Origin of the sequence: Vibrio sp. B1FIG11 (assembly GCF_905175335.1) — a bacterium.
Lineage (GTDB): Bacteria > Pseudomonadota > Gammaproteobacteria > Enterobacterales > Vibrionaceae > Vibrio > Vibrio campbellii.
In genome coordinates, this window is sequence record NZ_HG992751.1 from 57,672 (window position 1) to 115,342 (window position 57,671).

General features: G+C 47.1%; 45 protein-coding genes, 5 tRNA genes and 1 pseudogene (1 of these 51 only partly in view). 25 read left to right on the plus strand and 26 right to left on the minus strand.

Translation table 11 applies throughout. The features are described from left to right. Window positions 1–101: 101 nt before the first annotated feature. Window positions 102–992, minus strand: coding sequence for an HTH-type transcriptional activator IlvY (ilvY, locus tag KHO06_RS00300; RefSeq protein ID WP_041853429.1), 891 nt, complete (start codon window positions 990–992; stop codon window positions 102–104). A 142-nt stretch (window positions 993–1,134) separates the two neighbouring features. Between ilvY and ilvC the strand changes: the two genes are divergently transcribed. Then, window positions 1,135–2,619, plus strand: coding sequence for a ketol-acid reductoisomerase (gene ilvC / locus KHO06_RS00305; RefSeq protein ID WP_021017933.1), 1,485 nt, complete (start codon window positions 1,135–1,137; stop codon window positions 2,617–2,619). A 526-nt stretch (window positions 2,620–3,145) separates the two neighbouring features. Here ilvC and KHO06_RS00310 read toward each other — a convergent pair. The 4 genes from KHO06_RS00310 to KHO06_RS00325 all read right to left on the minus strand — a co-directional run bounded on the left by KHO06_RS00310 (window position 3,146) and on the right by KHO06_RS00325 (window position 8,369). Continuing rightward, window positions 3,146–3,397, minus strand: a complete 252-nt coding sequence (locus tag KHO06_RS00310) for an accessory factor UbiK family protein (protein WP_005427244.1) — start codon at window positions 3,395–3,397, stop codon at window positions 3,146–3,148. A gap of 131 nt (window positions 3,398–3,528) precedes the next feature. Then, a complete protein-coding gene (gene vmeD, locus KHO06_RS00315; protein WP_212581912.1) occupies window positions 3,529–6,651 on the minus strand; it encodes a multidrug efflux RND transporter permease subunit VmeD in 3,123 nt (1,040 codons plus the stop codon). An 11-nt stretch (window positions 6,652–6,662) separates the two neighbouring features. Next, a complete protein-coding gene (gene vmeC, locus KHO06_RS00320; RefSeq protein WP_212581913.1) occupies window positions 6,663–7,769 on the minus strand; it encodes a multidrug efflux RND transporter periplasmic adaptor subunit VmeC in 1,107 nt (368 codons plus the stop codon). An 18-nt stretch (window positions 7,770–7,787) separates the two neighbouring features. Beyond that, window positions 7,788–8,369 carry a TetR/AcrR family transcriptional regulator gene (locus tag KHO06_RS00325; RefSeq protein ID WP_212581914.1) on the minus strand — a complete coding sequence of 194 codons (582 nt, stop codon included), beginning with the start codon at window positions 8,367–8,369 and terminating at the stop codon, window positions 7,788–7,790. A gap of 170 nt (window positions 8,370–8,539) precedes the next feature. Here KHO06_RS00325 and rep point away from each other — a divergent pair, with 170 nt between their 5' ends. Further along, the gene (gene rep / locus KHO06_RS00330) at window positions 8,540–10,555 is read left to right on the plus strand and encodes a DNA helicase Rep (RefSeq protein ID WP_009703181.1); all 2,016 of its coding nucleotides are present in this window, start codon (window positions 8,540–8,542) and stop codon (window positions 10,553–10,555) included. A gap of 72 nt (window positions 10,556–10,627) precedes the next feature. Here the strand turns inward: rep and KHO06_RS00335 are convergent, their stop codons facing one another. Further along, entirely contained in the window at window positions 10,628–11,041 is a 414-nt protein-coding gene (locus tag KHO06_RS00335; protein ID WP_038890158.1) for a cytochrome c5 family protein, read from the minus strand. Window positions 11,042–11,403: 362 nt separating this feature from the next. Here KHO06_RS00335 and KHO06_RS00340 point away from each other — a divergent pair. The 5 genes from KHO06_RS00340 (at window position 11,404) to KHO06_RS00360 (ending at window position 12,008) form a co-directional block, all read left to right on the plus strand. Further along, window positions 11,404–11,480, plus strand: a tRNA-Arg gene (locus KHO06_RS00340). Window positions 11,481–11,515: 35 nt separating this feature from the next. Then, window positions 11,516–11,591 (plus strand) — tRNA-His (locus KHO06_RS00345). A gap of 76 nt (window positions 11,592–11,667) precedes the next feature. After that, a tRNA-Pro gene (locus KHO06_RS00350) sits at window positions 11,668–11,744 on the plus strand. A gap of 47 nt (window positions 11,745–11,791) precedes the next feature. After that, window positions 11,792–11,867: transfer RNA gene (locus KHO06_RS00355), tRNA-His, on the plus strand. A gap of 64 nt (window positions 11,868–11,931) precedes the next feature. Next, a tRNA-Pro gene (locus tag KHO06_RS00360) sits at window positions 11,932–12,008 on the plus strand. Window positions 12,009–12,604: 596 nt separating this feature from the next. Here KHO06_RS00360 and KHO06_RS00365 read toward each other — a convergent pair. Then, entirely contained in the window at window positions 12,605–13,330 is a 726-nt protein-coding gene (locus tag KHO06_RS00365) for an HAD family hydrolase (RefSeq protein ID WP_102389089.1), read from the minus strand. Between the two features lie 686 nt (window positions 13,331–14,016). Between KHO06_RS00365 and KHO06_RS00370 the strand changes: the two genes are divergently transcribed. From KHO06_RS00370 to KHO06_RS00390, 5 genes are all read left to right on the plus strand, one after another. Then, window positions 14,017–15,732 carry an ABC transporter ATP-binding protein gene (locus KHO06_RS00370; protein WP_005533491.1) on the plus strand — a complete coding sequence of 572 codons (1,716 nt, stop codon included), beginning with the start codon at window positions 14,017–14,019 and terminating at the stop codon, window positions 15,730–15,732. A 105-nt stretch (window positions 15,733–15,837) separates the two neighbouring features. Beyond that, window positions 15,838–17,391 carry an ABC transporter substrate-binding protein gene (locus KHO06_RS00375; RefSeq protein WP_005533493.1) on the plus strand — a complete coding sequence of 518 codons (1,554 nt, stop codon included), beginning with the start codon at window positions 15,838–15,840 and terminating at the stop codon, window positions 17,389–17,391. A 146-nt stretch (window positions 17,392–17,537) separates the two neighbouring features. Beyond that, on the plus strand, window positions 17,538–18,515 hold the full coding sequence (locus tag KHO06_RS00380) for an ABC transporter permease (RefSeq protein WP_038890162.1): 978 nt from the start codon (window positions 17,538–17,540) through the stop codon (window positions 18,513–18,515). A gap of 2 nt (window positions 18,516–18,517) precedes the next feature. Beyond that, complete coding sequence (locus KHO06_RS00385) at window positions 18,518–19,474, plus strand: ABC transporter permease (RefSeq protein WP_005533496.1); 957 nt, start codon at window positions 18,518–18,520, stop codon at window positions 19,472–19,474. A gap of 163 nt (window positions 19,475–19,637) precedes the next feature. After that, complete coding sequence (locus tag KHO06_RS00390; RefSeq protein ID WP_038890164.1) at window positions 19,638–20,627, plus strand: SPOR domain-containing protein; 990 nt, start codon at window positions 19,638–19,640, stop codon at window positions 20,625–20,627. 207 nt (window positions 20,628–20,834) lie between these two features. Here the strand turns inward: KHO06_RS00390 and KHO06_RS00395 are convergent. The 5 genes and pseudogenes from KHO06_RS00395 to KHO06_RS00415 all read right to left on the minus strand — a co-directional run bounded on the left by KHO06_RS00395 (window position 20,835) and on the right by KHO06_RS00415 (window position 28,387). Then, window positions 20,835–23,158, minus strand: a pseudogene (locus KHO06_RS00395) (acid phosphatase). A gap of 244 nt (window positions 23,159–23,402) precedes the next feature. After that, window positions 23,403–24,947 carry a hypothetical protein gene (locus KHO06_RS00400; RefSeq protein ID WP_212581915.1) on the minus strand — a complete coding sequence of 515 codons (1,545 nt, stop codon included), beginning with the start codon at window positions 24,945–24,947 and terminating at the stop codon, window positions 23,403–23,405. Window positions 24,948–24,951: 4 nt separating this feature from the next. Next, complete coding sequence (locus KHO06_RS00405; protein ID WP_005429961.1) at window positions 24,952–25,524, minus strand: sigma-70 family RNA polymerase sigma factor; 573 nt, start codon at window positions 25,522–25,524, stop codon at window positions 24,952–24,954. Window positions 25,525–25,526: 2 nt separating this feature from the next. After that, complete coding sequence (locus KHO06_RS00410) at window positions 25,527–27,002, minus strand: hypothetical protein (RefSeq protein WP_047480087.1); 1,476 nt, start codon at window positions 27,000–27,002, stop codon at window positions 25,527–25,529. Between the two features lie 32 nt (window positions 27,003–27,034). Beyond that, complete coding sequence (locus KHO06_RS00415; RefSeq protein WP_077262035.1) at window positions 27,035–28,387, minus strand: serine/threonine-protein kinase; 1,353 nt, start codon at window positions 28,385–28,387, stop codon at window positions 27,035–27,037. A 231-nt stretch (window positions 28,388–28,618) separates the two neighbouring features. On the opposite strand from KHO06_RS00415, the gene KHO06_RS00420 reads away from it, so the two are divergent. From KHO06_RS00420 to KHO06_RS00435, 4 genes are all read left to right on the plus strand, one after another. Beyond that, on the plus strand, window positions 28,619–29,626 hold the full coding sequence (locus KHO06_RS00420; protein WP_212581916.1) for a LacI family DNA-binding transcriptional regulator: 1,008 nt from the start codon (window positions 28,619–28,621) through the stop codon (window positions 29,624–29,626). A 48-nt stretch (window positions 29,627–29,674) separates the two neighbouring features. Beyond that, entirely contained in the window at window positions 29,675–30,601 is a 927-nt protein-coding gene (locus KHO06_RS00425; protein ID WP_050914413.1) for a LysR family transcriptional regulator, read from the plus strand. A 203-nt stretch (window positions 30,602–30,804) separates the two neighbouring features. Then, on the plus strand, window positions 30,805–31,182 hold the full coding sequence (locus KHO06_RS00430; RefSeq protein WP_005430013.1) for an SMR family transporter: 378 nt from the start codon (window positions 30,805–30,807) through the stop codon (window positions 31,180–31,182). A gap of 2 nt (window positions 31,183–31,184) precedes the next feature. Continuing rightward, entirely contained in the window at window positions 31,185–31,514 is a 330-nt protein-coding gene (locus KHO06_RS00435; RefSeq protein WP_005434604.1) for an SMR family transporter, read from the plus strand. A 177-nt stretch (window positions 31,515–31,691) separates the two neighbouring features. Here the strand turns inward: KHO06_RS00435 and edd are convergent, their stop codons facing one another. Both edd and KHO06_RS00445 read right to left on the minus strand, forming a co-directional pair. Then, entirely contained in the window at window positions 31,692–33,488 is a 1,797-nt protein-coding gene (gene edd / locus KHO06_RS00440) for a phosphogluconate dehydratase (RefSeq protein WP_212581917.1), read from the minus strand. Continuing rightward, on the minus strand, window positions 33,485–34,006 hold the full coding sequence (locus tag KHO06_RS00445; protein WP_045413949.1) for a gluconokinase: 522 nt from the start codon (window positions 34,004–34,006) through the stop codon (window positions 33,485–33,487). Before KHO06_RS00445 ends, edd begins: the two co-directional genes overlap by 4 nt. Before the next feature lie 152 nt (window positions 34,007–34,158). Between KHO06_RS00445 and KHO06_RS00450 the strand changes: the two genes are divergently transcribed. Together KHO06_RS00450 and KHO06_RS00455 are read left to right on the plus strand one after the other, a co-directional pair. Continuing rightward, on the plus strand, window positions 34,159–35,535 hold the full coding sequence (locus tag KHO06_RS00450) for a GntP family permease (protein ID WP_005429968.1): 1,377 nt from the start codon (window positions 34,159–34,161) through the stop codon (window positions 35,533–35,535). 9 nt (window positions 35,536–35,544) lie between these two features. Further along, entirely contained in the window at window positions 35,545–36,156 is a 612-nt protein-coding gene (locus tag KHO06_RS00455; RefSeq protein ID WP_005430025.1) for a bifunctional 4-hydroxy-2-oxoglutarate aldolase/2-dehydro-3-deoxy-phosphogluconate aldolase, read from the plus strand. 122 nt (window positions 36,157–36,278) lie between these two features. Here the strand turns inward: KHO06_RS00455 and gorA are convergent, their stop codons facing one another. The 3 genes from gorA to KHO06_RS00470 all read right to left on the minus strand — a co-directional run bounded on the left by gorA (window position 36,279) and on the right by KHO06_RS00470 (window position 39,565). Then, entirely contained in the window at window positions 36,279–37,634 is a 1,356-nt protein-coding gene (gene gorA, locus KHO06_RS00460) for a glutathione-disulfide reductase (protein ID WP_005429991.1), read from the minus strand. Between the two features lie 241 nt (window positions 37,635–37,875). Further along, on the minus strand, window positions 37,876–38,574 hold the full coding sequence (locus KHO06_RS00465; protein ID WP_212581918.1) for a glutathione S-transferase family protein: 699 nt from the start codon (window positions 38,572–38,574) through the stop codon (window positions 37,876–37,878). 151 nt (window positions 38,575–38,725) lie between these two features. Further along, window positions 38,726–39,565, minus strand: coding sequence for a 23S rRNA (adenine(2030)-N(6))-methyltransferase RlmJ (locus KHO06_RS00470; protein ID WP_005533522.1), 840 nt, complete (start codon window positions 39,563–39,565; stop codon window positions 38,726–38,728). A gap of 424 nt (window positions 39,566–39,989) precedes the next feature. Between KHO06_RS00470 and prlC the strand changes: the two genes are divergently transcribed. After that, window positions 39,990–42,032: an oligopeptidase A gene (prlC, locus tag KHO06_RS00475; protein ID WP_212581919.1), complete on the plus strand. Its 2,043-nt coding sequence runs from the start codon at window positions 39,990–39,992 to the stop codon at window positions 42,030–42,032. A gap of 85 nt (window positions 42,033–42,117) precedes the next feature. On the opposite strand, the gene asnC is transcribed toward prlC, so the two are convergent. Continuing rightward, window positions 42,118–42,582 (minus strand): transcriptional regulator AsnC, encoded by a 465-nt coding sequence (gene asnC / locus KHO06_RS00480; RefSeq protein ID WP_005430014.1) that lies wholly within the window; start codon window positions 42,580–42,582, stop codon window positions 42,118–42,120. Between the two features lie 115 nt (window positions 42,583–42,697). Between asnC and KHO06_RS00485 the strand changes: the two genes are divergently transcribed. The 3 genes from KHO06_RS00485 to KHO06_RS00495 all read left to right on the plus strand — a co-directional run bounded on the left by KHO06_RS00485 (window position 42,698) and on the right by KHO06_RS00495 (window position 47,512). Continuing rightward, window positions 42,698–45,862: an EAL domain-containing protein gene (locus KHO06_RS00485; protein ID WP_212581920.1), complete on the plus strand. Its 3,165-nt coding sequence runs from the start codon at window positions 42,698–42,700 to the stop codon at window positions 45,860–45,862. 64 nt (window positions 45,863–45,926) lie between these two features. Beyond that, on the plus strand, window positions 45,927–46,706 hold the full coding sequence (locus KHO06_RS00490) for a class I SAM-dependent methyltransferase (protein WP_005429979.1): 780 nt from the start codon (window positions 45,927–45,929) through the stop codon (window positions 46,704–46,706). A gap of 206 nt (window positions 46,707–46,912) precedes the next feature. Beyond that, a complete protein-coding gene (locus KHO06_RS00495; protein ID WP_212581921.1) occupies window positions 46,913–47,512 on the plus strand; it encodes a hypothetical protein in 600 nt (199 codons plus the stop codon). Window positions 47,513–47,574: 62 nt separating this feature from the next. Here the strand turns inward: KHO06_RS00495 and KHO06_RS00500 are convergent, their stop codons facing one another. Next, entirely contained in the window at window positions 47,575–48,453 is an 879-nt protein-coding gene (locus KHO06_RS00500; protein WP_212581922.1) for a carboxylate/amino acid/amine transporter, read from the minus strand. Window positions 48,454–48,523: 70 nt separating this feature from the next. After that, on the minus strand, window positions 48,524–48,949 hold the full coding sequence (gene uspA / locus KHO06_RS00505) for a universal stress protein UspA (RefSeq protein WP_212581923.1): 426 nt from the start codon (window positions 48,947–48,949) through the stop codon (window positions 48,524–48,526). A 156-nt stretch (window positions 48,950–49,105) separates the two neighbouring features. Between uspA and ftnA the strand changes: the two genes are divergently transcribed. From ftnA to KHO06_RS00520, 3 genes are all read left to right on the plus strand, one after another. Beyond that, window positions 49,106–49,633 (plus strand): non-heme ferritin, encoded by a 528-nt coding sequence (gene ftnA / locus KHO06_RS00510; RefSeq protein ID WP_005429998.1) that lies wholly within the window; start codon window positions 49,106–49,108, stop codon window positions 49,631–49,633. Window positions 49,634–49,723: 90 nt separating this feature from the next. Then, window positions 49,724–50,047, plus strand: coding sequence for a universal stress protein UspB (gene uspB, locus KHO06_RS00515; protein ID WP_038890180.1), 324 nt, complete (start codon window positions 49,724–49,726; stop codon window positions 50,045–50,047). Window positions 50,048–50,194: 147 nt separating this feature from the next. Beyond that, window positions 50,195–51,388, plus strand: coding sequence for an NAD(P)/FAD-dependent oxidoreductase (locus KHO06_RS00520; RefSeq protein ID WP_039975947.1), 1,194 nt, complete (start codon window positions 50,195–50,197; stop codon window positions 51,386–51,388). A gap of 90 nt (window positions 51,389–51,478) precedes the next feature. On the opposite strand, the gene KHO06_RS00525 is transcribed toward KHO06_RS00520, so the two are convergent. The 6 genes from KHO06_RS00525 to KHO06_RS00550 all read right to left on the minus strand — a co-directional run. After that, a complete protein-coding gene (locus KHO06_RS00525) occupies window positions 51,479–52,240 on the minus strand; it encodes a hypothetical protein (protein ID WP_212581924.1) in 762 nt (253 codons plus the stop codon). Further along, window positions 52,225–52,746, minus strand: coding sequence for a sigma-70 family RNA polymerase sigma factor (locus tag KHO06_RS00530; protein ID WP_212581925.1), 522 nt, complete (start codon window positions 52,744–52,746; stop codon window positions 52,225–52,227). The genes KHO06_RS00525 and KHO06_RS00530 overlap by 16 nt, the downstream gene beginning before the upstream one ends. Before the next feature lie 10 nt (window positions 52,747–52,756). Beyond that, complete coding sequence (locus KHO06_RS00535) at window positions 52,757–53,464, minus strand: hypothetical protein (protein WP_212581926.1); 708 nt, start codon at window positions 53,462–53,464, stop codon at window positions 52,757–52,759. Between the two features lie 14 nt (window positions 53,465–53,478). Further along, window positions 53,479–54,276: a substrate-binding domain-containing protein gene (locus KHO06_RS00540; RefSeq protein WP_212581927.1), complete on the minus strand. Its 798-nt coding sequence runs from the start codon at window positions 54,274–54,276 to the stop codon at window positions 53,479–53,481. A 166-nt stretch (window positions 54,277–54,442) separates the two neighbouring features. Then, the gene (locus KHO06_RS00545) at window positions 54,443–56,890 is read right to left on the minus strand and encodes a GGDEF and EAL domain-containing protein (protein WP_212581928.1); all 2,448 of its coding nucleotides are present in this window, start codon (window positions 56,888–56,890) and stop codon (window positions 54,443–54,445) included. A gap of 195 nt (window positions 56,891–57,085) precedes the next feature. Beyond that, window positions 57,086–57,671, minus strand: the 3' portion of a protein-coding gene (locus KHO06_RS00550) for a DMT family transporter (protein WP_212581929.1). The gene runs 323 nt beyond the window's last position; only the last 586 of its 909 coding nucleotides appear in the window; the start codon falls outside the window, past its right edge; it ends in the stop codon at window positions 57,086–57,088.

Sequence of the window (57,671 nt, forward strand, 5' to 3'; positions counted from 1 at the left end):
TCTTTTTGTGCTGCTCTAGATTTTATGTTCAAGATTGACTGCAAACAAAAAGCCCGGTACTTGTGTAACGGGCTTAAGGTTCCTATTTGAGTCAGGTATGTCTACAGGGAGATATACTTACTTTCTGCGACTTCCCATAGGGCTTTCACTAATGGATTTTCTAGTTGGCTCTTGATGCAACAGACCCCGAGTTCAAATGGTTTTATAGGTAGAACCTTGAGTCGATTTATCTTCTCTCTGACAGGGCTGTTGTTGATTACCACATCCGGTGCGATACCGACGCCACAGCCTAAAGCCACCATGCTGACAATAGCCTCATGTCCTGCCACCTGTGCGTAGATATTTGGTTTGATCTTCATTTGCTTAAACCAAACATTCGCTCTTTCTCTTGCTGTGCCTGCTTCTGGGACAATAAAAGGGATCGTTGACCAATCCGGACTTTCTTTCTGCAGTTCTTCTGCAAAGCTGCTGACTCCAACTGGCGCTATCACCGATAGGGGAATCTCACTGATTGGTTCAAAGGAGACTTTAGCTGGCAGTTGGTCTGGCTTAGCAGAGATCGCGATATCAGCCTCATCTGCCAATATTTTATCGATGGCTTGCGCTGGATCGCCAGTAGAGAGTTTGAATTCGATAAATGGATGCTGAATGCGGAATTCAGAAATCAGCTCTGGGAGGTGGCTGTAACTTGCGGTTACCGAGCAAAATAAACGTATCTCACCCTTTAACTCGTCTTCTGTCCCTTTGACATAACTTTGGTATTGCTGCCACTCACCTAAGATCTTCAGTGCTACAGGTAATAGCTTCTTTCCTTGAACTGTTAATTCAACACTTCGGTTATCACGCAAGAACAGCTGTTGATGTGTTTCTTCTTCCAATTTCTGGATCTGCCGACTCAGTGCGGAAGGGCTGATATGCATTGCTGCTGCTGTTTTAGCAAAGCTCTTACTATCACATAGATGAATGAATAATTGCAGGCTTTTGATGTTCATTAAATCTTCACTTCCATGTTGCATTAATTGCAATAAGTAATTGTGAATATATCACTTTCAGCAACAGAATGTCTGTTTTAGTATGAACTCATTCGGTAACACAAATACCGACCTCTATGGAAGAATGTTAAGGAGCACCCAGATGGCTAACTATTTCAATACCCTAAACTTGCGTGAGCAATTGGACCAACTTGGTCGTTGTCGCTTTATGGACCGTGAAGAATTCGCATCAGAAGCAGATTACCTAAAAGGTAAGAAAGTGGTCATCGTAGGTTGTGGTGCTCAAGGCCTTAACCAAGGTCTGAACATGCGCGACTCTGGTCTAGACGTTGCTTATGCACTTCGCCAGGCAGCTATTGATGAGCAGCGCCAGTCATTCAAAAACGCAAAAGACAACGGTTTTGAAGTAGGTAGCTACGAAACGCTAATTCCACAAGCTGACCTAGTAGTAAACCTTACTCCAGATAAGCAGCACACAAACGTTGTTGAGACAGTAATGCCGCTAATGAAAGAAGGCGCAGCACTAGGTTACTCACACGGTTTCAATGTTGTTGAAGAAGGCATGCAAATCCGTAAAGACCTAACGGTAGTAATGGTTGCACCTAAGTGTCCGGGTACGGAAGTTCGTGAAGAATACAAGCGTGGTTTTGGTGTACCGACTCTTATCGCTGTTCACCCAGAGAACGATCCTAAAGGCGAAGGTTGGGATATCGCGAAAGCTTGGGCTGCAGCAACAGGTGGTCACCGTGCTGGCTGTCTAGAGTCTTCTTTTGTTGCTGAGGTGAAATCTGACCTAATGGGTGAGCAAACTATCCTTTGTGGCATGCTACAGGCTGGTTCTATCGTATGTTACGAGAAGATGATTGCTGACGGTATCGATCCAGGCTATGCAGGTAAGCTTCTTCAATACGGTTGGGAAACCATCACTGAAGCTCTGAAGTTTGGTGGTATCACTCACATGATGGATCGTCTATCAAACCCAGCAAAAGTAAAAGCATTTGAGCTTTCTGAAGAGTTAAAAGAGCTGATGCGTCCGCTATACAACAAGCACATGGATGACATCATCACAGGTCACTTCTCTAGCACTATGATGGCTGACTGGGCAAACGACGATGTTAACCTACTAGGCTGGCGTGCAGAAACGGGTGAAACTGCTTTCGAAAACTATCCAGAAACTGACGTAGAAATCTCTGAGCAAGAGTACTTCGACAACGGTATCCTGATGGTTGCTATGGTTCGTGCGGGTGTTGAGCTTGCGTTTGAAGCAATGACGGCATCTGGCATCATCGATGAGTCTGCTTACTACGAGTCTCTACACGAGCTACCACTGATTGCGAACACTATCGCACGTAAGCGCCTATACGAGATGAACGTGGTTATCTCAGACACTGCGGAATATGGTAACTACCTGTTCGCTAACGTAGCAACACCGCTTCTACGTGAGAAGTTTATGCCAGCAGTAAATACTGACGTAATTGGTAAAGGGCTAGGTGAAACTTCTAACCAAGTAGATAACGCGACTCTTATCGCTGTAAATGATGCTATCCGTAACCACCCAGTGGAGTACATTGGTGAAGAGCTACGTGGTTACATGACTGATATGAAGAACATCGCAGTAGGCGGCTAACTCCTATCCAAGTTAGTAAAGAACTCCAGATAGACTGGGGTCAATAAATACAAAATAAAACACAACATCTAATCAAAAGGCTTGGTCGCCGTTGACCAAGCCTTTTTGTTTTTATGGAAACGATTTTTTCTTCGAAATGTGGGACACCTTCGCTGTTGGAGTCGAGATATGTTCGTTGGGATAGAATTGATAGAAGTAAAGGTATCGTAAGTGTTGACTCAATTTGTCCTTAAGAAGACAAAATTGAAGTGAATCCCGAATCCCGAATCCCGAATCCCGAATCCCGAATCCCGAATCCCGAATCCCGAATCCCGAATCCCGAATCCCGAATCCCGAATCCCGAATCCCGAATCCCGAATCCCGAATCCCGAATCCCGAATCCCGAATCCCGAATCCCGAAAAACAAAAAGGGTTGACGTGCATACGCCAACCCTCAAGAATTTTCTCGCTTCTCGCTTCTCGCTTCTCGCTTCTCGCTTCTCGCTTCTCGCTTCTCGCTTCTCGCTTCTCGCTTCTCGCTTCTCGCTTATTTATCAGCTAGCTTTTCTTCAAGCTCAGCCAATTTCTTTTCCATCTCTGTCAGCTTTTGACGAGTACGCAGCAGAACTTGAGTTTGTACATCGAATTCTTCGCGGCTAACTACGTCTAGCTTGTTTAGCTGACCTTGGATTACTTGGCGAACTTTTTGATCAACATCCGCGCCTAGTTCTTTTACTGGCTGTGGCATTGATTCGTGAATTTGTTTAGCGATTTGCTCTAATTTCTTTGGGTCAAACATAGTGGCTAAAACTCCTTTTGATTTGCCCACATTCTATGTAAATGATACGGGAAAGTCGCCATTTAGATGGCAAAAAAGAGAGAAGCAATAAAAAAGGTCACCGAGGTGACCTTTTTCTTAGTGCTTTATGCTTACTTGTTATCAGCTAATTCGCGATGAGCAGCTTTTGCTTCATCGACTCGAGCTAGCTTTTCCAAGTCTTTGTCTTCAACAAACACTGGCAGTGGCTTGTGTTTCTCAGCTAGGTAGCTGTAAATCACAGGCAGTACGAATAGCGTAAACAGTGTACCGATCGCTAGACCAGCAACGATTACGATACCGATACTGAAGCGCTGAGCTGCACCTGCGCCTGTTGCGTACATCAGTGGGATCAGACCTGCAATCATCGCCGCTGTTGTCATCAGGATTGGACGTAGACGAACTTTCGCCGCTTCCATTACTGCATCGATGCGAGACAGTTTGTTGTGTAACTGTTCTTCTTTCGCTACCTCACAGATCAAGATACCGTGCTTAGTGATCAGACCAACCAGAGTAATCAAACCAACCTGTGAGTAGATGTTCATCGATGCCGTACCCCACGCCAGAGCAATCAACGCACCACATACCGCTAGTGGCACCGATACCATGATTACGATTGGATCGCGGATAGATTCGAACTGAATCGCTAGTACTAGGAAGATGATCGCCAAGGCCAAGCCGAATGTTGCGTATAGTGCGCTACCTTCCGTTACAAACTGACGAGCCTCACCCATGTAGTCATGGTTGTAGCCTGATGGCAGTTTGTTTTGTGCCACGTCTTCGAACCAGTTGATCGCATCACCCATTGCAACACCTGGTGAAGGTACTGCACCAACGGTTGCTGAGTTTAGCTGGTTGAAGTGAGGCAGTGAGCGAGGCTCTGCGACAACATCAATCGTGATCAAGCTGCCCAGTGGCACTGCTTTACCGTCAACTGAGCGTACGTAGTAGTTCTTCATCGACTCTGGGTTTAGGCGCCATTTACGTTCAACTTGAGGGATAACCTCGTATGAACGACCATTTAGGTCGATACGGTTTACGTAACCGTCTGCCATCATGGTACTTAGCGTTACACCAATGTCTTGCATGGTCACGCCGTACGCACCAGCCTTGTCTTTGTCGATGCTGATCTTCATCGTTGCTGAATCGTAGTTTAGATCCAGATCCGAGTAGACAAACATAGGGCTAGTAGACACATCAGCTAGGATGTCACTTGCGATAGTAAACAAGCTCTCGAAGCTGTTTGGCGTAGTGATAACGAACTGAATCGGTAGACCTGAACCGGCACCAGGAAGTTCGGGCATCTGGAATGCGGTTACAGACATGCCCGGTACGTGAGAAACTAACTCACCGACACGCTTGGTAATATCTGCTTGGCTTGCCTCACGCTCACTCCAAGGTTTCAGAGTCGCTAGACCGAACGCCTGGTTTGAGTTTGGTACACCGTTAAACACCTGAGCGTATTCCACTTCTGGCTGATCAGACAGAATCTTGTTGACGTCGTTCATGGTGTTTTGGATGTAATCCAAGTTTGCGTTCGACGGTGCTGTACCCATCAGTACGACAACGCCTTTATCTTCTGAAGGAGCCAACTCACTTGGAATGAACTTAAACAGAATTGGTAGCGTTGCGAACACGATGATTGCGAAAGCAATGATCACTGGGCGGTGGGCCATAACAGCAGTCAGCATTTTCTCGTAGCGGTTGGTCATGCCATCCAATACGTGATGCACTTTTTGTTCAAACTTACTTGGCTCTCCGTTTGCCTTAAGCATTTTTGAACACATCATCGGTGACAGAGTCAAAGCGATGATACCGGACACAAATACTGCACCAGCTAGGGTTAACGCAAACTCTTTAAATAGCGAGCCTGTAATACCGCCCATCAACGCGATTGGCGCGTATACTGCACCCAGCGTTAGAGTCATTGCAATTACAGGAACCGCAATTTCACGCGTACCTATGATGGCCGCACGGAACGGGGATTCCCCTTCTTTGATGTGACGGTCGACGTTCTCAAGAACCACGATCGCGTCATCCACCACCAGGCCGATGGCGAGTACCATTGCCAGAAGTGTCATCAAGTTCCACGAGAAGCCCATCGCCTGCATTACCATCGCAACACCAATCAATGATAGTGGGATAGTAACGATAGGGATGATTACCGCACGGAATGAACCAAGGAACAGAGTGATAACCACAAGTACGATAACTGCCGCTTCAAGAATGGTTTTCACAACTTCGTGAATCGATTCGTTGATAGCGATAGTTGAGTCGTACATCACGTTCATTTTGATGTTACTTGGCAAGTTACGCTCTAATTGAGGTAAAAGCTTCAAAACATCTGCCGCAATGTTGATTGGGTTAGCACTTGGTGCCGCGTTTATCGCTGCAACTACGGCTTCTTGACCGTTCGCACTTGCGCGGTAAACATCGTGGCTCTTCTCTAAGGTTACTTTCGCAATGTCGCCAAGACGAATTACGTCACCTTCACCAGTTTTAACAACCAGCGCTTCGAGTTCAGCAACGTTGGATACCTGAGTATCTGCGCTACCGTTGTAAAGCACGAATTCACCTGTCGCCTGACCGGTTGCCGACTGATAGTTGTTGGCGTTTAGTACCGTCATCACGTCGGTTGCTGTCAGCTTAAGTGCGCCCATTTTTGCTGGATCTAGCCATACGCGTAGCGCGTATTTCATACCACCGTATAGGTCAACTTTCGATACACCGTTTACCGTAAATAGCTGCGGGTTAATTACACGCTCAAGGTAGTCGGTGATCTGGCTCGAAGACAACTCGTCACTGGTGAAACCGATGTACAGTACCGCGGTAGTCGAGCCAGTCGACATGGTTACTGTCGGGTCTTCCGCTTCTTTTGGAAGTTGTGAACGAACCGAGTTGGTTTTCGCCAGAATGTCAGACAGCGCCGCATTCGGGTCGGTATTCAACTTCATGTTTACGGTAATGGTAGACGTACCAAGCACCGAGGATGAAGTCATGTAGTCGATATTATCGGCCTGCGCGACGGCTTGCTCCAAAGGCTGGGTAATAAAGCCTTGGATCAGGTCGGCACTCGCACCGTAATAACTGGTGGTTACAGTAACCACCGTATTTGTCATTTCAGGGTATTCACGAACCTGCATCTTGAATACGGCTTGTAAACCAAGCAACGCAATCAAAAAGCTGATCGATACCGCTAAAACTGGACGTTTAATAAAAACATCAGTAAAGCGCATGATGCCTCCAATTAAAGCATTGGTGTTTCAGCAGGTGGTGTCAGTGCCGAATCTTCAATGATGGTCACTTTCGCGTGGTTACTTAGACGGATTTGACCCGACGTGACCACCACGTCACCTGGTTTCACGCCCTCAAGGATATGCGCGATGTCTTTAGTACGCTCACCCACTTTCACAACGTGTTGTTTAACACGTTTTTCACCGTCTTCTTCAGTCACGATGTAGACGTTGTCGCCGTATAGCGTAAACGTGATAGCTGTTTGTGGTAGCGTTACTTGGTTCTCTAGCTTAGGCAGAATGATGTTTGCACGAGCGAACATACCGCTGCGAAGTTTGCCATCGCTGTTTGGAATGTCAGCTTGAACTTGGATCAGACCACTTTGAACGTTAACCGCAGGCTCGATAGCAGAGATAGAACCTTTGAATGGCTTATCAGGGTAAGCATCGACAAAGATGTCTACTTCTTGGTCGAGCTTGATGCGAGAGATGTCTGTTTGAGGCACGGTGAAACGCAGGCGCATTACCGTTGTGTCTTCAAGACGCACGATGTCAGTACCTGCTTGTAGGTATTGACCAAGATAAACGTTACGAATACCAACTACACCAGCAAAAGGCGCTTTGATTTCACGGCGGTCGATGGTTGCCTTCAGGCTTTCGATATCCGCTTTAAGTGAGAAGTAGTTTGCTTCAGCCTCGTCGTACGCTTCTTTAGAGATAGAACCTTTCTTGAAAAGGCCTTGGTAGCGTTTGTACTTAGCTTGAGCTGCTGGAAGTTTCGCTTGTGAGCTCTTTAAGTTTGCTTTCTCAACGTCAGAGTCTAGGTGCACGAGAGGCTGACCTTCTTCCACTTGAGTACCAGAGTCGAATGAAATCTTATCGATTACACCGCTGGTTTCGTTAGCAATAGTGACACCTTGGTTAGGTTCAATAAAGCCGATCGCTTCGATCACAGGTACCCAATCAACCGCTTTTACTTCTGTTACGGTTACTGGGAATTCTGGTTCCGGACGATTCGCCATGTATTCAGCAATTTTTTGTTGCTTGAATAAGTTGAAACCTATCACGCTCCCGAACAGGAGGACTGCGATAAGCAACATAAAGAAAGTCCACTTTTTCATTCTATTAAGAACTCCAAGTTAGTGTTTAATAATTGCATCCCAGCTGGCTTCAACGGCTGCTTCCAACGCGTCTTCATCCAACTGATAAAATCCCAAAGCATGTTTTCTAGCAAGCGCAACACTAGCTTCGAAACTCAACCCTGAAAGAATTTCGTTATCAAGGGGTTTGAATACTCCCTCCACCTTACCTTGATCGAAAAGACGATCTACTTGGGCAAACATTTGCCTTTCAAGTTCCCGAGCACCTTTACGATTTGCACAAGGTAATGACTCATATTGGACACGATTGCTTAAAGTGTCTAAATTTGAACCAGCAAGATGCCAAATATTGAGCCACATAGTGCGGTAACGTTCTTTCAGGGGCATATCGTCATGAACATCCGCTTGAACGGCGTCCGCAATACGTTTGGTAACGGTAAGGCGAACTTCTTCCAAAAGATGTTCTTTATCTGAGAAATATCGATAAATCGTGCCAGCTGCGACACCCGCTTCTGTCGCAAGCTTTTGCATGGATAGGCCATGAAAGCCGGACTCCGCGATTAAGCGTTCTGCAGCAGCAATGATTTGCTCGTATTTATCTCCAGTAGTGTTATTGGTCATAACCCCACCACCCAATGAATGAACGTTCATTCATTATAGCGTAAAGACTGGTCACTTATGCAACAAAATGTTGCATCTGTTCGTGTAAAAATTACGTGAAAATCGGCGTAGCTTTCCCACGGTCACCCCTTTATCATAGGCGCCACTATTTCCACCCGCAGAGAATTTTTATGAAGCTGAACCCTAGACAAGACGAAGCCGTTAAGTACGTATCAGGCCCATGCTTGGTACTTGCTGGGGCGGGCTCGGGTAAAACTCGTGTAATTACCAATAAAATCGCTTATTTGGTTCAGCAGTGTGGCTACAAGGCACGTAATATTGCTGCGGTAACCTTTACCAATAAAGCTGCGCGTGAGATGAAAGAGCGTGTTGGTCAGACACTAGGTAAAGCTGAATCGAAAGGTCTGATGGTCTCGACCTTCCACACCTTGGGGCTCAACATCATCAAGCGTGAGTACAAACATCTCGGCTTGAAAGCTGGTTTCTCACTGTTTGATGATCAAGACCAGCTTGCGCTTCTTAAAGAGCTGACAGAAAAGCAGCTAGACGGCGATAAAGATTTGCTGCGTCAGTTGTTAAGTTGTATTTCCAACTGGAAGAACGACATGCTGACACCAGAGCAAGCCAAGGCGTTGGCTCAAGGTGAGCAACAACAACTGTTTGCTTTCTGTTTTGAGATGTATCAGAAGCAGATGAAGGCATACAACGCGCTCGACTTTGATGACCTGATTTCTCTGCCAGTGCAATTGCTACGTAACAATGAAGAAGTGCGTCAACGTTGGCAGAACCGCATTCGTTACCTATTGGTGGACGAATATCAAGATACCAACACTAGCCAATATGACTTGGTGAAGTTAATCGTTGGCGAGCGTGGTCGTTTGACCGTCGTAGGTGACGATGACCAATCTATCTATTCATGGCGTGGTGCTAAACCGCAAAACTTAGTATTGCTTGGTGAAGATTACCCAAATTTGCGCTTGATTAAGTTGGAGCAGAATTACCGCTCGACCAGTCGTATTCTTCGTGCGGCAAACATCTTGATTGCGAATAACCCACACGTATATGAGAAATCGCTTTTCTCGGAAATTCCTGACGGCGAAAAACTCAAAGTGTTACTGGCGAAGAATGAAGAGCACGAAGCGGAGCGCGTAACGGGTGAATTGATTGCGCATAAGTTCCTTAATCGCACCGAATATAAAGATTATGCGATTCTATACCGTGGTAACCACCAATCACGTCTGATTGAAAAGTCACTGATGCAAAACCGTGTGCCATACAAACTGTCTGGCGGCACGTCTTTCTTCGCTCGAGCAGAGATCAAAGACATCATGGCTTACCTACGCGTATTGGTGAACCCAGATGATGACAACGCGTTCCTACGCATTGTGAATACGCCGCGTCGTGAAATTGGTCCCGTGACTCTAGAGAAATTGGGTAGCTACGCCAACATGCGTGGTAAGAGCTTGTTTGAAGTCAGCTTTGAAATGGGATTGGAGCAGCACCTAACCGGCCGTGGTTTAGAGAACCTACGCCGCTTTACTCAATGGTTGGTGGCGATTGCCGATCAAGCCGAGCGTGGCGATACGGTTGAAGCGGTGCGCTCGCTCGTACGTGATATTCATTACGAAGATTGGTTATACGAAACCTCAGCAAGCCCGAAAGCGGCTGAAATGCGCATGAAGAACGTTTCTGACCTTTACTCTTGGATTGTGGCCGACCTAGAAGGTGACAACTACGATCAAGAAGAGAAGACGTTAAAAGAGGTGGTTCAGCGTCTTACTTTGCGCGACATGATGGAGCGCGGTGAAGAAGATGAGGACAGTGATGCGGTTCAATTGATGACCCTGCATGCTTCAAAAGGTCTAGAGTTTCCGTTCGTGTACTTGATTGGTTCGGAAGAGGGCATTCTACCGCACCAAACCAGTATTGATGAAGATAACGTTGAAGAAGAACGTCGCCTAATGTACGTAGGTATTACTCGTGCGCAGCGTGAACTGACGTTTACCATGTGTAAGGAACGCCGACAGTTTGGTGAATTGATCAAGCCGACGCAAAGCCGCTTCTTGGATGAGCTGCCATTTGATGACGTTGAATGGGAAGCAAACAAAAAGCCGGTATCGGCAGAAGAGCGTATGGCAAAAGGCCAAGCACACATCGCTAATATTCGAGCAATGTTTAAGAAATAGAACAACGTGGCTCTAACTTGCTAAAAACAAAAAGGCTTGCCAAGTGGCAAGCCTTTTTCGTTGATGTCTTTATTATAGACCTTCAATCATGTGGTCGATGGCTGCGATGATTTCGTCATCAGAACAGTCCATACACGTGCCTTTTGCTGGCATCGCGTTGAAGCCTTGGATTGCGTGGTTAGTCAGCACGTCTTTGCCTTGTGCAATACGTGGTGCCCAATCGCCCGCATCACCAGTTTTTGGTGCGCCGTTTACGCCTGATGCGTGACAAGCAATACAGAAAGTACCATAAACTGCCGCACCATCGCGCGGACCAGTTGGCTCTGCTTTTACTGGTTCTGCACCTGCAAGATAAACATCACCGACAGGTTTGATGCGTTCTGCGATCGCATCGTATTCAGTTTGGCTGATGTCAGAAGCTAAAGCTGCCGTAGAAAAAGTTAAGGCAGCGAACAAAACGCTAATCATTCGTCGAGACATATCCATTAAACCCACTTCACATTCCCGAGGTAAGTGACTTACCTATTTATATAGTTAGAGTATTTAGAGCCGTTGGAGAAAGTTTTACGCGATTGCTTCTATAGTGAGCAGAAAACCTTATCTAACGGTCTAGAGTGATTGAACAACCAAGTTGCAGCTGTTAAATCAATGTAAATAATGGGTGATTATATCCCGATAACTTGTTGCAATAAACAACAAGTTATCCATGACAGGGCGTGAATCACATCAAAAATTCACTTTAAAGGCAGATAACTGTCGAAAAAGAGACCAAACGAGAAAAAAAGTAAAAAAAAGTACTAGACGGCATAGTGTGATATCCGTATTATTCCTCTCCGCCGATGGGGCATGCGCCCGTAGCTCAGTTGGATAGAGCGTTGGCCTCCGGAGCCAAAGGTCGAAGGTTCGAATCCTTTCGGGCGTGCCATTCCGGAATACAAATTAACGGCACGAACAATAGTGGTGGCTATAGCTCAGTTGGTAGAGCCCTGGATTGTGATTCCGGTGGTCGCGAGTTCGAATCTCGTTAGCCACCCCATTATTTTGGTAACTCATTAAATTAATGAAGTTCCCAGTTTTGATTCAAATATCCCAAGAGTCGAAACAAAATTCGTCGGTGAATAGCGCAGCTTGGTAGCGCATCTGGTTTGGGACCAGAGGGTCGGGGGTTCGAATCCCTCTTCACCGACCACTATTTAGTTTATGGCTATAATAAGCGGTAAACAGCAAAAATTGATGGTGGCTATAGCTCAGTTGGTAGAGCCCTGGATTGTGATTCCGGTGGTCGCGAGTTCGAATCTCGTTAGCCACCCCATTAATTTAGGTGACTTCTTAGTTGAAGTATCCAGTCTGATTTGAGAGAATCAGCAAATACAGTTCGGTGAATAGCGCAGCTTGGTAGCGCATCTGGTTTGGGACCAGAGGGTCGGGGGTTCGAATCCCTCTTCACCGACCACTATTAGAAAGCCTGCTTCTTAGCAGGCTTTCGTCGTTTTAGAGCTAGTGATATTGCTGGACTAGATGAGTCGGCAATATTTCAATGGATTTGAACCCAAGAGGGGGTTCGCCTGAAGTTAGAATATGGCTCTTCACCGGCTACGATTTAAAGCCTCAGTCGAAAGACTGGGGCTTTTTTACGTTTGAAATTTAGAATGTTGGGACCAAAGGGCCGTGGGCTGGAGCGCCAGTCCGATCGAATCTCTCTTCACCGACCACTATTAGAAAGCCTGCTTCTTAGCAGGCTTTTGTCGTTTTAGAGCTAGTGATATCGCTTGGACTAGATGAGTCGGCAGTATTTCAATGGGTTTGAACTCAAGTGGGGTTCGCCTGAAGTTAGAATATGGCTCTTCATCGACCGCTATTTAAAGCCTCAGTTGAAAGACTGGGGCTTTTTCCATTTCTTACTCTCAAAAATCTTCACTCTATTTTCAATTCCGCCAACAATGTACAGCTCTGGGAGCTTTTGACCACCCATGATCCAAATGCTTGTCGAGCTGATAAAAGAAACCCCAGCACGATGGCTGGGGCTTTATATTTCTTGAGTTGGGCGCTTTATTGAGCGAGCGTTTTTAGAATTTCTTTGAGCTCAACCGTCTCTTTCACTTCATAGTTTGGCTTGATATCAGTCGGGTTTGCTGCGCCTGTCTCGTTAACCCACACACTCAGAATGCCCATATTGTTGGCACCCGCGATATCTGCTGGTAGAGAGTCGCCAATATGAATCGCCTCTTCTGGTTTTACATCTACAAGGTTGAGTGCTTTGTGGAAGATGCTTGCCGCAGGCTTCTCTTCTGGCTCTTCGCCACCCACGATGATGTGATCCACCCATTCACTCATTTGTGTCGCTTTGAGCTTTGGATGTTGGGAGAAGATAGGGCCGTTAGTGATTACCACCAATTTGTAGTGTTGGCGTAGCTCAGTCAGCATTTCCTTCACGCCTGGGAAGAAGGTAAAAGCACCCATTCGAGCTGAATCGAAGAAGCTTTGTGCCTGTTGCGCTTGTTCTGCATCGATCTCGATACCTTGCTCTGCCAAGATGGTTTGGATTAAACCGCAGCGGAACGCATTTTCATCTGGCAATAGAGCAATAAGCTGAGGGAATTCGTGGTTTAGCTTCTTATACACACCTTGTAAGTAGCGTTGCACGAAGGCTGTGGAGTCAGCGACCTGAGGGTAAGTTTGAGCAATCCAGTTGGCAAACTCTTGTCCTGCTACTTTATCGGCTTGAGATGTGCCACATAAAGTCTCGTCCATATCAAAAAATATCGCTTTAAGCACAGGGGCTCCTTCATTCACTACTCAACGTTAGAGTTTGATTATCTCTTATCTCACTCAAAATGACAGTGGAAAGCGCAAAATCAATGCTTCCACATCGTTTTTAATGCCTAAAAGAAGATGAACAGCCATGTATTTTTTCTCCTGCCCGAAGTGACTTAATCACGAAATCGCATAACTGACGCATAACCAAGATTAGGTGACGGATTTCATTTGTTTTGCTGAACTGCTCACGTTTTCACCGCTTTAGTTGTGTGGAGATTTTGGCTTTTTATGTATGCAGACTATTTTGTTAGTAACATTTTATGTCGAAAATCCCCAATAAGAACGGAATATTGTTTGGTAAATGTTAATGGTATTGCGTGAATAATAGGGATACTGTCAATAGTGGCTTTATGCGTAAACTTAGAGCATTTTTCTGTTTTTATTGGTGCATAGCGCACAAAAATGGTGTGTTATGAAAATGGTTAAATACTTGTTAATGCATTTCTATTCGCTCATTGTGCGTGTAAATAATGTTTTTTCGGCGGAATATACTTTAATTGTTGCTTTTTTGTGTAATTTTTGCCAAATTGTCTCCGCATTAAGATTTCAGAGTATTATTCTGAATTTGAACGGATTCATTCAGGTGATGAATGGCGCTTTTATTGCGCGATTCGATACCACAGACAAGGCAGTAGAGGTCTGAAATGTCACTATTAGAGGTGAAAAACCTTCGTATTGAATATCCATCCCGTCACGGTGTCCATGCGGCCGTGAAATCGCTTTCTTTTCATATCGATCGTGGCGAAATTGTGGGTGTTGTTGGCGAATCAGGTGCGGGTAAATCCACCGTTGGTAACGCCGTTATTGATTTGCTTAGCCCTCCGGGTCGTGTTGCCAGTGGTGATGTGTACCTTGATGGCGAAAAAATATCTGGTTTAACGCCAGAAGCGATGCGTAAGGTTCGCGGCTCTAAGATTGGCTTTATCTTTCAAGATCCAATGACCTCGCTTAACCCACTATTTACGGTTGAGCAGCAATTGAAAGAGACCATCCACGCCAATATGAAGGTATCGGATGAAGAGGCGTATCAACGCGCGCTTTCTCTTATGCAGCAGGTTGGTATCCCGCAACCTGAAAACCGTCTTAAACAGTACCCACACCAATTCTCTGGCGGTATGCGTCAGCGCGTGGTTATTGCTATCGCACTGGCTGGGGAGCCAGATTTGATCATTGCCGATGAGCCAACTACGGCACTCGACGTATCAATCCAAGACCAAATCCTAAACCTTATCCGTGAACTGTGTATCAAGAACAACGTAGGTTGTATGTTGGTGACGCATGACATGGGTGTGGTTTCAAACGTGACTGACCGTGTGGCAGTTATGTACCGCGGTGATTTGGTGGAGTTTGGTCCAACCGCTAAGGTGTTGGGCGATCCTGATCACCCATACACACGCAGCCTAATTTCAGCCGTTCCTCGTTCTGATGTAAAACTCGATCGCTTCCCGTTGGTCAGCTATATCGAAGAAGCGACAGAGCTACAAGAACTGGACATTAAGAACCACTGGCTAGGTCAAAGCCAAGATCAGCGTGAGTACACGGGCCCACTTTTGGACGTGAAGAATGTGAATCTGCGCTTTGTGACCAAAGATTCACTGTTTGAAAGCCGCCGTGAATACGTGCAGGCCTCGAACAATGTCAGCTTTGAAGTGCACGAAGGCGAGACGTTTGGCTTGGTGGGTGAATCTGGCTCAGGTAAATCGACCATCGCACGCGTGATTGCTGGCCTGTATGAACCAAACTCAGGGCAAGTCAGCTTTGAAGGTATTGACCTAACAGCGCTGAAATCAGAAAAAGAGCGTCGTCCACTGCGTCGTCAAATGCAGATGGTGTTCCAAAACCCGTACACGTCAATGAACCCGCGTATGAAGATTTTTGACATCATCGCGGAGCCAATTCGTTTCCATAAGCTCACTAAGAATGAAGCGGAAACGCGTCAGATTGTGAATGACCTACTTGATCACGTAGGTTTGGGCAAAATGGCGGGCGTGAAATACCCTCATGAATTCTCCGGTGGTCAGCGTCAGCGTATTTCTATTGCGCGAGCACTGGCGACACGCCCTCGACTACTGATTTGTGATGAACCGACATCAGCGTTGGATGTATCGGTACAGGCACAAATTCTGAACTTGCTAAAAGATCTGCAAAGTGAGCTCAACCTCACCATGCTGTTTATCAGCCACGACTTACCGGTTATTCGCCAAATGTGTGACCGAGTGGGTGTGATGCAGATGGGTACGCTACTGGAAGTGGCGCCAACTGAGCAGCTATTTACCGCTCCTCAGCATGAATACAGCAAGAAACTGATTTCTCTGATGCCTGAATTCACAGGCTTGAGAGAAGAAATCAAAACGGCATAAACCAAGTTTTTCGCTTGGCTGACCATCAAGGTCAACAAACCTTAGTCATAACAAAGACGCAAACACAACAAGGGATTCGAATTCCCGCATGAAGGAGTTATGCAAATGAAAACCATGAAAAGCAAATTAGCAGTGGCGCTAATGGCAGCGGGCCTAAGCTTTAACGCATTGGCAGCAGATATCAAAGTTGGCTACGCAGCTGACCCAGTATCGCTAGACCCGCATGAGCAGCTATCAGGCGGTACGCTGCAAATGTCACACATGGTATTTGATCCACTAGTTCGTTTCACACAAGACATGGACTTTGAACCTCGTCTAGCAGAAAGCTGGGAACGTGTGAACGATACAACGGTACGTTTCAAGCTACGCCAAGGTGTTAAGTTCCACTCTGGTAACGACATGACGGCAGACGACGTAGTATGGACTTTCGAACGTCTACAAAGCTCTCCAGATTTTAAGGCTATCTTCGACCCATACGAAAAAATCGTGAAGGTTGACGACTACACAGTGGATCTAGTGACTAAAGGTCCTTACCCACTTGTGCTGCAAACGGCGACTTACATCTTCCCAATGGACAGCAAGTTCTACTCTGGTAAGACAGAAGACGGCAAAGACAAGTCTGAGCTAGTGAAGCACGGTAACTCATTTGCATCGACTAACGTATCTGGCACGGGTCCATTCATTGTGACTTCACGTGAACAGGGCGTAAAAGTGGAATTCGAACGCTTTAAAGACTACTGGGACAAAGAGTCGAAAGGTAACGTTGATAAGCTAACGCTTGTACCAATCAAAGAAGACGCGACTCGTGTAGCTGCACTACTTTCTGGCGGCGTTGACATGATTCACCCTGTTGCGCCAAACGATCACAAACGTGTGAAAGATGCAGACGGCATCGACCTAGTAACGCTACCAGGTACGCGTATCATCACGTTCCAACTAAACCAAAACAGCAACGAAGCACTAAAAGATGTTCGCGTTCGCCAAGCGATTGTTCACGCAATCAATAACGAAGGCATCGTGAAGAAAATCATGAAAGGCTTCGCTACGGCAGCTGGTCAACAAAGCCCTTCAGGTTACGTGGGTCACGATGACAAGTTGGTTCCTCGCTACGATCTGAAGAAAGCGAAAGCGCTGATGAAAGAAGCGGGCTACGAAGATGGCCTAACGCTAACGATGATCGCGCCAAACAACCGTTACGTGAACGATGCGAAAGTCGCGCAAGCCGCGGCGGCAATGTTGTCTAAGATCGGCATCAAGGTTGATCTGAAGACGATGCCAAAAGCGCAATACTGGCCAGAGTTCGACAAGTGTGCGGCAGACATGTTGATGATCGGTTGGCACTCAGATACGGAAGATTCAGCGAACTTCAACGAGTTCCTAACTATGACTCGTAACGAAGAAACGGGCCGTGGTCAGTACAACTGTGGTTACTACTCAAACCCAGAAATGGACAAAGTGGTTGAAGCAGCGAACGTAGAAACGGATCCAGCGAAACGTGCAGCAATGCTGAAAGGTGTGGAAGCAACACTATACAACGACGCAGCATTCGTACCGCTACACTGGCAAAGTGAAGCGTGGGGCGCGAAGTCTAACGTGAAAGCGGCAGACATCGTTAACCCAATGGTAATGCCTTACTTCGGTGACCTAGTGGTTGAATAATCACGGTTAGTCGATTTTGAGGAGGGATGGACGTCCCTCCTCAACTTAAAGCACACGACTCAGTTTTGTTTCAGTCGGACTGAGTTGGTTTTACAGACTGAATTTTCTCTCTGAATAGAGATCTATGGATAGTTAAGGGGCAAGGAATGTTTTCGTTTCTGGTCAAGCGCCTGTTTCAGGCACTGATAGTGATGTTTGTGATCAGTTTGGTGGCGTTTGCCATTCAGGATAACCTGGGTGACCCGCTGCGTGAGCTTGTAGGTCAGTCGGTTTCAGAATCGGAGCGCCAAGCGCTGCGTGACGAACTGGGCCTGAACGATCCCTTTATCACAAAGTACACTCGCTTTGTGGGCAATGCGCTACAAGGTGATTTAGGTACATCTTACTTCTTCAAGCGACCTGCGGTTGAGGTAATTCTCGATAAGCTGGTGGCGACGCTAGAGCTCGTGTTTGGTGCGACGCTCATCATTATTGTTTTCTCTATACCACTTGGCGTGTATTCCGCGATCCATCCTAAGAGTATTTTTACGAAATTCGTCATGGCGATGAGTAGTGTCGGTATCTCGATTCCGGTGTTCTTAACCGCAATCATGCTGATGTATGTCTTCTCCATAGAACTCGGTTGGCTACCTTCCTACGGACGGGGCGAGACCGCTAATGTGCTCGGTTGGGAATCTGGCTTCTTTACCATTGATGGTATCAAGCACCTTATCCTGCCGTGTATTGCGCTAGCGTCTATCATGCTGCCGTTGTTCATCCGTCTGGTACGTTCAGAAATGCTGGAAGTACTGAGCTCGGAATACATTAAGTTCGCCAAAGCAAAAGGCCTGAACTTACAAAAGATTTATTACCAACATGCACTTAAGAACACCATGCTACCAGTACTGACGGTTGGCGGTGTGCAGATTGGTACTATGGTGGCTTACACCATTCTTACTGAAACCGTGTTCCAATGGCCGGGCACTGGCTTCCTTTTCCTAGAGGCAATCAACCGTGTAGATACACCGCTGATCACTGCCTACGTTATCTTTGTTGGTCTGATCTTCGTGGTAACCAATACCATCGTTGACTTGCTGTACGGCATCATCAACCCAACTGTGAACTTAACCGGAAAAGGAGCTTAATCATGAGCCAATCAAATGTAACACCAGCTCCTGCAGCCGCACCGTCAGCGTGGCAGCGTTTCAAAGAGTCGGATTTCTTGTATTACTTCAAGCGCGACAAAGTTGCGATGGCAAGTTTTACCGTCTTTATGATGTTCTTAGTGTTGGCGTTGGCTGCGCCAATTTTGGCACCGACAGACCCGTACGATCTGACGTCCATCGACATCATGGATTCTGAGTTGCCACCGTCTTGGATGGAAGATGGCGATGAGCGCTTTGTGTTAGGTACTGATGAGCAAGGCCGCGATATTTTATCGACCATTCTTTATGGCTCTCGCCTGTCTTTGACCATTGGCTTCCTTGCGGTTGGTCTTCAGTTGGTACTGGGCATCATCATTGGCTTGTCTGCAGGTTACTTCGGCGGTCGTATCGATAGCTTCTTGATGCGCTTTGCAGACGTACAGTTGTCGTTCTCGACCATGATGGTGGCGATCATCGTCTCGGCAATCTTCAAAGCTAGCTTTGGCAGTGATTTCTACAGCCAATATGCAGTAGTCATGCTGGTGGTGATCATTGGTGTGGCAGAATGGCCGCAATACGCGCGTACTATTCGTGCCTCTGTATTGGCAGAGAAGAAGAAAGAATACGTCGAGGCGGCCCGTGTGATGGGCTTTAAAGCGCCGCGCATCATGTTCCGTCATATTCTGCCGAACTGTCTATCGCCAATCTTGGTTATCTCGACAGTGCAGGTAGCGAACGCGATCATGTCGGAAGCAGCACTGTCATTCCTAGGCTTAGGTCTACCAGTCGACCAGCCGTCACTGGGTGCCTTGATCAGCATCGGCTTTAACTACATCTTCTCTGGTGCATGGTGGATTACTGCCTTCCCAGGTATCGTACTAGTGACATTGGTATTGGTGATTAACCTACTGGGTGACTGGCTACGTGATGTATTTAACCCGAAAATCTACAAAGGTTAGTCATCAAATAAATTAGGCTATATAGGTTGCCAATTTAATAAATTTCTTCCTAAACTGAGAGCCGGATGCAATTCCGGCTCTTTTTTTGCTTATCAGTTTTTATGCATATTTTATTGACGCTTTGTCGCGATAATTTCATCACCTACTGTTTAGAGTGAAGCGTATGGAAATGAAAAAGGCACACCACTCCTCTCGTATCGTCCAATCCGGCTTGAGCCTTGGGTTGCTGGTGGCGTGCGCCCAATTTGCGAGTCCTGTATTGGCGGACGATTTTCTTTGTCAGGCCTCTCAAGCCAGCAACAAAGAGCTGCCAGTTCTAGAGCAATCTTGTCCGATCGGGAAAGGGCTGTGGGGAAAGAAAGTGCCGCAAGGAGGCAATGACTTTTTCTGGATCCAGTGTGGTTTGTTGCCAAAGCCGATGTCTTTAGCCAAAGCCAAGCCGATCTACGGCAAAATCACCACGGATGTTTGGATGAAGCCGGAGCAAAAAGGCTACCGATGTCTTATTGGTCCTTATACTGAATTTGCCAAAGCCTCGCAGGACTTGCAGCGAGTTAAAACTTTATCGACCTATAAAGAAGCGTTTATTCGTGTGGTTGGCAAAGGTACGTCAGAGCCAGTGAAGCAAACTAAGCCGATGCCGAAGCCTGACGCGAAGGCAAAGCCTGTGACACCAGTTGCTCCAGCAGCCGCGACTCGCCCGAATACGGATGCTTTCAAAACTAAAGAGGCGCCAGCTAAGGCAGTACCGAAACAAGCTTCTCAACCAGTGGCGAAACCTACCCAAGCACCTAAGCCTGCTCAGCCTATTATCAGTAACGATACAGTGCAGGTACGATTGAAGACGATTCTGCAAGGTAAAACGTTTGTGGTGCCGTACTTGGTCGAGAACAACAACCAGTTCTATATGGAACATGGAAAGCCTTGGAACCGCTTAAACTATGCGAGCTCACAAAAGGTATGTCAGCAACTAAGTATGGACTTAGCGAGCACCTCGGAATTCAAAACGCTGCGTGCATCTGGGGTGATGGAGAAAAATAACTGGCCGCTGCAGTTGCCTTACTGGGGTAAAGATAAGAAGGGCTTGTTTGCCGACCGAGAACCTAATCAGCTCACGGGCACTTCGTTACTTAACGTGGTTTGCGTTAAGTAATTAAACGGATACAAAAGAGCCCCGCAAGTGCGGGGCTTTTCAGTAGCATCAAATAGAAGAGTTATTTGAGATAGGTTTCCCTGTGGCAATTAGAGCAGCAATACACTTCTTTGATGCCTTTGCATTTTTCCCAAAAGGTTCTGCGTCGGCGTTGTAAGTGAATATGATTGCAACAAGGTTTTGCTCGAATTAAACCGTATTTACTCATTAATCTTCAATTAAAGGCAGTGATTCCATCACTTTTTCTATTGCTTCTTGAGAGTGTGAGTACAGACCGAACTCTGGGGCTGATACCCAACCGTTTTGTTCAACGCTTGAGTTGATACCGATGTAGAAATCGCCAAACTCGCGGTTTACATTACGGTGACGAGTTTTGTAATCAGACTCTGAGCCTGTTTCTTCTAGAATCAAAGTTTCGCGATTTGTTTCGCTATCTAGAGAGATAGTCCAGTTACCTGGAGTGTAGAAGCCTTCTGGTTTGATAGACTCGTACTCGTAAACACCGTTAGCGTACTCAAACTTCCTGCAGCATAGAATAGTTCAGTTTCGTCTTGAGCAACGGTCTCGCTCTCTACCGTCATATCAAATTCAATCTTACCGTTTGCGACCTTTTCGCTCACTGGTAGTGCTTGTGCGAAAGGTGCATTGGTTGAATCAAACCAGAACAACTCATCACCATCGATTTTCACAAGGATTTGGTATTCGCCTTGTGTGGTTTTGTTTTGGTAAAGCATTTCGTACTCAGAACCCTCATCGTCGTACAATTTGCCGTCTTTGATCTCTACGTCCCAACAATCTTTGTTTTGGTAAGCCGCGTAGTTTGGTAGCTTGTCCAGTTTTGCCAAAATCGCGTATGGGTCGTACTCTGATTCCCAAGAGTTGCTTAGGTTATCACTGATGTTTGCCGAGTATTCTTCGCCTTGCTCATCATCATTTGAACCCCAACACCATAGTAGGCCTTCGGTATCTTTCATAAGAATCGCATGACCGATTTCACCATCGTTGCGTGCGAAGCTGCCCATTTTTGCCGCTTTGCCGTTAAAGTGGTCGATAGTGAAGCCTAGCGTTGGTACAACTGGCGGCGGCGTAGCGCCTTCTTTCACTTCTGGTAGTTTAAAGGTTACGCGAGCTTTGCCATCTTCGTTATCTTCTACGTTAACGGTAAAAGTTTGGCCTGCAGCGTAAGCTTTTTCTGGTGTACCTTCGATAGTGATGATTGCGTTGTCGTTTTCATCGATAGACAAGCCGTCGATAGAGATAGATTCCGCTGAATACTCTTCTAGTTGGCCATCTTCGTCTTTAAATAGACCAGAGATATCAAGAGTTTGCTCGAAAGCTTCACCTTGTTGTAGCTGCCAGCCATCAACGATACTTTGAAGGCGTTTTTGCTCTGCTTCAATGACGATTGGTGCTTGGTTTGCTGTTTCGATGTCCAGCTCAAATACAGTGCTTACAGTAGAAAGCGCTTTGCCTGCAGAGTCTTTATCTTCCGCTGTTAGGATGATTTCGAACTCACCTGCTTTGGTGACTTCAGCAGCTGGCAAAAGAACCAATTGGTTGCCTTCAATGCGAACTTCGATACCAGTTCCACCTAGGTTGTGAGACAGTTTAGGCGTCACCAGGTTTTGGTCTTTGTCTTTAAATAGACCTTCAATGCTCAGTTCAACACCATCGAAGCTCGCGCCTTTTACGATTTCAGGTAGGTTATCTAGCTTCTCTTCGGCTGCTTCTTCAACGTCTTCGTTAACAACAAGCTTGTTGTTGACTACGGTTTCCGGCGCTAGGTTTTCGCTTTCTGGTGTGCTATCAGTGATCACTGGGCGTAGGTTTGGATCATTGATATCTGCACCAGACTCCACCAGACGGTCTACTTCTTGATCAGCTGCTTGCGCGAATTCAGTCGCTTTTTTCTCGTAGTTCGCAGGGTTTTGCGCTTTAGATTCAGTCAGAATCTGAGCGGTTTTATGTAGTTCGGCACTTTTATCTACACCCGAAACGAAATCGCTGTATAGGTCGATAGGTGCTTCTTCCGTACCACCAAGTGCTTGGTTTACTTTTGCTACTGCTTCTTCTTCCGTTAGTGCACTGTCGTTTGCCATTTCAATTGCAACAAGGTCAGTGATTGGCGAGATAACGTTAGAAGAGTTTGGTGCGCGGAAAACCAGTTCGTGAGCCATCGCTTGGCTTGGGTGATCCATATCTACAGTGTAGGTACCTGCGTAAGTCGGATCTAAAGCGATAAGCTGTTTCTGTTTTGCGCCGTTTGGCGTGATAGTTTGCAGTGCCAGAGTGCTTTCTGGTTTTGCTTTGATTTTAAGCTGACCTTTCTCATCGGTTAGGCCAAGGAATGTATCATTAGTGTCCCATTGACCATTGTTGTTCAGATCTTCAAATACCACAGCATTTTTGAAGTAGCCATCGAAGCCAGTGATCACTACACCAGAGTTGCCACCGTTTGAACCACCATCTGAACCACCACAACCTGTTAGCGCGATAGCCACTGACGCTGCTAGTAAACTCACCTTATTCATTGTTTTAATCCTTGTTTCGTTTCCGAATGAGAAAGTCGCTTTTTATCGTTTTATCTTTCAATCTCACTAGTGAGATTGAAAAAGCAGCGCATTTTGGATCGGTTTTGGAAGCGGCTTCAAGACACGAAAAGCCACAAAAAAACCGTAAAAAAACTTTGAATATTTTTTGTGGCGTTGATTAGTGGTGTGAATGGCGGTTTGAGGTGGCTGCTATTTAATACAGATACTTATTTTGACCTTTTACTCATTTGTGATTGGTTTTTGAACCAATAGGTTCGTAATAAATCATATTCATTTTCAACTCCTCTACGCTATTGGCGTATTGAGGAAGTGGGCGCAAGATGTAGCTATAAGCTTCACCCTGAAGAAAAACGTCATTGGCATGGTAGTCATTGTTGAAATAGACATAAGCGTATGCCGACGGTTTAGGAGCAGTCGCGCAATAGGTATTGTTGGAGTAAGAAATCACATCGCTAAACATCCCTTCACCAGCGATGATTGAGGTGTCCCAAAACTGACAGAATTCATGAGCAAATAAGTCGCTATTAGACGCGACTATGTTGAGATCTGAGTCGAAACCGTCGTGATACTCATTACCTTGAGCGAAGCGTCGGTCAAAAATATAGTTACCAGCAAGCGCATGGCGATAACCACCGGCAGTCGGAATGAGCAGATCAAATCGGGCGGATTGATACAGCTTCTCTCCTGTGTTGACGTTCAAACGCTCTTCCATTGATCGTTTGTTCTTCTGCATGGTGTAGCTTTCGAAGCGATTATTGTCGAAAACAGTGATGAAGTAGTTTTCGGTTTCTTTGTGTACGCGTGAGGTGTAGACCTTTTTGGTGGTCCAGATTTGTTGTGAGTCGCTTGTTTGCACTATTAATGATTCATCGCTGATCTGATACTGACCGACTTTCTTTAATTCATGCTCTTCAGGGCAATGGGTTTTGTTGTTGGCAGCCGCATAGAAGACTTCTTCCTCGACAAACTTAAATGCCTCACAGTACACCACTTCATAGGCGTATTTTTTCCCACCAAGTAAGTTTGTGGTTTCCAGGCGATACACAATGCCATCAATGAGAGGGTGCTCGGTATCATTTTGTTCTTCGATTACTGCTGGTAGCTCAAAGCGTGTCGTTACCCAAGCATGGTCTTCTGTGCCGTGGTGGTCATCACGAGCAGATACCGCTAAGTAAGTGGTTTGGTCGAACGCTTTTGGTGCGCCTTGCAGCATGATTTGTCCTTGATTAAGGACACTTAACCCGTTGGCGTTTTCCAACCAAATTCGGGTGGTGAGAAGGTCGCCTTCTGGATCTTCAAACAGCTGCTCTAATCCCAGCGAATAGTTGATCGGGTTGTTCTGTGCTAGCTCCCAACCAAAGATGATGGTTTGAAGCTGCTGTTCTACCGCAAGGTTAATGATCGGTTTGCCGTTGTCTGTCGAATCATGGTTTGGGTTGTTGCTAACGTAGGTTTGAGTCAGGCTTCCGGAGTAATTGACCACCGATGATCCAAAAGCATCTGGAACCTGTTCAGGGTGCTCTGACAAGGTTGATTCGAGAGCTTTTTCAAAGGCGAGATCGTTGCTCCGCTCTAGTGCTGACGAGGTTAAAGCTTGTTTTACTTCAATCAAAGAAGTGCGCTCACCATGAGCGGCGTCTTTCTTATCAGTACTATTTTGTGCAGGTTTGATATTGGCAGCGACAGCTGTCGTTTGTTCATCTGAAAGCCAATAGCTTGCCATCAAGCAGATACCAAGTGCGCCTGCAATCCAGTATTTTTTTGTCATGATGTTACGCGTGCGCCATTCTTGAGTGCAGCCAACTGCGTGAAAACTTTAAGTCTTTTTCAATCAAACTGGCGCTGCATTCCAGCAGTTCACAGATCTCTTGGTTTTTCATACCCATCAAGTACTTGAGCTTCAAAGCGTTAGACTGGCGCGGATAACGCACACTGAAGCTGTCGAGCGCTTTATCCATGATGATGAGTTGCTCGAAGCGATCTTCTTCCTCCTTCATCAAGGTGATGTGTTGGCGCTTCTGCGCTTGATGGGCGCGAGCGTTGTCGATCAAGATTTGGCGCATCACTTTGGCTGCCATTAAGAAGAAGTCGCGCTTGGTTTCAATCTCACTCATGTCGCAGTTAGACATTTTCAAATAAGCATCATGAATGAGCGCCGTGGTGCTGTTTACGCTGTCTGAAAGCACCTTGTTGTCGGTGCCGTATTTCTCTGCGTTGCGTTCACGTTCCTGTTGGGCGATTTTACGCAGCTGTAGGTAAGCGAATTGGTACAACTCACTTTCCGCCTGTTTATCGCCAGCTTGCCACTGCTGGATGATTTGCGTCAGGGTAGATTTAGAAGCCATGGCTATACGTCCTCACTTACTTTTACAAACTCAGAGATAGAATGGGTTTCGATACGATCAGAGCCATCGCGATTACGACTGATGTCTTGCTGGTAACGATACAAAATGCCTTGCTCCCACGTTTTGCCTGCTGGCAGGTATTCCCACGTGGTGTAGTTGATTTCTGAAGGGGCGGGTGACCAGCGAACCATCACGTTCATCTGTGCTAATTCGGCGTTTTCCTGATCGTTGTTGACCCACCACATGTCTAAGTATTCGTTAGTGACGTCTTGGGTGTATAGGCTGGTATCTGTGGGGCATTTAACGGCGTCGACAGGCAAACGCAACACTTGGTTATGGCGCATTAGAAGACACGATTGTTTCATCGAGTCTTGTAGGTATTGAGTTTGCTGCCACACGCCTTGGTAGGCAATTTGGTTATCAACTGAATCAGGATAGGTAAACCACAGCATTTCAGTGCGGTTATGGTGCTTAACGTGTTCATTTGGCCCCAAACCTTGCACTTTTTCCATCAACAGTTGGGTATTTGGATCGAAGTTGAGTGCGACCGAGCGATATTTCCAGTCGCCCTCATCATCATAATCTTCCAGCGAGAAGCCATTTAGGTCATTGCGGGTGCAACCTGTATCCGCGCAGCCGACAAAGCTCTCCCACTCTGAGAACTTTTCAATTGGTTCGATAATGTCTTCGGTGACGCTTTGATTGAGCGCTAAGAAACAGCCTTGGAAATAGTCCCCCACGCTTGGGTGCTGGATCAGGTTTTCTTCAGTGATGGTGAAGTTAACCTCACCGATTGGTGGGCGATAGCGGGGATGGTGCTGATAACGGATATCAAACGCACAGGCGCGACCTTGCCAATCCTTCTTCTTGATGATGATGTTCTTAAAGCGCACATCACGAGGCTCAAAAATGATTTCATCTGAGGCAAAGTTCTTCTCGATATAGCGTTGGCTTTCATTGAGGTGTTCGACCGCTTCTTGTACCGAAACCCAATCCAAATTGAGTTGTTGTCTAGCGTCATCTAAAAAGTTGAGGTCGAGGCGCTTGAGTTGCGCTTGGAAAGTGGGGTCGGAGAGTACTTTATTAGCCAGTACAATCTCTTGGCGGTTTTCTGGTGTGCTATCGAGAGAGAGCAATAAGCGGGTCATGTTGATACTGCGACTTGGCTTGGTGGTCGCCATGGTTGGCGTGAGCACTTCTTGGCTCGACATCGTAGTGAGCAAGTAGCCTTTGTCGTCATTGCCGAGGAAGAAGCTGATGACATCGCCAGGGCGATACTGAAACGCGCCTTTATCGGTGTGGCCAGAAAGGTTGGAGCTGGTTTTGTAATACAGACCAGTCACCGGTGAATCGATGAAGAAACCTTGCTTTATGGTAGGCGTTGTTGCTTCTAACGAGGGAGTCGCAGAAGTTGAGCTCGCCCATGCTGGCGCTATCGCTAAAGCAGACAGCCAGATCGCAACGGAACGTGTGTGCATCTTAGTTTTTTAAGCCTTTTTCTTGTTTAGCCTTACTGTTGAGTGCGGTCCTTTGGTGCACAATTTGGCTGACAACTTATTGATTTAGTGAGGTGCTTCTCTGGCACCGGCGTCATCATCGCCAACAACATTTTTTGTTTTATGTGTTTGGGAATATCTGGGTTAGACAGAATTCGCCTGCGTGTCAGCTCCATCATGGCACTGACGGACATTTGCTCGACGTTTTGCCCCTTGGCATGAAAGACAAGGCGCGTGACTTCGTACATGATGTCTTCTGCAATCTTCTTCTCTTGTTGCAGTTGTATGTTTTTTTGAATCAGCGTGTTACCAAATAGCAAGCCAGATAACACTAAGATTGCGGACAACACCGATGGCAGCGGTCGGCGTTGTACTAAACGAAGCGTGCTGTACAGCGGCCAGTGCTTCTTTTGCTCTATTGGGCGTCGCTCCAAAATGCATTCAATATCTTGACGTAGCGCGCGAACATTGAGGTAGCGCTGTTTCGCTTTGGTCCGTGTCGCGCGTCTCACTACCCAATAAATATCTGACCACATTGGCTGATCAGGAAACATCAGCGCCAGAATCTTACCCAGTGAATACACATCACTTTGCTCAGTCAAAAACGCTCCGGCTTGCTGTTCTGGACTGGCGTATTTTTCACTGAAGGCGATCAATACTGGAGACGCATCATCACTGCTTGATTGCACCTTTTGCGTCAGGTTGAAATCGAGCAGTTTTGGTCGTTTATTGCGATCAATCAGGATGTTTTCTGGTTTGAGGTCCGCATGTAGAACTTGATGCTGGTGGGCGTGTTCCATTGCCTGACAAATCTGCTTGAACAGCAACAACTTGTCGTCCTCTTCCATTGGCGTGAGCAACAAATAGGAGTCTAGAGTTTGACCAAAAACGCGCTCCATCACGATATAAACCGAGTCGCCGTGCAAGCCGCCATCAAACACTTTGGCAATGTAAGGGTGGTTCAAACGAGCCAGAAGCTGGGCTTCATCAAACAGCGCGCGTTTGCCCAAAACATTACTAAGATTGGCTTGGATGAACTTGATCGCCAGATCTTGTTCAAACGTCTCGTCAGCGCGCAATGCCGCATATACCACCCCCATGCCTCCACGACCTAACTCGTGGGTAAGGCGGTACTTGCTGATCACTTCCCCCGTGAGATCGACCTCTTTTGTGGTCGCCAAGCTAGCACCGAAGCCGAGCAACTCTGTCAGTTGTTCTTCTTCACTTTCGCTGGCTAAAAGAGGGGCGACTTGGAGATAAAGCTCAGGTTGACTCTGCTGCAATTCGTCGAGGTATTGCTGCTTCTGAGAGTCGTCCAGATCAAGCAGGTGATAGTAAATCTGGGTTTCGCTGGAGCTTAACGGCACTGTGCTTCGTATCTTATTGTTTTAGGTGCGGTATTTTATAAGAAACTCAATATTAATGTCATTTATTTATTAAGCTCTAAATCACAATGCTAGCATTGCAATTTGATGGTTATTTGAGCGTTAAGGTTATGATTTTATTAATGATGTAGCAGATGGTTTTTACTGAGCTTGTCGGCGAGGAGTCTATTAGTCATAATGTTACTAGTAACATTACTGATAAATTAGATATTTATGGCTCAGCAGAATAAGAAAGCAAGAACGACATTGCAGGATGTCGCAGACAAAGTTGGCGTAACAAAAATGACCGTCTCGCGTTACATGCGCAATCCAGACTCGGTGGCAGAAAAAACACGGGTGAAGATTGCCGCCGTGATTGAAGAGATGGGCTACATCGAAAACCGTGCACCGGCGATGTTGTCGAAGTCTTCCAGTAAAGCGATTGGTATTTTGTTGCCTTCACTGTCCAACCAAATTTTTGCGTCTTTTGTTCAGGGCATTGAAACTGTCACCAAAGCCAATGGCTACGAAACGTTACTTGCGCACTTTAGTTATGACGAGCTGGAAGAAGAACGCAAAATCGCGTCGCTGCTTTCTTATCAAGTTGACGGCTTAATCCTGACGGAAAGTCATCATACTCAACGCACTTTGCAGATGATCAAGAACGCAGGTGTGCCCGTGGTCGAAACCATGGAACTGCCAGAGCAGCCGATAGATATGGCGGTTGGTATGGATCACGAAGACGCTTCTTACAGCGTCGTAAAGCGCATGTTGCAATCGGGCAAGCGTACCATCGTTTACTTCGGTGCTCGTTTGGATACGCGTACTAAATTGCGTATGCAGGGCTATGATCGTGCGATGATAGAAGCAGGGTTGGAGCCAAAGCACGTGCTAACGGGCGATCACTCAAGCTTCTCGCTGGCACATGATTTGTTGGAGCGCGCACTGGCAACCTACCCAGAACTTGATGGTGTATTTTGTACCAACGATGACATCGCGATTGGTACCTTGTTGAGCGCTCAGCAACGCGGCATCAAAGTACCCGATCAACTTGCGGTGGTGGGTTACAACGCATTAGACATCGGACAAACTATCAGCCCGAAACTGACCAGTGTGGATACACCGCGTTTCGAGATTGGTGAGAAAAGTGCCGAGCTACTGATTGCGCGCCTCAAGGGTGAAGAGCAAGCCGAGACAGTAGTGAACATGGGCTATCAAATTACGGCGGGCGAGAGCGTCTAGCTAACTCACGTTTATTTTTCATCATTCGTTTCTGATAAGGACACGGGCATGCCACATCAACTTGATGCGTTAGATCTTAATTTAATGCGCTTACTTAAAGCCGTGGTAGAAAATCGCAGCATCAAGTTGGCGGCGATGCAGCTTGGCATTTCGCAACCCAGTGCCAGTCGTGGGGTGATGAAACTTAAAGACGTGTTTGATGATCCGCTGTTTGTGCGTAAAGCCCATGGGGTAGAGCCATCCCCAATGGCGATTCGCTTAGCGGCAGAGTTTGATAACATGCTGTCTCCGCTAGAAAAAGTAGTGCAGGAGTTTTCGGAGTTTGACCCGCTCGAATACCAAGGTCAGATTGCGATTGTGACTGACCCTTATTTGATGGACGAACAAGGTCAGCGTTTATTGCGTGGTTGCCATCAGGCGTTTCCTCAAGCCTCGTTTGCCTTCTCAAGCTGGAACATTTATTCCCAAGACGAGATGCTAGAGGGCGAACACGATTACTGCATTCTCGACCAAGAAACCGAGTTGTCGAAAGACATCTACATGCGTCCGTTATTTGTTGAAAAGCGCGTGATTTTGGCGCGTAAAGACCACCCGACGTTGTCGCAAGTCAGTAATGACTGGGACACGGTGTCGGAATTGCCACTGGTCTCTTTGCCTGCGCCAGCATCCTACAATCCGCTCTGTACGGTGGAATCGGAATATCGCCGCATGGGTTACGAGCCCGTTGTGTTGCTTAAATCCTACAACTTGCGCGTCGCTTGCCAAATGCTGCTTGAGACCGATGCCATCATGTATGCCAGCCAAAGTACAGCACACTTGATGCACGAACTTGCGTCTTACCCAATGCCGATGGTAAACCGAGAGTTCAGCCAATTTGTTGTTTCGGGGGGGTATTTACAGACCTACCGCAACCACCCATTGCACCGCCATTTGCACCAAGTAGTGCAGCAAACCCTCAATACGCCATTAACGTGATCGGATAAGCAAACTGTCCTTTAAGATATTCAAAAATGAATATCTCAATTACCTGTCTGTTTCGCTGAAGAAGGGCTAATCTGACTACAAATAGTCAGGAGAAGCGGCTCTTTTTATCTTATCAATTCTTTGAATGTCTGATTCTTAAAGGACATTCACCATTCTCCGTTATGCAGTTTTTTAATTTCTGGGGAGGATGAATCATGCTCATTGCACGTCTATTTTTATTGCTCGCCATCGTTGCCGAAGTTGCCGGTACCAGTACGATGTCGTTTATTGGTGAAAGTAATGCGTGGGAAGGCTATCTGGTGATGTACGTTCTGATCGCCATTTCCTATTACTTCTTGTCGAAAGCGGCAAAGAAAATCTCTATCGGTGTCGCGTACGCAACATGGGAAGGTTTGGGTATCGCCTTGATTACCCTAGTTTCTATCGTTTTGTTTGATGCCAACTTAAGCACGCAGCAGTTGCTTGGTTTGGCGCTGGCGGTGGTCGGTATTGTGTGTGTGACGCTCGGCGAATCACACGGTCAGCCTCAACAAAAAGATGAGTTGCCAAGCTCATCGAATGCGAGGTGTTAGTCATGAGCCAATTTTTTACTGTTTCATTTGGATTTGTTGTTATGGCGGCATTGGTCGACATCATGGCGAACATGGCGCTGACTCGCTCTAAAGGCTTTAAGCACAGAGGGTGGGGCATCACTGCGATTGTATTGGTGATGGCGGCGTTTACCTTGCTTGCTCAAGCAGTAAAAGAGATCGACCTTGCGATCGCATACGCCTCTTGGGGTGCAATAGGTATCTTAGGTACCGCGATTGGTGGCGCTTTGCTGTTCAAACAAAAGCTTAAGCCGATTGGCTGGTTTGGTATCTTTGTGGTGATTGCTGCGGTTGTGGTGATGAAGACGGCTTGATGTTCTTTGCCTGAGTCCTAGATATCGTCATTCTGAGCATCGAGGGATGAGCGTGATTCAGAATCTACCAACAAAAAGTGCTGTGGCAGAGGTGTTTCCTCTTGCTTCACAGCACTTTGATATTAGATTCCTGATCTCGCCTAGGCTCGTCGGAATGACGGGGTCTTTCTTCCCGCCTTAAACAATAAAGCTTGCGCCTTCTTCTGCGCTCGAAACGCTCTGACGAATCACGCTAAAGAAGCCGCGACCCCAAGTCTGTTGCTTGGCTTCAGTATCCATCTCTAACAATTCACGACCCGTAACGTCGCTGAGGTTATTCAGCTCGCCAGTTTGGCAATCAACGCGGATGATGTCGCCATTACGCACCAAGCCAATCGCGCCGCCGCGAATTGCTTCTGGAGAAACGTGGATTGCTGATGGAATCTTACCGGATGCACCCGATAGTCGACCGTCTGTTACTAGCGCGACTTTAAAGCCTGCTTTCTGCACGTTGCCGAGGATTGGCATCAGTTTGTGTAGCTCTGGCATGCCGTTCGCTGCAGGACCGTTGTGCGTCACAACCACGATGCAATCTTGGTTTAATTCACCGCGTTTGTACGCCGCTTCCACTTCGTGTTGGCATTGGAATACGATCGCAGGCGCTTCGATGATGCGCTGATCTTCTTTCACCGCAGAGACTTTCACCACTGCTTTACCCAAGTTACCGTGAAGTACGCGAGTACCACCGGTGTTTTGGAAAGCTTGCGTTGGCGCAGCAATCACTTCGCCGTCTTGGCTGCCACCGCATGCTGTCCAAGTCAGTTTGCCGTCAACTAGCGTAGGTAGCGTCATTTGGTCTTCGAATTCGCCGAATACCGGTTTCACGTCACGATGAAGCAAGCCCGACTCGTCCAAACGATGCAATAGCGCAGGTACGCCGCCCGCTTCTTGGAATGCGTTCATGTCAGCTGGACCATTCGGGTAAACGCGCGCCAACAGTGGCACCACTTCAGATAAGTCACTGATGTCTTGCCATGTCAGAATCAAACCTGCTGCTCGCGCCACTGCCAACATGTGGATAGTGTGGTTGGTGCTGCCGCCCGATGCCAACAGCGCAATAATACCGTTGATCAGGCTCTTTTCGGTGACAACTTCAGACAATGGACGGATGTTGGCTGAACCTGCATTCATTGCCGCGATTTTCAGAGCTGCATGATCGGTCAGCGCCTTACGTAGCTCAGTATGTGGGTGGATGAATGCTGAACCTGGCAGCATCAAACCCATTGCTTCAAACACAAGTTGGTTGGTGTTTGCGGTTCCGTAGAAGGTACACGTACCTGCTGAGTGGTAAGCACGACACTCCATATCAAGCAGTGCGTCTTTACCTACTTCGCCCGCCGCGTATTTTTGTCGAACGTCGACTTTCTCTTCATTGCTGATGCCCGTTGCCATCAAACCTGCTGGCACAAACGCCGTTGGTAGGTGTGCGTAAGACAGCGCGCCCATCAGTTGTCCCGGTGCGATTTTGTCGCAGATACCCAGAAGTAAGGTCGCATCGAATACGTTGTGGCTCAGTGAAAGTGCTGTCGATTGAGCAATTAAGTCACGAGAAAACAGTGACATGTCCATGCCCGCTTGACCTTGAGTCACGCCATCACACATTGCCGGAACACAGCCAGCAACTTGCGCAGTGTGACCGTAACCAGACAGCACTTGTTTGATTTGATCTGGGTAGTGTTGGTAAGGCTGATGGGCACTCAGCATATCGTTGTAAGCACTGATCAGCGCCACATTCGAATGAGTGAAATCCAGAATGTTTTTCTTTTCTGAAGAACAAGATGCCGCAACGGCGTGAGCCAAGTTACCACAAGACAGACCGACACGACCTTTGCCAGCTTCGGCTTGGACTTCAGTGCGAGCAAGAAACGCCGCTCGTGCCTCTTGGCTGCGCTCAACTAAGCGCTGGGTAACGTCTAAGATTACTTGATGAGTCATGCCATTGCCTCGTCTTGCACTAGGATTAGCTCAGCGGCATTCGACACAACGTCTTCAATGGTTGCATCAATGCTGACGAAAATGGTGCGAGGCTCATCTTCTGGACGTTCTAGCGTTTCAAACTGGCTGTTGACCATGTTCTCTTTCATGAAGTGACCTTGGCGTGCACGCATGCGCTCAAGGATCAGTTCTTTGCTGCCGTCTAGGAAAAGGAAGGTCACGTTCTCGTTGCCTTCGCGGATTTGGTCACGATAAATCTTTTTTAGTGCCGAACAGACAATAATGCCGTGCTCGTTTTTGCTTTCTAAGCTATAAGCAGCGTCGCGGATACGTTCTAGCCAAGGTTTGCGGTCGTCGTCGTTCAGAGGCTGACCTGACGCCATCTTCTGAATGTTTGCTCGTGGGTGAAGATCATCACCATCAATGAATTTACGTCCCAGCTTTTTCGCCAAGTGCTCACCAATTGTGGTTTTGCCACTCGCACAAACGCCCATAACGACGACACTACTACCAGCCATAACTTATCCTCATAACAAATTTGCGCGTGATCTCAATTTTCGAATTCACTTTAAAATATGGGTTTATCTTATTCATGTTATCGGTAACATGTTACCGGTAACTCAAATAAATGTGAACCACAACACAAACAATAATTCTTAAAGGTGAACCCATGGAACAGCTAACCCAAGCTCCAGACCCTACGTTCCTACTAACGATTGCAGTCCTCGCGATAGCAGCGTTACTTGTATTGATTATTAAACTAAAAGTGCACGCTTTTGCTTCCCTAACTATGGTGAGTTTAGGTACAGCACTGGCGACTGGCGTTTCTTCTGACCAAGTTGTCCCAACCATGATGAGTGGCTTTGGTGGCACGTTGGCTTCAGTTGCATTGCTGGTTGGTCTTGGCGCAATGATCGGTAAGATTTTGGAAGTAACTGGCGGTGCGCAAGTGCTGGCAGATACTTTGATTGGACGCTTCGGTAAAGAGCGCGCACCTTTTGCATTGGGTGTGGCTTCACTACTGTTCGGTTTCCCAATCTTCTTTGATGCTGGTCTAGTGGTCATGATGCCTATCATCCTAAGTGTGGCAGCACGCTTTGGTGGTTCGCCAATCAAATACGCACTACCAGCAGCGGGTGCGTTTGCAGTAATGCACGGCTTTGTTCCTCCGCACCCAGGTCCAGTTGCAGCAGCAGAATTCCTAGGCGCAAACATTGGTCTACTGCTTGTTGTTGGTATCCTAGTGGCTATCCCAACTTGGTACCTAGGCGCTTATCTATTTGGTCTGTACGCAGGCAAGAAATTCGATATCCCACTATCAAAAGCGTTCTTCAACGGTGAAACACAAGTTGATGAATCTAAGCTGCCAAAATTTGGCACAGTAATGACCATCCTAGTGCTGCCGGTACTGCTAATCTGTTTAGACACAGTACTGAACACGCTAGCGGTTGCAGGTGTGATTGATGGCAAAACAGCTCTGGTTGAGTTCCTACGTATGCTAGGTAAAACACCGGTAGCACTTCTGATTACTCTGCTAGTGTCTCTTGCGGTATTCGCGAAAGACTACGGCATGGCAAAACTTGAGAAGCTGTGTGGCGACTCATTGGCTCCGATCTGTGGCGTTATCCTAGTAACCGGTGCGGGCGGCATGTTTGGTGGCGTATTGCGCGCAAGTGGTATCGGTGATGCACTAGCAGACGTATTAACTGACACAGGTATGCCAGTGATCGTAGCAGCGTTTGTTATCTCTACCTGTCTGCGTGTTGCTCAAGGCTCAGCAACCGTGGCACTAACGACAACTGCAGCACTTATAGCGCCAGTAGTGGCAGCATCAACTGGTTTGAGCGAGCTAGACCTATGCTTTATCGTTATCGCGATTGCAGGTGGTGCAACAGTGCTTTCTCACTTCAACGACTCTGGTTTCTGGCTAGTATCTCGTCTACTAGAAATGGATGAGAAAACAACGCTAAAAACTTGGACGGTAATGGAAACTTTACTTGGTGGTATCGCATTTATTATCGTAGCAACATTAAGCTTTATTCTTTAGAGGTTACCCATGACAACACTTGAACAACGATTAAGAGAAATCAAAATCGTCCCAGTTATCGCAATCAACGATGTAGCACACGCTCTGCCACTGGCAAAAGTGTTGGTAGAAAACGGCTTACCATGTGCGGAAGTGACATTCCGCACTGAAGCGGCGGCTGAGTCGATCCGCATCATGCGTGAAGCGTACCCAGAATTGCTGATTGGTGCAGGTACAGTGCTGACAACAGAGCAAGTGGACATCGCGATTGAAGCGGGTGTGGACTTTATCGTGAGCCCAGGTTTCAACCCAACCACAGTGAAATACTGTCAGCAGCGCAACGTGACAATCGTACCGGGCGTGAACAACCCAAGCTTGGTTGAGCAAGCGATGGAAATGGGTCTACGTACCCTGAAGTTCTTCCCTGCTGAGCCATCAGGCGGCGTAAACATGCTTAAAGCACTAACGGCGGTTTACCCAGTGGAATTCATGCCAACAGGTGGTGTAAGCCCATCTAACGTGGAAGATTACCTAGCGCTGAAATCGGTTGTCGCTTGTGGCGGTACTTGGATGGTTCCAACCGCTATGATGGACAACGGCGATTGGGAAGGTATTGCTGAATTGGTTCGCGCAGTTAAGTAAAACGCGCAAACGGCTCCGAAATACCCCCGAACGTTTTAAAACGTGAATAGAAAAAGGGTCATCAAGTAATTGATGACCCTTTTTGTTTATCTGCTTAAATCAACAAAGCGATTCATGCGTGATTAACGCATCGTTACGAACTCTTCAGAGCCTGTTGGGTGGATAGCCACAACAGAGTCGAAGTCTGCTTTGGTTGCGCCCATCTTCATTGCTACGCCGAAGCCTTGAATCATTTCATCAACGGTGAAGCCGATACCATGTAGACCAACAACCGTTTCTTCTTCGCCAGCACATACTAGCTTCATCTTACATGGTTGACGGTGCTTAGTAACCGCTGTGTACATCGCAGTAAAGCCAGACGTGTAGACTTTGATGTTGTCTTTGCCGTACTTCTCTTCAGCTTCTTGAGTCGTTAGACCGATAGTGCCGATTGGTGGGTGGCTGAATACCACAGTTGGTACCAAATCGTAGTCCATCTTCGCGTTTGGTTTGTTGTTGAACAGACGCTCAGAAAGTTGACGACCTGCTTTAACAGCCACTGGTGTTAGCTCGATACCGCCTTCCATGATGTCACCTACACAGTAGATGCCTTTCACGTTAGTTTCTTGGTATTCGTCTACCTTGATGTAGCCACGATCGTTCGTTGCAACGCCAGTTGATGCTAGGTTGATAGCGTCAGTTGCTGGGTGACGACCGATTGCCCAGATTAGGGTATCAACGTTTTGGCTCTCACCGTTTTCTAGGTGCAGAGTTAGGCTGCCGTCTGCTTCTTTTACCACTTCTTTTGGCACAGAGTGGGTGTGCAGCGTTGGACCTTCTGCGTCCATCACTTCTACTAGCGTTTCGATGATCATTGGATCGAAGCTACGTAGTGGTGATTCTTTACGAACGAATAGGTGCGTTTCTGTGCCAAGCGCATGCAGAACACCAGCGATTTCTACCGCGATGTAACCTGCACCGATCACTGCAACGCGTTTTGGTTGCTCAGCAAGCTCGAAGAAGCCGTTTGAATCGATGCCGTATTCTGCGCCTGGGATGTTTGGAATCGTTGGACGACCACCCACTGCGATCAGGATGTGATCCGCTGTGTAGTGTTCACCGTTTACTTCAACTGTTTTCTCGTCAACGAACTTAGCAAAGCCTTTGATAACGTTTACTTTGTTGTTGCCAAGAACGCGGTCGTAAGATTGGTGGATACGACCAATGTAAGCCTGACGACTCTCAACCAGTTTGCTCCAGTCGAAACCTTTTACATCTACATCGAAGCCGTAGTCTTCTGCGTACAGGTTCATTGCTTCCGCAACTTGTGCGCCGTGCCACATTACTTTTTTAGGCACACAACCAACGTTTACACAGGTACCGCCAAGGTCTTGAGCTTCGATAAGCGCTACTTTAGCACCGTACATTGCCGCACGGTTTGCTGATGCGATACCGCCGCTGCCGCCGCCGATACAGATATAATCAAAATGAGTCGCCATTACTTTCTCCAAGAGCTTATTAATTTTGTCTGACAATAATTACATTGGGGTGGTGGGTGATGAACTCAACAGCCCAACGGAATTGTTGTTAATTCCATGTCCCTATCATAAATCGAGTCTAGCAATTTCCTAAATGGGAAAAAGTGACATTGCTTATGACAAATAGCGATGAAAGGGTAGCAAAGCGGAATAAGGCGCTATTCCGCTTGGTGTTTTTCATCCTCAGGGGAGGGGAAAACCATTAACCGCAGCAGCTTGATGTGCCACAGCCTGACTGGGCTTGCACGTCTTTGCCATCCGCTAGATAAGTGTTGGTTAGGTAGAAATCGCTAAACAGCTGCACGAAGTCTTCCGATACAGTCTTCTCTACCAACCCTGAATCTAGGATGTGTTTTTGCCATGCCTGCATTTTTGGCAGACCACAGAAGAAGTCGTAACCAGAGTGCGCTTTGACGATGGCAGCACGATGTAGAAGTGGCAACCACGCCATGTCTACATTGCTTAGTTCATCGGATTTGAAGAACTTGGTTTCACCAGATAGTTGATTTTCTGCTTTTTGGAACGCTTTGCTCAGTTTCTCTGCGCGCTCTTCAAAGGTTGCTTGGTCTTTGCTGCCCATGGTGCCGCACTGAGGCAAGTAGTGTTTTGAACCTAGGTAGCTCCATGCGCGATCCAGTGCGCGTTGTTCGTTTGTCACGCCTTGCTCTAATGGACCGTATTCGTCTTCGATGTATTCGATGATCGCATCCGACTCAAACAGCGCCGTGCCAGATTCTGTCACCATCACTGGTACTTGGCCGTTTGGTGAGATGTCTAGGAACCATTGTGGCTTGTCTTTTAAGCTGATGTATTCAATCTCGTAAGGGATCTGTTTTGCTTCTAGTGCCGCGGTTACGCGTTGAACAAATGGGCAAATTTTAAAACTGATAACTTTAAGCATGGTCATTTCTCTCTATGTTTTAGCTTGTTTACATCTCTAAGACGCAGGCAAAAAAGAAAAGACGAAGCGATGACGAAAATTTTTGAAAAAATAAATAAAAAAAGCGCAACGAGGTCATCGTTGCGCTTTAAGGTTATGAAATTCAGTGTTTTTATTCTGGAACGATCCAGTCGACTTTCCAGTGCCCCGTTGCTGGCGCGATCGCTTCTTGCAGGAATGGCAGAATTTCTTTCATCTGGCTTTCCAGTTTCCACGGTGGGTTAATCACGATCATGCCCGATGCCGTCATGCCACGCTCGTTGGTGTCTGGAGAGACGCCCAATTCGATTTGCAGGATTTTGCGAATGCCCAGTCCTTCCAAGCCTTCAATCATATCTTCGATATCACAGCGGTTTACCACTGGGTACCAAATCGCGTAGATGCCAGTTGCCCAACGCTTGTGGCTTTGGAAAATCGCTTGCACGACGTCGCGGTATTCTTTCGCTAGCTCGTATGGTGGGTCAATCAGCACCAAACCACGACGTTCTTGCGGTGGTAGGCTGCCTTTCAGACGCTTAAAGCCATCTTCTTTGTAGATGCTCACTTGACGATCGCGGTGGAACTCTTGCTCTAGCAGCGGGTGATCGGCTGGGTGCAGCTCAGTTAGAACCATACGGTCTTGTGGGCGGATTTGCGCACGTGCAACACGCGGTGAGCCTGGGTAGTAACGCAGCTTCTCACCGTTGTTCAACGTTTTGATTGAATCGATGTAGCTTGCGATGTCTTCAGGAATATTTGGGTTGTCCCAAATGCGCGCGATGCCTTGTTTGTATTCGCCCGTTTTCTCAGACCATTCGTGAGTCAGATCGTAGCGTCCCACACCCGAGTGGGTATCGTGATAAACAAACGGCTTATCTTTCTGCTTTAGTGCATCAAGAATGAGGCTTTGAACGATGTGTTTTACCACGTCAGCATGGTTGCCAGCGTGGAAGCTGTGGCGGTAACTTAACAAATTAAACTCTCGAAACACTCTTTGACTGAGTGTGGTCTGTGATTTTCGCGATATGGCGGTATTATACTCAAGTAACTTAAAGAAGTAGAACTTCGATTCAAATCAGTATCACTGATAGGGAGTCGCTATTGAAATTTCTTTAAGTCACCCATACTTAGTATGAGTAAACAAATTGAACCTAAGTGGGATTGCGCCGCTCCAATAGAGTGCCAAACCGAACTTAGGCATAACAAGACTCAAGGACAGAGTAAGCGCTCTTTGACCCATTCGGTCATTGCTGCATCGAGAAAGGGAACGGAAATCCCCCCATCCATGTTGTCGGCTTGCCTGTGCATTGAGTTCGCCTACAGTTTTGCAAATACCAATAGATTCTTTGCAAATGCGAATAGGCAAATACAGAGCCAAAACACAAAAGGAATTATTCATGTCTAATCCACTTCTTACGTTTACGGATCTTCCTCCGTTTTCGCAAATCAAACCAGAACACATTAAACCTGCAGTGGAGCAGGCGATTGCGGATTGTCGTGCCAAGATTGACGAGGTACTAAAAGACAACTCAAACCCAAGCTGGACCAGTGTGATCGCGCCTATTGAAGAAGCGGATGACCGCTTGAGCCGCATTTGGTCACCAGTGGGTCACATGAACTCAGTAGTGAACAGCGAAGAACTTCGCGAAGCTTACGAAAGCTGCCTACCAATCCTGTCTGAGTACGGTACTTGGGTTGGTCAGCACAAAGGTCTTTACGAAGCGTACAAAGCGATCAAAGCAAGCGAAGAGTACGCGACGTTAACGCGTGCACAGCAGAAGACCATTTCTGATTCTCTACGCGACTTCGAGCTTTCGGGCATCGGTCTACCATCAGACGAGCAACATCGCTACGGCGAAATCAGCAAGCGCATGTCTGAGCTGAGCTCAAAATTCTCCAACAATGTGCTGGATGCAACCATGGGTTGGACTAAGCACGTTGCCGACGAAAAAGACCTAGCGGGTATGCCAGAATCTGCACTTGCAGCGGCAAAAGCGGCAGCAGAAGCAAAAGAGCTCGATGGTTACCTAATCACGCTAGATATCCCGTCTTACCTACCAGTTATGACGTACTGTGATAACCAAGACCTACGTAAAGAAGTGTACGAAGCGTACGTAACGCGTGCTTCTGACCGAGGTCCAAACGCAGGTAAATGGGACAACTCAGAAATCATCACTGAGCAGCTAAAACTGCGTCATGAAATCTCTCGCATGTTGGGTTTTAACACTTACAGTGAGAAATCTCTGGCAACTAAAATGGCAGAGAATCCAGCGCAAGTTCTTGGCTTCTTGAACGATTTGGCAACCAAAGCGAAACCACAAGGTGAGCGCGAAATCGAAGAGCTACGCCAGTTTGCGAATGCGGAATTTGGTGTCAGCGAGCTAAACGTATGGGACATCGCGTACTACAGCGAGAAGCAAAAGCAGCACTTATTCCAAATTTCGGATGAAGAACTGCGTCCTTACTTCCCTGAATCAAAAGCAGTAAGTGGTCTGTTTGAAGTGCTAAACCGCGTGTTTGGTATGACAGTGACAGAGCGTGAAGGCGTAGATACTTGGCACGAATCCGTGCGTTTCTTCGATATCTTCGACGGCGAAGGCACACTACGTGGCAGTTTCTACCTAGATCTATATGCACGCGAACACAAACGTGGCGGTGCGTGGATGGACGATTGCCGTGGTCGTCGTGTGACGCTATCAGGTGAGCTACAAACACCGGTTGCTTACCTAACCTGTAACTTCAACCGTCCTGTGGGCGACAAGCCTGCACTGTTTACGCACGATGAAGTGGTGACACTATTCCACGAATTTGGTCACGGTATCCACCATATGCTGACGCAAGTAGAAACAGGTGCGGTATCGGGTATTAACGGTGTGCCTTGGGATGCGGTTGAGCTACCAAGTCAGTTCCTAGAAAACTGGTGCTGGGAAGAAGACGCGCTGGCGTTTATTTCTGGTCACTACGAGACTGGCGAGCCGCTACCAAAAGCAATGCTAGATAAAATGCTAGCAGCGAAGAACTTCCAGTCGGCGATGGGCATCCTACGTCAGCTAGAATTCGGCTTGTTCGACTTCACTCTGCATACAGAATACGACCCAGAAGTGGGTGCTCGTGTACTTGAAACCTTGGCAGAAGTGAAAGAGAAAGTGGCAGTTGTACCAGCGGTTGAGTGGGCGCGTTTCTCACACAGCTTTGGTCACATCTTCGCTGGTGGTTACAGCGCAGGTTACTACAGCTACCTATGGGCAGAAGTGCTGTCTTCAGATGCGTTCTCTCGCTTTGAAGAAGAAGGCATCTTCAACAAAGAAACCGGTCTGAGTTTCTTGAACAACATCCTAGAAATGGGTGGCAGTGAAGAACCAATGGAGCTATTTAAGCGCTTCCGTGGTCGTGAGCCAGAAATCGATGCGTTACTGCGCCATTCTGGTATCGCAGCGTAATCTCGATTGAGAATGAAAATGGGCAGCCAAGTGGCTGCCCATTTTTTTGTTCTTAGATTCAACGTTTAGTCTCTGATTCAGAGCGTTATGGATTTACGCTGCGATTGATCGGGTTTTGCAGCGAGATCAGCGTCTCGGTGGATTGCACTTCGTCGATCGCTTGAAGCTTATCAATCAAGACAAATTGCAGCTCTTCAATCGATTTGCACATCAATTTGACGAATATGTTATACGCGCCTGTGGTGTAGTAAGCTTCTACCACTTCATCGAGGGCATTGAGCTTTTCTAGCGCTGAATGATAGTCACGCGCGGCATTCAAGTTGATGCCAATAAAGCAACATACGTCGTATCCTAGCTTTTTAGTATTGACGATTACCTCAGTACCTTCGATGATGTCTGCCGCTTTCATTTTCTCGATACGAACGTGGATGGTTGCTGGGCTGACATTAAATTGTTTTGCCATTTCCGCGTAAGGCTTACGCGCATCCGCCATCAGAGTTTTGAGAATAGCGCGATCGAGGTCGTCGAGTTTAGGCAGGCTCGCATTCATACAATTATTTCCGTTGGGTATGAGGTTTGGAGTTCATTTTATACTCACAGCGGACAGGATTCACAAGGTTTACGCAGGGATAACCGCGAGGTAGCTCTGAAGTCATGGAGTTGATGTGCCACTTTTTCTGTTTTTCATAGCGCTTATTTTCAGTGCTGTCGCTACGGCGCAAGAACAAAAAGTCCTCGTTGTTCACTCTTACCATCAAGGTTTTTTTTGGACCGACTCTATTCAACGTGGTTTCGCCCAACAACTTGAGGGGCACCCGCTTGATATCCGTATTCTGTATCTTGATTCTAAGCGCAGTCAGAGCCAGCAATTCTTCAATCAGCTGGAATCCCTTTATCGTACCAAACTGAGTGAAGAGCATTTCGACGCGATCGTCGTCAGTGATAACAACGCACTCGCTTTAATGCAGCGTCTGTCGGACGTACTAGATAATACTCCTGTCATTTTCAGTGGCATCAACAATTACGATCCCTCTTTGCATCGGGGATTGAAAGCCACAGGCGTGATTGAAGATGTCGACCTGCTTGCAAACCTTGCACTTATCGAGCGATTGCATCCCAAGCACAAGCAGGTTCTTGTCGTCAGTGACCATTCTGTTACTGGTGCGGCACTTCGTGCTCAGATCGAGAATTTTCTCGATAATAACCCTATATATCGCGACAAAGTTCGCCACTTCATTCCTGACAGTGTTGAAACACTAAAGCAAAAAGTGTCGAAAATGAATATCGATAACGTGGTGTTGTTCTGGACTTACTATCGAGATATCCATGGCAATGTCGCGACCGATAAAGATTGGCGTGATATCAACCAAGCCTCCAATGCGCCTGTATTTATGGTGCATGATGTTGGACTAGGGCATGGCGCGGTTGGTGGCGTTATTCAAAGCGGTTACCGCCAAGGTTTTGAGGCAGGGAAGTTGCTGACGCAAGTCCTCGATAACCCAGCACAGCCTTTGCCTGCGGTGGTGAGTGCAGAATCGGATATCAAACTCGATTATCAATCGGTGGTGCGTTGGGGCTTAGGAGCAGAGCAAGAAGCCTCATCGGTGTTCTTCAATAAGCCGGCAGACTTTACTGAGCGGTACGCACGAGAAATTAAACTGTTTGGCAGTGTTTTGGTGGCGATGACCATCATTATTTTGCTGCTCAGCTACTATTTACAGCGAATTCGTCGCAGCGAGAGCATCGCCCGTGAAAGCCAAGCGATTTTAGAGTCGGTTTTTGATCAGAGTATGCAGTACATGGGCATTCTCGACCAACACGGCTTGCTCAAATCAGGTAACGATCGTCTGCAATCTTTATTTAATCGTCAGGAAATGCGTGTCGATCGTCCACTTTGGCACCACAAAAACTGGAGTGAGGAGGCGCGCCAATTACTCGCCAGCTATTTTCACTCTAGTCATCGCCAAGTGGCCACTTTTGAGGCTGAAATCTGGAGCAAGGAACACGGTGCCATGGTGCTGGAAGTGTCTCTCAAACCGTTTTCACAACAAGTGGCGAACCAAGAGCAATATCTATTTGAAGCTCGCGATATCACCAGCCGTAAAGCGATGGAAGACAAGCTCTATCATCGCGAATCAAGTCTGCGTAATTACTATGAGCAGCAGCCTGTGATGATGGTGACGCTCGATAGCAATAACCGCGTGCAAGAGGTGAATCGTTTTGCACAGCAGCTTTTAGGCTATCAACCGTTGGATATGCTAGGGCAATACTTATGTTCATTCTATTGTGATGAAAAAGCACTCTACCCGCGCCAAGTTTTGTTGCAGCCACAGCAGGTGATGAACGGGGTTTGGCGTCGAGAAATCGAATATCGTCACGCCGATGGTCATAGCGTATGGGTACGTGAAAACATTCGCCCATTAAGAGATTCCGACCAATTGTTGATCGTTGGGGAAGATATCACCGAGACAAAGAAGCTCGCCAAGCAGCTCGAATATCAAGCGCGCTACGACTTATTGACCGATACCTACAATCGCAACTACTTCGAGCTAGAGCTGCAAACGGCGCTGAGAGAAGTAGAAAGCCACCGTCGAGTGCATGCGATGTTGTACCTCGATCTTGATCAACTCAAAGTACTCAACGACACCGTGGGCCACGATGCGGGTGATGCCGCGATCCAGTTCTGTGCCAGCATGTTAGAGGAAGTCTTGCCGTACAATGCGGTATTGGCGCGCATGGGCGGTGATGAATTTGCGGTGTTATTGAAAGACTGCGATGAGCACGGCGCGATTAACATTGCTAAGCAGATCATCTCTACGTTGGGTGAGCAGATTTTCCGTTGGGAAGACACGCAACTGTTTATGAGCTGCTCGGTGGGCGTTCGCATCATCGACCATACGGCAGAAACGCCACAAATGGTCCATGCTCAGGCGGACTCGGCTTGCCATGCGGCGAAAGAGCAGGGGCGTAACCGCTATAACTTGTTTAGCTTGGACAACGAAGAGTTGCGACATCGCCAGCTGGAGATGCAAAGCGTTAATCTGGTGCATGAGGCGCTATCGAGTAAGCGTCTTGAACTGTTTGCTCAGCGTATTTTGAATTTGAGTGGTGAAGGTTCACCATTGTGTTTTGAGATTTTGGTGCGTATTCGCGATGCTCAAGGCAACTACTTATCCCCGGGCGTCTTTGTCCCTGCCGCTGAGCGTTACAACATTGCTCACTGGATTGATAAACAAGTGATTAGCCAAACTTTAGAGTGGTTTGAGGCGCGTCCAGAAGTCGTGGAGCAGCTCGGTCGCTGTGCGATTAACTTGTCTGGTCAATCAATGGGTAACCAAGAGTTTATCGACTTCCTTCTAGCACGTTTGCAGTCGTCTTCGATTCCTTGTGAAAAAATCTGTTTAGAAATCACTGAAACGGCAGCGATGAGCAACATCGATCAAGCGCTCGACTTCTTCACTCGTGTTAAAGCGCTAGGATGCTTGATCGCGTTGGACGATTTTGGCTCCGGTTTATCGTCTTTTGGCTACTTAAAGAAACTTCCTGTCGATATCGTGAAAATTGATGGCCTTTTCGTGCGAGATATCAATGTAAACGAGATGGATCGCGTGATGGTGCGGTCAATTAACGATTTAGCCAAGCAAATGGGTAAAGTCACGGTGGCAGAGTTTGTTGAGAATGACCAAGTTAGAGCGTGTTTGGTCGATCTTGGCGTCGACTATGGCCAAGGTTATGGCATCGGTCATCCTAAGCCTCTGGCTGAGCTAGTCAACGAACTCCAACAACTTGATCCCACAAGTAGAAAGTCATCTAACTTATCCCCAGCCTAGCAATTAGAGGCGGGTTGGGTATACACTCAGCGCCAGTTAAACCGATTTTTACTGGAGCCTCCTTTTGCAACTGCAATTGATTTGTGAAGACCCATCTCAACAGTCTCACCTTGATGAACTCGCTGCGCGTTGGCAGCTCTCTCACACTGACGACAGTGACTTTGCCCTAGTCCTAACGACTGAGCGCTTAGAGCTACGTAAAGTGGACGAGCCAAAACTGGGTGCGATCTTTGTTGATTTGATTGGTGGCGCAGTCGGGCATCGTCGCAAGTTCGGTGGCGGTAAAGGTCAGGCGATTGCGAAAGCCGCGGGTTTGAACAAAGGCGCAACCCCAACCGTACTGGATGGCACCGCGGGTTTAGGGCGTGATGCGTTCGTATTGGCGTCGCTAGGCTGTAAAGTGCAAATGGTAGAGCGTCATCCGGTGGTCGCTGCATTGTTGGATGACGGCTTGGCACGTGCGAAACACGATCCAGAAATCGGGACTTGGGTATCAGAGCGCATGTCTTTGATTCACGCTTCTAGCCATGATGCACTGGAGCAATTAGCGCAAGATAAAGACTTTATCCAGCCCGATGTGGTGTACCTCGATCCAATGTACCCGCACCCTGAAAACAAAAAGAAATCGGCATTAGTAAAGAAAGAGATGCGCGTCTTCCAATCTTTGGTTGGTGCAGATCTTGATGCAGATGGTTTGCTGGCTCCAGCAATGGCATTGGCGAGTAAGCGTGTAGTGGTCAAGCGCCCAGATTACGCAGACTGGCTTGATGAGCAAAAGCCAAGCATGGCAATCGAAACCAAAAAGAACCGTTTCGATGTGTATGTGAAGGCATCAATGGCGTAACTTGCCTAAACGCCTGACGACAAAAGCTTCTCCTCACAGCGCCTGATTTGGCGCTGTGTTTGTATCTGGCGTTTCCTCCGCTTATTGATACTTTTCTCTTGCTAATTCGGCACACTGACTGTATATCTAACTAAGAATTATTATTATTACACTTGTGTGATGTCGTAGAGTAAGACCGTCGAGAATTGGGAAGCTGGAGTAGTAGCATGGCGAAACGATTATGTAAGATGAGCCGCAAACAGATTGCTGAAAGTCTGGGTGATATTCACCGTCTAGTGGTGGCGCCTAAGTTTGTCTGTCGCTCTTGTGCCCGTTCTTCTGCCTCGAAAGATACCTTGTGTAAGCCTGCTGCGATTCCTCCTCAAAAATGCCAAGACAAGCCGCTGTCCGAGCAACAGGCTTGTGGTTTGTTGGTGGAAGCACTGCCCACTTCGTCCTTGACTCAAGATACCCCAATTATCATGGCGCCAGAACAAAGCGCAGAGAAAGCTGCGATCGTTAAACGTGTTGTGGAAAGAGTGAAAGAGAAAAAACTGGCAGCGAAAGTCGCAGTCGTAACCTCAACCACTAAGCTAGAGGCGCCAGCTATGTTTGATTTGTCAGATAAGAAAGCGCTGAAGAAGGCGAAAAAAGCGGTTAAGAAACACTACAAACAGCAGAAAAAGTTGCTTAAGTTAGCCAAAAAGCAGCAAAAATTGCTCAAACGCCAACGCAAGCTTGAAGCGCGAAATGCCAAACTAGAGGTGCTGCTACCAACGCCACCAAACACGCTGATGAGCACAAGTTCGCAAGCCAAAGTGCATTAAACGAATCAACAAAAAACGCTCTCCAGTTGGAGAGCGTTTTTGTTTTTAGGGGCTGAGTTTGGCTACTTGTTGGCGTAACTCATCTCTACGCGTTTTTTCACCCAAGTCTCGTTAATCCACAGCGACAGCATGATGATTGCGCCGCCAATAGCAAGTCGCATCACATCAACATCGCGGTTCCAAATCACGATATTCACAATCAAACCAGCAGGGACGAGTGCGTTGTTCATTACCGCAAGTGCACCCGCGTTGACCATGGTTGCGCCCTTGTTCCACGCAAAGTAACCAAAACCCGATGCGATCAAACCAAGGTAAGTCAGAATGCCCCATTGTGTTGCTGTGGTTGGCATCTTGTCTAAGTTACCCATCAGAGCAAAGGCGATAGTCGCCACGCACAATGCACCCAAGTAGAAGTAACCAAATACCGTGTGCTGCGGCAGTTCAACCGACTCGGTTTCCATAATGTATTTATAACCGACTTGACCGATGGCAAAACACAGGTTCGCCCCTTGCACGACCAAAAAGCCCATCAAGAAGTTTTCATTGATGCCCGCAAACTTAATCCACGCCGCGCCCAGCACTGCAATTGCCGCCGTAACCAAATACCAAGGCGAGAATCGACCTTTCAAGAAGTCATAAATCAAGGTGACATAAATAGGGGTAAATACGGTGAACAGCAGCACTTCTGGTACAGAAAGGAGTAGGAAAGACTGGTAGTAGAAGCAATACATTAAGCCGAGTTGGAAGCCGCCCACGATCATCAATTTCGCGATCAGCGATTTGCTTACGCCACGGAATTTTAAGAAAGGAATGAAGACCAAGCTTGCCAGCGCAACGCGCATGAAAACGGAAAACCAAGAATCGACCTGACCGGCAAGGTAAACGCCGATCAGGCTAAATGAGAATGCCCAAAGTAGGGTAACTGCGGATAGATAAGCCATGGATGAGAATCTTTATCAACAACAAATGTGCCCGCAGTCTAACCAAGTTTTAAGGTCACGCCAACGCAAATCAGTCTTTTAGCGGTACGACCAGCATGTCGACAGGTGAGCAGTTAATAAGCTGACGCGTCGAAGAAAGAATCTTGCTCCAGAAGTCTTGGTGATGACCACAAACCACCAAATCAATGTTGTAGTCCTGAATGGTATCGCAAAGCTCGTTACTCAAATCACCGCTACCGACTAACGTATTCGTGATTGGGTACTCTGCGTATTCTTCAAAATTCGCTAATTGTGTACGAGACGCTTCCATCGCTTGGTGCTGCGCCTCCGCCATGTTGATGTCGATAAGCCCGGTGTAAAGCTCGGCGTAATTCACATCGATATGAATGAAAGAGACTTTCGCATCCAGAGGTTTAGCCAGCGATACGGCTTTCTTAATCAACACTTTACTGTCGTCTGAGAGGTCGACTGCCACAAGTATGTGTTTGTAACTCATATTGCTATCTCCTTGATAAGGTCATAGTGTCAGATTAGCACTAAGTGTCAGAAAATTTTGCTGAAGTGATCTCATATCAATATCGTAGGTACAAAGTCTTGCCTCAGTAATCATGTTATAGTGGCGCAAAACGCATGCATATAAATAGGAGTTAACATGCTGTCTCAAACTATGGTTGAACAATTGAATGAGCAAATTAACCTAGAATTTTTCTCATCCAATCTATACTTACAAATGAGTGCTTGGTGTGAAGACAAAGGTTTTGAAGGTGCGGCTGAATTTTTACGCGCTCACGCCGTAGAAGAAATGGAGCACATGCAACGTCTTTTCACTTACGTGAGCGAAACTGGCTCAATGCCAATCCTAGGTGCAATTGAAGCACCAAAGCATGACTTTGCTAGCCTAGGCGATGTTTTCCGTGAAACCTACGAACATGAGCAAATGATCACGGAAAAAATCAATAAATTGGCACATGGTGCATTTACAAGCCAAGACTACTCTACGTTTAACTTCCTACAGTGGTACGTGGCTGAACAGCACGAAGAAGAGAAGTTGTTTAAAGGGATTTTAGATAAGATCGAATTGGTTGGTGAAGATGGTAAGGCATTGTTCTTCATCGATAAAGATCTAGCACAAATGGCGAAAGAAGGTTCATCTTCAATTATGGATGCTCCAGCTGCATAACGCGTTCTCAACGCGCTAAGTAGCGGGTTAAGGACGAAGCATTGATCGTCTTTATCTCTTGAGCATCATTGAAGATGTAGGGAGGAAAAGATGATCAGTGGAGACACAATCTTATTTGCGCTAATGGTGGTAACAGGGCTCAACATGGTCCGTTATCTCACCGCTCTTCGTTCTCTTATACACATCATGCGTGAAGCGCACCCTTTGCTTTATCAGCAAGTGGATGGCAATGGATTCTTCACCACCCATGGTAACGTCACCAAACAGGTGCGGTTGTACCATTACATTAAGAGTAAAGAATATCACCATCACCACGATGAGATCTTTACTGGCAAGTGTGAGAGGGTGCGTGGGTTATTCATTTTATCGACCGCTTTACTTGGTGTAACCCTACTGGCAGCCTTCATTTTATAGGCGAGCAAGCAGTGCTTGGAATTTAAGCGCTTTTCCCTCTCGACTTTTGTCGTTAGAATAGCGCCCGCAGAAAGCAAGGATGTGCATTACGCACATCCTTTTTTATTTTTGGATTTACCAATCTAAATAAGTAATTGAGCGTTACCCATGAGTAAGAAATTTGATGTTGTTGTAATCGGCGCAGGTGCGGCGGGTTTGATGTGTGCAGCAGAAGCAGGCAAACGTGGACGCAGTGTGCTCGTGCTGGATCATGCAAAAAAGCCAGGACGTAAAATCCTTATCTCAGGTGGTGGTCGTTGTAACTTCACTAACTACGACGTCTCAGCGAGCAACTACTTATGCCAAAACCCACACTTCGTGAAATCGGCATTGTCTCAGTACACCAACTGGGACTTTATCTCGATGGTCAGCAAGCATGGCATCGAGTTTGAAGAGCGCGATCACGGACAGCTGTTCTGTGTTGATGCATTTACCGCAAAAGACATCGTTAAGATGCTACTAGCAGAATGCGACATGCCAAATATCCAACAACGCTACCAATGCGATGTACATTCGATCGAGAAAACCGATGCGGGCTTCCGTCTGCATGCGGGTACTGAAAACATCGAATGTGAATCTTTGGTGGTGGCTACCGGCGGTCTGTCGATGCCTAAATTGGGCGCGACGCCATTCGGCTACAAGATTGCTGAGCAGTTCGAGCTTCCAGTAATTACCACTACGGCAGGTCTGGTGCCATTTACGCTGCACAAAGAAGACAAAGAAGATTTCGCTGAACTATCGGGCATTGCGATTCCAGCAGAAATTACGGCGCAAGACGGCACCATGTTCAAAGAAGCGCTGCTGTTTACTCACCGTGGCTTGTCTGGTCCATCGGTGTTACAGATCTCTTCATTCTGGCGAGCGGGTCAAAAGGTGACGATTAACCTCGTACCAAACGACGACATCGCCGAACTGCTAGAACGCAGCCGCGAGAAGCACCCGAACCAATCGTTGAAGAACACGCTTGCAAAAGTGCTACCAAAGCGTTTGGTTGAAGTGCTGATTGAACGTAAAGAATTAGCAGACAAACCTCTTAAGCAGTTCAACCAGAAAGAGATGGCAACCATCGTTGAGCGTCTGGAAAACTGGGCGGTTGCACCAAATGGCACAGAAGGCTATCGCACCGCAGAAGTGACTCTAGGAGGCGTAGATACCGATCACCTGTCTTCAAAAACCATGGAATGTAAGAACATCAAAGGTTTGTACTTCATCGGCGAAGTGATGGACGTAACTGGCTGGTTAGGTGGTTATAACTTCCAATGGTGTTGGTCGAGCGGTTTTGTTGCTGGTCAGTGGGTGTAGTTAACAATTTCTCCGCAACAGCGATGGACTCATAATGACGACCATCGCTGCTGTTCAATACCATATTTGACTTTACCGAAAGCTAAAGGCTTATGATGCTTTGCTTGCTGGTGGGGCGCTTAGTTCTACACAACGGCCTCGATATAAAATCTCACTGTTTGGGTCGCGATTAGCGGTCACTAGCAGTTCAGAACTATTTTTAAGCGTTTGCCACTCAGTTGGCGACATATAGCGGACGTTATTTACATTTTCTAGGCTATCAATGAGTTTGAGCTCACCGGTATTTCCATCTCTCATCCACACCATTGCTCTATCCATAGGTACTTTCGCCATCGCACGATTTCGCTGCATGCGGATGCTTGATTGCCCGGGCTTTTCTCCTTGATAGGCGACCAAAGCAAAATGGTCTTTTTGGCTCTCAGAAGACATCATGGCTAAGTAACTAATAGGGCGTACTTGTACGATCTCTTTTGGTTGCGAGGTTGTTGACACAAAAGGTTGTAGCGACAATCCTAGGAGTAGAGAAAAAGCCATGCTAATAGGGAGCCACCACCAACGCATAGTCTGAGTCTGCTTCGGTGGTTTGATTGTTTGGGATGCGATGTTTTTCCATACTTGGCGTGGCGGAGGTTTCAAGTTGCCTTCAGAATGTGCCATATCGACTGCTGGAGTTAAGCTAGATAAATGCTGATGCCAAAGGTCGATGTGTTCCCACCAAGTGGGATCTGATCGCATGAGGGTTTCCAATCTCTTTCGTACGAGTGGCGTTAATGTTCCCAGAACGTATTCGCCGGCGAGTTTATCTCTTAGCTCTTGATTTTGATAACGTGCGTTTTTTAATTGGTTAGGCATCGTTTTAGCTCCTGTAAACCTCGGCGAATCCACGATTTCACTGTACCAAGTGGAGTGCTCACATGGTGGACGATCTCTTGATGACTCATCCCGTGCTGATAGGCCAAGATAATCGCATTCCTTTTTTCTTCAGCGAGCGAGTTTAGGCAGTATGATAAGTTGGCTCCTGAGTCAGATGTTACTTCGAGAGCGACCTCTTCGGGGGGCTTTACCAGTTGTTCTTCCCCTCGATTGTTCCGCTTTCTAATTTCATCTATAGCGAGGTTTCTCATACTTTGGCATAACCAAGCCCAAGGGTGATTTACTGGATATTGCTGGTTGTTGTACCAGAGCTTTACGAACCCCTCTTGAAGTATATCTGCTGCAACGTGTTCGTCTTTAACGACGCCGAGGATAACGTTGAAAAGCCGGGTACTGGTCAACTGGTATAGCGCTTCGAACGCAGCTTGGTCTCGAAGCGCTACTTGGGAAAGCAGTAAACCTATCTTATGTTTATCGGTGTTCACGCTTTCCTCATTATTGTTCTACAATGTGCCAGACTTGTTTTACGCCATTCCCGCTAGTGTTGCCGGGCTTTTGGTCTTTTATCCAACGATAAAGCGGTTTGTTGTGATATGTCCATTGATATGAGTCGTTGTTGCGCTGAGTCACACCAAATCCTCCCGTCAGCTTTAGATTTTCTATCCCCTTTTGAGTTATCTCTGTATCCACAAGAGCAGGTGGCCACTTAGAGGCGCAATCATCGTAGCAAACGGATTGGTTTGGCTTATCTTTATCAAAGGTATAAAGAGTCTTATTATGGCTATCGACCAGATAACGTTGCTTACCATCATTGAACAGTCTGATGGTGACATCATCCGCTCGGGCTAGTGGCCAAACGCCTTTGATGCCCGCACCTGTGATCTCTCCTTTCTGAGAGTCTTTAAGCCAGCGATAAAGTGGTTTTCCGTTCAAAGCCCATTGTTTGTTGCCGTCTTCTCTTGTTATTTGGCTGAAGCCTGCTTGCGTACCGAAGTGCTTGCTGGATTGTGCGGTTACAAGAACAGGCGGCCATAACTTCTCACATTGGTCAGTACATACAGATTTCCCAACTGGATCTTTGCTAAAGGTATAAAGTGATTTGCCTGAGGCATCGGTGTATACCTCTCCAACTGACGTAGTTGTTGTTGGCGCAGCAAAACTAGTTGAGGTGACCAGTAATGCCGAAAATAATAGTTTTTTCACAGTCGTTTTCCTTATTAACGAGTCCAACCTTCGCGAGTGAAAAAGGTTTCTCCCTCACTGCTGTTAACGAAATCAATGAAAGCTTGAGTTTGTGGATCTGCACCTTTTGCCTTTGCTAGTGTGAGATCTCGGTAGATGCGTCTTTCTGGCTCAATTTCTACATAGTCGACTTTATCGGCATGGTTGAGCGGCCAGTGAATCCAAGTGATCCACGCATCAGCCTTTTGTTGTTGAAAAGCTATGAAACTTGCTCCGCTGCCTTTGGCGTAAGCAATGATTTTTTTGCGAAAGTTCTGTACGTCAGCCAGTGAACCCGTGCGTCCTGCGACATCTTCCCAAACGCCTGTACCGGAAGTGTTGTAAACCCCTAGACCTTCAGTCACGACTATTCGCGCTGGTTTTTCGAGTAGGTCTTTAATCCCGTTGATATTTTTTGGGTTCCCCTTTGGGACCGCAATCACTGCACGGCGCAAGTACACTGGCTCAACATCTTGATCGGTAATAAAGGGGTAGGTTTCAACAAAAGCGCTCATGGATTGTTCTGCGGATCCAAAGATTAAGTCAGCATTTTTCTGTGCATCTTTCGTCCACTTTGATTCAGGTCCAGCGATCACGTTTACCGTCACCTTACTTTTTTTACTGAAAGCTTCTGCGGCATGACGGAGAGCGGTGTCGGGGCCTCCTGGGCCATAGACATTGATTTCTCCATCGTTTGGTTTATGGATAATGCTCGGGTCGAGCAGTGGTGACGCCAGTGTTGAAGTACTGGTGAGCAGAGCGGTCAATCCTGCCGCGATTATGTGATATTTCATGTTTTCTCCTAACCATTAATGTAAACAAGCGGATAAGAGACGAGAGAAACAGTCGATTGGATGCGGGTAAGTAAAAAATTTTTGTATAACTAAAAATGGGCGCGTTGTTCTGGGAAGTAACCATTTGTAGAGAAAGTGAAAGACCGAGTCAGTGCTCGGTCTTTTTTTATTTAAACAACTTCTCGGCGCGAACTGGGGCGCTAAAGCGGAAGCCTTGTCCGTAGATGCAGCCGCGCTCGAATAAGTATTGGGCTTGCTCGTCGGTTTCGATGCCTTCGGCCACTACTTTCAATGACAGGGTTTGTCCCATCGCGATGATGGCGTTCACGATCGCATTGCTGTCGGTATTGCTTGGAACATCGCTTACGAAAGAGCGGTCGATCTTCAATTTGTTGATTGGCAAACCTTTGAGGTAAGAGAGTGACGAGTAACCGGTACCAAAGTCATCAAGAGAGATCTCAATGCCCATCTCGCGCAGTAAATTCAGCGATGCGATGGCCTGTTGTGGATCGATCAGTAGGAAGCTTTCGGTGATTTCCAGCTCTAGACAGTGCGCCGGGAATTCAGTCTCTTTGAGAATCGCGCCAAGTTTGCTGATGAAGTCTGATTGTTGTAGCTGAAGAGCCGATACATTCACCGCGAGCTTGCCAAATTCAATGCCGTTATCCAGCCATGTGCGACCTTGCAAACAAGCTTGCTCCAAGACCCATTTACCAATGCTTTGAATCAAGCCGGTTTTCTCTGCAATCGGGATAAAGTCCGCTGGAGAAATCATCCCAAGATCGGGATGCTGCCAACGCAGTAAGGCTTCTACGCCAACCAGTTCGTTGGCACTTAAGTTGTATTGCGGTTGGTATGCTAAATGAAGTTGGTTTTTCTCAATCGCTTCATGCAGAGCAGACTGCATACGCACGTGAGATACGGATTTATCGGTCAAATCTGGTGAGTAGAATGCGTAGCCGTTACGACCGTTTTTCTTCGCCAAGTACATGGCGGTATCGGCATTCTTGAGCAAGGTTTCGCTGTCTTGTCCGTCTTGAGGATAACGAGCCACGCCCACGCTGGTGGAGATGCGCAGAGACTCGTTCTTACTGACTTCAAAAGGACGGTTGAACAGGCAGAGTATGTCCTCAATAGTGTCGATCAGCTGCGAATCCGATTCGATATTAGGCAAGATAATGACAAATTCATCGCCACCGATACGTGCCACATGAGCGCGTAAGTGCAGCACATCTTGCAGACGTTCAGCGAGTTTAGTTAGCAGTTGGTCACCACAGAAGTGCCCCATGCTGTCGTTGATATGCTTGAAGTGGTCGATATCGAGGAACAGAGTCGCAAACGCGTGTTGATGCTTCTGACCGTTTTCAATGTGTTGTTCTAGCAAGCTGATCAAATGGGTACGGTTAGGAAGGTTGGTCAATGGATCGTAAAACGCCATGCGTTGCAGTTTTTCTTCGTGCGCTTTACGCACCGAGATGTCTTCGAACACACAGATGTAGTTGATCAGATGGTTCTTATCGTCCATTACCGCACTGATGGTGGCGAGCTGCGGGTAAATGCTGCCATCTTTTTTGCGGTTGATGAACTCGCCTTTCCACTGACCTTTGCTTTCTAGCTGACGCCACAACTGTTGATAAAACTCGCGGTCGTGATGCCCAGAACGCAAGATATTTGGGTTCTTACCGATCACTTCTTCTGCTGTATAACCGGTGATGTGGGTGAAGGCGCTGTTCACATCAAGAATGTTGGCTTTGCGGTCGGTGATCACCATCCCTTCGTGGGAGTTATCGAAGATTTTTGACGCCAATGACAACTGAGTTTCCACCATTTTTCGACGAGTGACGTTGCGTGTCATACCCAAAATACCAATCAGCTCTCCGGTTTGATTGCGGATTGGCGATTTGATGGTCTCCAACCAGGTTGGGTTGTTGTTGTCATCAATGAGAGTGCACTCTTCCACCGTGTTTTGGCTGCCAGTCGCGATCACCAACTGGTCGGTATCAATGAACTTTTTCGCTCGACGGCTGCTGAACAACTCGAAGTCATTCTTGCCGACGATTTCACTGCCGGTCATTTGCCAAGAGTCCTCAACGCTGCGGTTGGTCATCGCGTAACGACCATCAGTGCTCTTTATCCACGTGTGATCTTCTAAGCAATCAATGAATTCTTGTAGAGATGGCAGTAACTCTGGCAATTGAACATCGTGACGCTTTTGCTCCTTATGATAAGTCTGAGCAACATCAAAGCCGACGCGTCCTGCCAATGCGCTTAACCATCCAGAAATGACAGTATCTTGCTTGGTTGGATGAACCAAGGCGAGCGCAGCAAATAGCTCACCGCTCGGTAGCCATACCGGGCAGTAACTCAAGGTTTGGTTTTGAAAGGGTGTTTGTTCAACAACAAGCTGAGGATAGATAAAGTGCTCAGTGGCTGGATCGAGAATCGCGACGACTTCACGATGATGTTGCGGCGACGTCGCCACCTCACTCAAGTGCCATTGGCGAGTGTAGCTGAACGTATAAAGCTGACCGTGCGCCTGTGTGGCATCACAGCATTGTTGCAGAGCCTGTTTCCAGTCTGTCATCAATGCAGGGGAGATAGCGAAGCGAAACATAGTTAATAAAGCATCCTGAGCGCCCTTGGATTTATGTTGTTAACATCTAATTAGACGTTCATATCGGGCTTTGGCTATATCGTATCCAAAGCCCGAACAAATCCAAGCAAGGAACACTTCATTAATCGAGTAAACTGTTAGCTAGCTCTCTTTTTTATAAATCGCGTCTCATTTTTGCAATGGTTTCGGACGTCATCATTGAACGGTGTTCGCCTGTTTTTGCTTTTTGCCGAACTTCACTTGTTGAATCACCAAGCCACTGATGATCAGCACTAAGCCAATCAAAGTGGATGGGTGAATCTCTTCACCAATGATGGTCGCAAGCAGCATGAGCGAGATGAATGGTGAAGCAAAAATCAGGTTGCTGATGCGTGCGGTGTTCTCGGTTAACTTCAGTGCAGATAGCCATAACACGAAGGTTACGCCCATCTCAAACAGACCAACATAGGTCACTGCCGCCCAACCTTTCGCGGTGATCTGGCTCCAATTTGCGCCTTCGTAAATGCTTAAGCCAATCGCAAAGGGAATCGCCACCAGAAAGCCCAATAGCACGCCCACCACAGGGTCGGCTTTGTTTTTGGTGTTGAGAATCCAGTAACTTGCCCAAAGCAATGTGGAAAGTAGCGCTAGTCCGACACCAAGTGGGCTTTCGAACTCCATTCCCAACACATTGCCTTTGGTGGCAATCACGATAACGCCCAAGTAACTAAAACCACAAGCAATCCAGTCTTTGCTGCGGATCTTCTGACCTAAGAAAACCGCTGCCATTAAGGTGAGTGTG

Bases quoted from the DNA above. Each gene is read 5' to 3' on its own strand.
- KHO06_RS00545 (WP_212581928.1), bottom strand. From the start codon at position 56,890: ATGTTTCGCTTCGCTATCTCCCCTGCATTGATGACAGACTGGAAACAG.
- vmeD (WP_212581912.1), bottom strand. From the start codon at position 6,651: ATGCGCTTTACTGATGTTTTTATTAAACGTCCAGTTTTAGCGGTATCG.
- KHO06_RS00310 (WP_005427244.1), bottom strand. From the start codon at position 3,397: ATGTTTGACCCAAAGAAATTAGAGCAAATCGCTAAACAAATTCACGAA.
- ilvY (WP_041853429.1), bottom strand. From the start codon at position 992: ATGAACATCAAAAGCCTGCAATTATTCATTCATCTATGTGATAGTAAG.
- KHO06_RS00325 (WP_212581914.1), bottom strand. From the start codon at position 8,369: ATGACCAATAACACTACTGGAGATAAATACGAGCAAATCATTGCTGCT.
- KHO06_RS00430 (WP_005430013.1), top strand. From the start codon at position 30,805: ATGCTCATTGCACGTCTATTTTTATTGCTCGCCATCGTTGCCGAAGTT.
- KHO06_RS00410 (WP_047480087.1), bottom strand. From the start codon at position 27,002: ATGCACACACGTTCCGTTGCGATCTGGCTGTCTGCTTTAGCGATAGCG.
- KHO06_RS00400 (WP_212581915.1), bottom strand. From the start codon at position 24,947: ATGACAAAAAAATACTGGATTGCAGGCGCACTTGGTATCTGCTTGATG.
- gorA (WP_005429991.1), bottom strand. From the start codon at position 37,634: ATGGCGACTCATTTTGATTATATCTGTATCGGCGGCGGCAGCGGCGGT.
- uspB (WP_038890180.1), top strand. From the start codon at position 49,724: ATGATCAGTGGAGACACAATCTTATTTGCGCTAATGGTGGTAACAGGG.
- KHO06_RS00500 (WP_212581922.1), bottom strand. From the start codon at position 48,453: ATGGCTTATCTATCCGCAGTTACCCTACTTTGGGCATTCTCATTTAGC.
- KHO06_RS00525 (WP_212581924.1), bottom strand. From the start codon at position 52,240: ATGCCTAACCAATTAAAAAACGCACGTTATCAAAATCAAGAGCTAAGA.
- KHO06_RS00445 (WP_045413949.1), bottom strand. From the start codon at position 34,006: ATGGCTGGTAGTAGTGTCGTCGTTATGGGCGTTTGTGCGAGTGGCAAA.
- KHO06_RS00495 (WP_212581921.1), top strand. From the start codon at position 46,913: ATGGCGAAACGATTATGTAAGATGAGCCGCAAACAGATTGCTGAAAGT.
- KHO06_RS00420 (WP_212581916.1), top strand. From the start codon at position 28,619: ATGGCTCAGCAGAATAAGAAAGCAAGAACGACATTGCAGGATGTCGCA.
- KHO06_RS00425 (WP_050914413.1), top strand. From the start codon at position 29,675: ATGCCACATCAACTTGATGCGTTAGATCTTAATTTAATGCGCTTACTT.
- KHO06_RS00375 (WP_005533493.1), top strand. From the start codon at position 15,838: ATGAAAACCATGAAAAGCAAATTAGCAGTGGCGCTAATGGCAGCGGGC.
- KHO06_RS00390 (WP_038890164.1), top strand. From the start codon at position 19,638: ATGGAAATGAAAAAGGCACACCACTCCTCTCGTATCGTCCAATCCGGC.
- KHO06_RS00450 (WP_005429968.1), top strand. From the start codon at position 34,159: ATGGAACAGCTAACCCAAGCTCCAGACCCTACGTTCCTACTAACGATT.
- asnC (WP_005430014.1), bottom strand. From the start codon at position 42,582: ATGAATGCGAGCCTGCCTAAACTCGACGACCTCGATCGCGCTATTCTC.
- KHO06_RS00405 (WP_005429961.1), bottom strand. From the start codon at position 25,524: ATGGCTTCTAAATCTACCCTGACGCAAATCATCCAGCAGTGGCAAGCT.
- prlC (WP_212581919.1), top strand. From the start codon at position 39,990: ATGTCTAATCCACTTCTTACGTTTACGGATCTTCCTCCGTTTTCGCAA.
- KHO06_RS00380 (WP_038890162.1), top strand. From the start codon at position 17,538: ATGTTTTCGTTTCTGGTCAAGCGCCTGTTTCAGGCACTGATAGTGATG.
- KHO06_RS00465 (WP_212581918.1), bottom strand. From the start codon at position 38,574: ATGCTTAAAGTTATCAGTTTTAAAATTTGCCCATTTGTTCAACGCGTA.
- uspA (WP_212581923.1), bottom strand. From the start codon at position 48,949: ATGAGTTACAAACACATACTTGTGGCAGTCGACCTCTCAGACGACAGT.
- KHO06_RS00385 (WP_005533496.1), top strand. From the start codon at position 18,518: ATGAGCCAATCAAATGTAACACCAGCTCCTGCAGCCGCACCGTCAGCG.
- KHO06_RS00520 (WP_039975947.1), top strand. From the start codon at position 50,195: ATGAGTAAGAAATTTGATGTTGTTGTAATCGGCGCAGGTGCGGCGGGT.
- ilvC (WP_021017933.1), top strand. From the start codon at position 1,135: ATGGCTAACTATTTCAATACCCTAAACTTGCGTGAGCAATTGGACCAA.
- rep (WP_009703181.1), top strand. From the start codon at position 8,540: ATGAAGCTGAACCCTAGACAAGACGAAGCCGTTAAGTACGTATCAGGC.
- KHO06_RS00370 (WP_005533491.1), top strand. From the start codon at position 14,017: ATGTCACTATTAGAGGTGAAAAACCTTCGTATTGAATATCCATCCCGT.
- edd (WP_212581917.1), bottom strand. From the start codon at position 33,488: ATGACTCATCAAGTAATCTTAGACGTTACCCAGCGCTTAGTTGAGCGC.
- KHO06_RS00540 (WP_212581927.1), bottom strand. From the start codon at position 54,276: ATGAAATATCACATAATCGCGGCAGGATTGACCGCTCTGCTCACCAGT.
- ftnA (WP_005429998.1), top strand. From the start codon at position 49,106: ATGCTGTCTCAAACTATGGTTGAACAATTGAATGAGCAAATTAACCTA.
- vmeC (WP_212581913.1), bottom strand. From the start codon at position 7,769: ATGAAAAAGTGGACTTTCTTTATGTTGCTTATCGCAGTCCTCCTGTTC.
- KHO06_RS00435 (WP_005434604.1), top strand. From the start codon at position 31,185: ATGAGCCAATTTTTTACTGTTTCATTTGGATTTGTTGTTATGGCGGCA.
- KHO06_RS00335 (WP_038890158.1), bottom strand. From the start codon at position 11,041: ATGGATATGTCTCGACGAATGATTAGCGTTTTGTTCGCTGCCTTAACT.
- KHO06_RS00455 (WP_005430025.1), top strand. From the start codon at position 35,545: ATGACAACACTTGAACAACGATTAAGAGAAATCAAAATCGTCCCAGTT.